The organism is Legionella birminghamensis (assembly GCF_900452515.1).
GTDB classification, from domain to species: domain Bacteria; phylum Pseudomonadota; class Gammaproteobacteria; order Legionellales; family Legionellaceae; genus Legionella_C; species Legionella_C birminghamensis.
In genome coordinates this window covers 634385-692055 of sequence record NZ_UGNW01000001.1, presented here as the reverse complement: position 1 = coordinate 692055, position 57671 = coordinate 634385, and the positions used below count along the sequence as shown (strand labels likewise).

Below are 57671 nucleotides of genomic sequence, written 5' to 3'. Positions count from 1 at the left end.
GAGCCAGGCAGTATCACAAGCCTGGATTTCCAGGGTGGGACATTCAATGGAAATACCCCCTGCGGCTTCAATCTCGTTGCTTAAGTTTTGCGCCTGCTTTCGTGGTCGGGTATTTAAAATGCGCAAGCCCTGTAATGATTGCTTCATAAGTTTGCCGTATCGAGTGGATGTTATTGCCTTTGTTGTAACAGGAATAGGCATGGTTTTGAGTATAGTTTGTTATTTTAACGATATCCATAAAGGCAATGATGCTTCATAGCAAAGAAGCTATAAATGAGAACGATTATCATTAACATGATGAAAACAAAAACAAACAGACTGTCTTTTTTTTTGCCTAAGCAAGCAATCTCTTCTATATTTCACAAAAGGCGACTAATTTTAGATATGAAAGAATAGTTAAAGATAGATACTAAGCGGGATTCAAGCTAAGGAACCAGTATGAAAGGTATTTATTGTTTGAGCATGTCACATCGATTTATGAATGTTGAAGTCAGAAGCCGATACGGTGTTGTATTTCAGGATTTGGAGTCACGGGTTAAAGAGTTGAAATGTGCTGAAATTGTGAAGGAAGGCTTAATTATTTCAACCTGTAATCGACTCGAAATAGTATTCTTGGGAAGTGATCTGGATGCAGTGATAACATGGATAGCTTTTAAATGCTGCACAAATTGTGATGAAGTTAGGGCAAGTTTTAAAGTAATGCAAAGCATGGAAGCCTTAAAGCACATTTACAGAGTGATATCGGGTTTGGATTCTAAAATATTTGGCGAAACAAATATTGTCGGTCAAGTTAAGAAGGCTCTGGAAATTGCCACTACCCATCAACTAGCCGGTAAAACGCTCAATTTTATCTACCAGAACGTGTATAAGGCATCGAAGAAAATCCACAACAGTTTGGCGCTACCCGTTAATTCCCTGGCAAATTGTTTCGAAAAAGCGTTTGAAAAACATTTTCCGGATCCAAGACAAAAAACCTTTGTCACCTTCGGTTCTGGCAAATTGAGTACAGAAATTGTCAAGAAAATTCTAAAGCACGAGCCCAAAAAGCTTTATGTTGTCTCAAGAAACCCCGAAAGAGTTTGCGGCTTCTTACGGGACACAGCCCACCATATTGGGATCATCGATGAAATCGTCGAAAATTTTCCACAGGTTGATGCCTGTTTTACTGCGACTAATGTGAGCGAGACAATTATTAACTCTTCCCATTTAGATATGTTTGATAAAAATAAAAATATTTTTATTTCTGATTCTTCCCTGCCTCCAGCAGTGTGTTCAACAGTTAGAAAATATGAAAATATTACTTATTATGACATTGATGATCTGGCTGCCCTTTCAGAACAAAAATGTAATTTATTGAGTAAAGCAATAGAAGTAGAGCTTGATCTTTTTATTGAAACCTCGATCTTTCAACTTTGTAAAGAATTAGATACCAATTTCATGCAAAAAGTAATTCAAATGGAAAGAACCCACCTAAAAGAATATATTGAACATGTGCAGGCCTGTCTATCCAAAGACAGCGATGATAAAAAGTTATCAATAGCTATCAAAGATCTCTCTGGGGTATTACTCCACATGGGCACATTACTATTAAAAGAGTCTTGCAAAAACCACGACTCGACTATGCTCCAGGAAGTGCATTCACTTATTGACAGACACGACAGGATAATCAGGAACACCATACAGTAATTAATTATTTTCCTGATTACATTCGGATCTGATTGATATAAAAGCGAAGTTTGGCTGTTAAAAATTTGTGAGGCTCACGCGAACAAGCCCCATTGGTATCTACACAAATGTTTTCCCGCTCCGAATACCCGGCTTCACCGTCCGAATCCCCGCGGCACCGACCGTGGGGCCCACAGGATGCCTATTCAGGGTCAGTCTTGTGCCTTTTCACTCTCTATTTTTTGGAAACATTGCAAACTCAAAGAGCATTTTCGGCCACCTGACATGGGCCCCGCGGTCGGTGCCGCGGGGATTCGGATGGTCGTAGCGGGGGATTCGGATGGTCGCAGCTGCGGGGAATCGGGGTGAGAAACACATTTGTATAGCTATCTAATGGATCAAGGTTGTTTGACAAACTCAGCCTTTATATTTTCGTGCTCCATCGTAAGAAGAGAATTTAAGCGAAGCCATAACAGCAGAGACGCTACAATGAAACCACTACTAAATCCAATACAGAGCCCAATAATTCCGCCTTTAAAGACAAAGCCAACCAAATAGGAGCAGAGGTTAGATATAAACCATAAACAAAAAAGACCAATTTTCATCGGATAAGCCGAGTGCCCCAAGCCTCTTAATACCCCGGAAAAAAGACTGCGTAAACCATCAAAATAGAGAATAAACCAGCGTATAGCGGTAATGGTGAGTGTTAAATTTAGCAAATAATAATTTTTCAATAGATTAACATCGAAATATAATGAAATAAGTGGATTTTTAAGCAAAGCAAATAATAGCCCCATCCCAACAAAAAGCATAGAATGCAATTTAACAGCAGCAAGGCAATCATTTTTAATGGTTTGAATCTGGTTTTCCTGATAATGAATACTGGTAAATACAGAAAGGGTTTGTGATAGCCCCAGAAAAATCATAATCAGTAAGAGTCCGAACTGAATTGATACTTGAGAAGCAGCCAGGGCATCTGTGCCAAAATAGCCTATCATCATCGTATTGACGAATATTGCCGCGAGTTCTCCACCAAATTGCACACCAATGGGAACACCCAGTTTGTAAAAACGGATGAGAGAACCCAGGGTTAATTGATTAAAGTGTTTAAATAACTTCAACCGCTTAAAATCGGGGTTCACCATAAAATAAGCATACATTGATAAACAAACAATGCTTTGCGCATAAAAAGCGGCAGCAGGTATGCCAGCGATTCCCAGTTTGGGAAGACCCATATGCCCTAAAATTAATCCATAGGATAAAATGCTAACCAGCAGCAATCGAAGCAAAGAGTAATAAAAACTGACTTTTGGTTTTTTCAGGCCAATACAAAACTGTGAGTTCACCATTCCGAGACTAATGGAAAAAATGGCTAAGCTGGCATAATGAAAATACGGTACAGTCAGTTGAGTCAGTGTGCCTGGCTGACCAGCAAGTTCCAGCAGGTTGCTGCCATACCACATAATTACCGCAATCGGCAGGCTAAATAGAATAATAGAGACAATCGATGACTGGAAGACTCTGGCATGGGACGAATCCTGGCCACTCTCGTCTTTCGCTACTTCCATACCGGTGAGTATAGAAGTTGCATAAGTACAGGTACTGGTGATAGTTAGTAGAACAATATACAGCGATGTTGAAATATTGACTGCCGCTATTTCTTTTATTCCCAACTTGGCTACAAAAATAACCCCGATAATATTTCCCAGAATATTAATAAGATTATTGGCACTGACCGGAAGGGAAAAGAGAGCAATTTTTTTTAATCTCTGAGCCATAAGTATCTGCACTTAAAAGGAAATTATATTAGCAGAAACTCAGTCATAATAAAGAATGAGAGTGTTCATCTAACTGTGTCACTTCATTACTAGTTTATTTTATTAACCTCTTCGTTGTTAATTTATACAGTATGGGAGAAATGAAGCTTTCGTAAGTGTCTGTTTAAATAGCTCTGTTGTGTATTGGATAATAAATGAGTCCACCCTTCCCTTATGACAGTACCAACATAAATTAATGGTCTCGCTAAAACCTGCTACTTTAAGTTTTACTAATTCCGGATCACAATAATGCAATGGCAATACACTCCAACAGAATCCTGCCTTTACTAATTTGCTTAATGCCTCGAATGAGTAAAGCTCATGCTCAATCACAAGAGGCAGTTCAAGTCTGGTAAATATTTGATCTAGCCGGTCGCGTACTGAAAAACCTGGCGGCGAATGCACACAAGGGTATCTGGATAAATCATGCCAGCTAATTTCATTTCTGTTTGCCAAAGGATGTTTTGGTGACACCACAATAAATAATTCCTCTGAGGAAAGTACAGTGCATTGAATAGAGGTATCTACATTTAAATCTTCAGTCGCCAACGCGAGATCTAAAATCCCATTGAGCAAGGAATCCACTAATTCCGTTTTTGGCAGCTGTCTGATATGAAATTGGGGGTAGACAGCTTGGTCGTTGGATATAAGCTCTATAAATGCAGGAATGAAATCGAGTGCTGGATAAAGAGTAGTTCCCAGCGATATGGATAGTTTGGATAACTGATTTCCTCTTAAATCAGAGTAAGCATTATTCAAAATATTGATTAATTGTCGAGCATAAGGAACCAATAATTTAGCTTTAACGGTGGGTAAAACCATATTAGAGCGATTTTCAAATAGCTTTACCATTAACTCTTTTTCCAGATTAGAAATGCGCTTACTAATAGCAGATTGAGTAACAAAAAGTTTCTTCGCTGCAATTGAATAGGAGCGATATTCATACACCAGCAAAAAGGATTTAAGTTCATTACTATTCATTTAACCCTGCGTTAATGCACTCACGGCTATAGAAATGTCAAGTCTATTTTAAGATTAATACTAAAGCCAGACATATACAAAAACTTATCTCACTATTCCGCCTGCTACTTACACTTATTCTCAAATTTCTGTGTTGATTAAAACTACCTTAATTGAAGAACTCTAAAATCATAGCTTAAATTTATTTTATAAGAGAATCAACATGCCAAGATATACAGCCATACACATCAGAAAAGCACAACATTATCGACGACAAAGACTAACCCGGGAAGAGATTGCTCAACGCATTGGGACTGGCGATTTTTCTCATGAAGTACGTCTTGATTTTCCAACTGAAGAAGAAGTCATGGATGTTCTAATCGGATGGACTATGATTCCAGGAATTCAAACTGTAATGGTTCGCTACGAATTACTAAACAATAATCATTATCGAATATTAGGGTTTGCTGATATCGATGATATGCTTCACTATGATTTTGCAGAACCGCCCTGTTTTCCATCCGAATACGTGAGGGGTCTAGAAGGCAGAAGGATGCAGCCCAGAAGGCAGGAGTTACCTCCTGGACTGGCAATCACTCTCGCGGATCCTGTTATCCCCCCCCCTGTAATGCTTAACACAGCGCAAAGCACGCATACGGCTAGTGTCCATAAATCAGTAACGGAGTCTTTACAGCGATTACACCATCGATATTCACGAATTAATATTGACGCCAATATAAATGCGATTAAACAATTTGCCAAACGGATTACTGCAGTGAATTTTCCTGATACTTCTCAGTTGGAGCGAGAAGCCGCGATTCGTTTCATAGCGCGGATGGATTTACTTTTTAATAATAAAGAGGCTGGATCCAATTTAACGATTGAGCATATCCTGGCACACATTTGGGAAGCAGGACATGATCAAAAAACAGGTGCTTTGAAGTGCGACATACAGACAGTTGAGGAAAGTTTTGTCAAACATCTGTATGAAATACAGAGGGGATATAATCTGGATTCACAAGGAAGAGATTTAGGCGATAATGATAAACCCATTTGCGTAGGAGGCACTATTAATAAGTTAACTGATACGCTGAATGCAGGGATACATGAGGATGTGGAAATTATTTATATTACCCGTGAAACAGCTAGTGAAAAATTAAAAGCATTAGGAAAAGAAAAAGCGGTTGAATTCGTTATGAGTTCATCGCAAAAAGAACCATTACTGTCCCTTATTGATCAATCCAAAACAGCCGATCAAATCCCAACCTGGGATATACCGGATTTAATCCTGGATTCAATACGGGAGGAGGTAAAGCAATCCTTTGTTGAGGAATTTGAAAGCAGTTTAATGCCTGCAGTGCTAGAAGAGATTTTTTCACAATTTTCTTATATTTCGTTTGACGAGAAAAATTATCGTCAGATGAGAGAAGAGAAATCTGCTGTAAGCCAGACGGTTATAGATGAAAAAGCGGATATTGATGAAGTAGTGTTAAATTCCACTGTCAATAATAGTTCTCAGACAGCTTCTTCAAATGTTTCTTCAGCAGAACAACCGTTCCAATGTATGCGTCTTGCTGCAAAAAAGCCATGCCCATCAATAAGCGATAGTGAGTCACAAGCTCAGGAAAGCAAGCCTAGTCCAGGTCGAGAAAAGGCTATTGGGATGTTTGGCTTTTTCAGAAGGTTTAATCCTTCAAGTACCTGCAGGGATGTGGAGTTACCACGGTTTCGACAAAACTAGATAGATGAGATAAATGCTTTAGGTGTAGTAGTGGAGACCTTGACCTTTGTTGCCTGTTCAAATCTAAACTACTACATATTAATAAAGCAGCGCAAATGATTTTCCCGTTAAATTTCATTTATTTACTTTACTAGCTTGATCAATTGCATATCAGACTTGATAAGAATTATGCCAAATACCATTACTTTTAATTTATGATAAGCACTTCTGTTAATGGATTCCTTAAAAGAAACACAAGCCAAATTCGTTCTAATCTGGGTATTATTTCGTCAAGAAGGAATAAAACAAAAGGTACAGGTTATTAATAACAGCCAAATTATAAACAATAAACATTATATTTGAACAGCATTAAATGGATATTAATTGACATTGCTGCAATGACGAAGTCGTTTTAAGCCATTACCAATAATAATTTTATTATGTCTTGGCTATAGTTTGATTGATTGTCAGATCACAACTAGCCATTAAAAATCGTGTTAGCCATGAATTCAACAATCCAGGATTCTTTATTCTCCGGCGTTTTTTTCACTCTCTTTCCATGAGACTTAGTCAGGGGTGTCTTTTTGGTACCTTTTTCTTGATAGCCCGTATTGTCCATTTTTTGGTTTACGGGGAACGCGGTTACGGCAATCCTGCTCATAAGCACCTCGTTAATAATGATGGCATTCTTTAATCGACTTGCTTATTTAAGTATAGGATTGATTTTAAGATACTCAATATTGGTACAGAAAACACCAGGAAAGATAACTAACAGATTTAAAATGATGCTTAGATTGACCTATAACTGGATTCTTTTTTTTCCTATTGGCTCACATTATTACCTAGAACGGCCTGGTAACAACCAGAATAACGATCAAAATTAAAAATAATGTCGGTATTTCATTAAAAATTCTGAAGAACCGTGTAGAGAGTTTATTGTTATCGTCCCGAAAACGTTTTAAATAAATTCCGCAGTGGATATGATATCCCCATAGAAGAAGAACAAAAAACAGTTTGAGCCACATCCAAACGGCACTTGAATAGTATTGCCAGTTCATTGAAATTAAACCAATGCCTAGTATAGTGGTCACAATTGCCGCAGGGTAAGTGATTGCATAAAACAGCCGGTATTCCATCACCTTGAAGCGCTCGATACTCACTTTGTCCCGGGCTTCATTGTGATAGATAAACAGTCTGGGCAGATAGAACAACCCGGCAAACCAGGCGACCATGGCAATAATATGGAAGGCTTTGAGCCACAAAAATAACATCTTTAGTCCTCTCCTTGGTAAAATACCCAATGATTAAAAATTTATAAAGTCTTAAACACTTCCTCTGCTGCATTCAGGGTTTTGGCTATCTCTTCTTCTCCGTGACAACAGGATACAAATCCTGCTTCATACATTGAAGGTGCAAGATAAATGCCTGATTCCAACATCCCATGATAAAATGTTTTAAATCGTGATTCATTGCTTTTCTGTACCTGATTAAAATGACGGACTTCAGTTTCTTCGGTAAAGAAAAATCCAAACATTCCTCCCTCATAATCAGCAATCAGAGGAATATTTCTGGCTTGAGCCCGCTCAATCAAGCCATTTACCAGTGCCTTCGAGCGTGCAGCCAGTAACTGGTATACTTGCTCATCAAGCTGCATCAGGGTAGCCAATCCTGCTGCCATAGCCACCGGCGACCCCGATAGTGTTCCGGCCTGATAGACTGGGCCAAGCGGAGCCAAATAATCCATAATCTCTTTCCTTCCGCCCAGGGCACCAACGGGCATTCCTCCACCAATTACTTTCCCAAGTATCGTCAAATCCGGTTCAATCGCATAGATCGACTGGGCACCGCCGCGAGCCACACGAAAACCGCTCATGACTTCATCAAAAATTAACAAAGCCTGATTTTTATTACAAAGCTCCCTTAATTGCAGCAGGAATTCTTTATCTGCGCGGACAAATCCCATATTTCCAGCAATGGGTTCAATAATGACCGCAGCAATATCTTCTTTGTATTGCCCAAAGTAGGCTTCTACCTCTTCTATGCTATTATATTCAGCCACCAGGGTATGTTCGGTTACACTTTTGGGTATGCCTGGCGTAGATGGAATACCCAAGGTCAGCATCCCTGATCCAGCCTTGGCTAATAGTCCATCGCTATGGCCATGATAACAACCATTAAATTTTATGATTTTGTCTTTTTGGGTATAGCCGCGGGCGAGCCGAACGGCTGTCATAGCGGCTTCTGTGCCTGAGTTTAGCATGCGAATTTTTTCAATCGAAGGCATCATCTCAATTATCTGCTGAGCCAGTTCGGTTTCATTAATCGAGGGCGCTCCAAAACTTAAGGCTTTTTGGGCCGCCTGTGTGACTGCATGAATAACTTGCTCATTACCATGCCCCAGGATCATGGGCCCCCAGGAACCAATGTAATCAATGTAAAGTTGATCATCCACATCGGTTAAATAAGCCCCTTTAGCGTCCTTAAAAAAAACAGGATGCCCGCCGACTCCTTTAAATGCCCTGACAGGGGAATTAACACCGCCTGGAATCAGTGCAGAAGACTTTTGAAACTCTATTTCAGATTGTTTGTACATAACGCCTACTCACGATTTTGTAATCAATTAATGAAACCATCAGTTATCGCCAGCTTGCTCCGATATCCAGGCAAGCGCCTGATTCGCCAACTGGTGGACTTCATGTTTATAGTCAGAATAAGGGAAAGAATGATCTTTATGAAGGAATTTATCCATCCTCTCATTGGCTAAAAAGAGTTTCATCGCCATATTTTTGCCGTCATATTGAGTATAGAGACCAAGCGGAGAACGGCAATCAAGTCCCACTTTCATTAAAAATTCCAATTCGGCTGTGGAAATATCAAATTGCTGAGCATCACTGATTTGCCTGCAAAGGTTTCTTGCAAAGCTGTCATCCTCCCGGGTTTCCAGTCCGATAACGCCTTGACCTGGAGCAGGGATAAAAAGGTTTGGATCCAGCGCCTGGCTTTGAGAATAATCAATTCCTAATCTAATCAGTCCCGCTTCAGACAACAGAGTTCCACAGACCGGTAGCGCTTTGATCTTTTCCAGCCTCGAAATCACATTGCCGCGAATATCACAGGTTTTTAAATCAGGGCGTATAAATTTTAACAAGGCTTTACGCCGCAAGCTTCCCGTAGCAATTGTTGAATCTAAGGGAATTTTATTAAGCTCTTCTATACCTTTAGAAGAAATGAAAACATCACGGTAGCCTTCGGGTTCAGTAAATCCCGCCATAACCAGGCCTGGCGCAAGGTTGGAAGTAATATCTTTTAGACTGTGCACAGCAATGTCTGCTTTTTGATCAATCAGGGCTTGCTCAACCTCTTTAATAAAAACGCCTTTCCCCCCTATTTCATAAAGCGGCTTTTCCAAATCCAAATCACCTTTAGTGATTAAAGGCAGGATCTCCACTTCAATTTCAGCTTGAAATCGGGATAAGACCCTTTGTTTGATGATGTCAGCTTGAGCCAATGCAAGCTTTGATTGTCTTGTAGCAATTCTTATTGTTTTTTTCATAGTAACTCCCTCAATTTTATTACAATAGGCTAAATTTTAAAATTTGAATAATCTTTTTTACCTACTGAGAATAAAAGAGGTCCTTTAAGAAGAGGCCTTCAATTTAAATAGCTCAAACACATTTCAAAGGCCAGGAGATTCATTCCCAAGCTTTACAGGCGTGATAACCCATGAAAATAGGAACGTAACCCCCTGCTCACTATTTCACTCATCAATGATGTCTTTTGGCTTCCATTTCCTCGAATAAATCGATGTGCATTTGGAAAAAATCATCGCTAATCTGCAATAGCTTTTGCTCTTCTTCCTTAGAAAGGTTAAGGTTATTCACTTCTTCCCCCAGGCTTCGAGCCTGTCTTGATGCACTTTTATAAAACCTGGCGCTAAGAGGATACTCCTCACCAAATGCTCTCTGATTTAAGCGGCCTAGTGCCTGCCCACCATAACAGTCGGCTAGACTTCGAACGGCCAGATAAGTGAGTAAATGCATTGGGTCGGCCTGCTCTACAGCGCTAGCCATAGCCTTCGTTGCGGGAAATGTGTAATCTATGGGCAATAAGTTATGCTGCTCTTCATCAGGCACATAGTTAATCATTTCAGAAATGTCTTGCTCAACTAAACAGGATCGATTAAGCCAGGGCTCCTTACAAAAAATATCCAGATAATTCACTGCGCCCTGTTTAGTCAGCTCTTCCAATCGAGTTTCCATCGCTTTATAAAGTGGAATGTACTGAATAAACAAATTAACTATATCGGTTTTTTCTGGTAAATCATCTTCTTTTTTAAACAACATCCTGAGCATGAACGGCGTATTCGATGCTAACTCATGCTTTGGATTAATGTGTAAGCGATTTACGAGACTATCTGCAGCCATCATAGTGTATCTCCTTATTCCCTTTGTTCCCTAACAGCACTTTCTGAATTGGTTTTGATCTTTAATGTTAATACTAGACCATAAACATCTTTTTTGAGGGGGCTATCGCTGACTTTATTGTTTCAAGCTGAATACTTGAAATTACTGATTAAAAATCAATTAGTTAATACTGATTTTACTTTTAAAACTTTATTTGATTCACATTCAGCTGGATTTTCAATTACAGTTCCGTACATAATTTAGTTATTTATTATCAATAAGCTAAGATAGGATGGCCCATGAAGAAAGGGGTATTACTGACAAATTTAGGCACTCCCGAATCCGATAGTATCTCTGATGTCAGGCGATATTTGCGAGAATTCCTTCACGATAAACGCGTTATTGACCTGCCTGCCGTTTTAAGAACCATTTTAGTGGAGTGTTTCATTCTCCCTTTTCGACCCAAAAAATCAGCACATGCCTATCAATCCATATGGGGGGAGAATGGATCTCCTTTACTGCGCATTAGTGAGAGGATTGCCGAAAAACTACAGCAAAAACTAGGCGAAGACTACGTTGTTTCCTTAGGTATGCGATATGGGAGCCCTAGTCTTAAAACAGCATTAGATCCTTTAAAAGACTTGCGGGAAATAACAATTATCCCATTATTTCCTGAATACTCTTCTGCGGCAACAGGCAGTGCGATTGAAGCAGCCCTCGCCCACATCATGACGTGGCAGATTATACCGGAGTTGACCGTTATCAGGGATTTTTATCAGTACAATGAATTTATTGAAGCCTATGCGGATCAAATCCGACAAACCCCGGCAAGCTATTATCTATTTAGCTACCATGGTCTACCTGAGCGCCAGCTGATTAAGGGCGGCTGCGCGGAAATCTGCAATCCCGTTTGTAAGCCCATTAATAAAGAGAATCATTTCTGTTATCGGGCTCAATGCTATGAAACAACCCGATTGATTACAGAAAAACTCGGACTTAATGAATCCCAGTATACCCAAAGCTTTCAATCGCGCCTTGGTAAAACGCCCTGGATTAGACCTTACACCGATGAAATGCTAACCAGGCTTGCTAATGATGGCATTACTGACCTGGCTGTTGTTTGCCCTTCGTTTGTTGCTGATTGTCTGGAAACCCTGGAGGAAATCGGTATACAGGCTCAAAAACAATGGCAGCAGCTAACCGGTCAGCAATTGAAGGTCATTCCCTGCATTAACGATCATGACCAATTTATCGATTTACTGGTGAATCTTTCCAGGTAATATTGGCATGTTCAAGTTAAAGAGAAACCACCTTGAAAACCAGCGTTTTCCTGGCGGTTTCAGCAAAAGAAAATATCATCCTCGCATTTTTGGACAGGATGCATTTTGCAGGCTATCAGTCCTTTCCACGGCTTGGTGAAAGAATGAATATCGATCAGGCTTGATTATTTTAGTGGATTGACTGTACGAGGGTAATAGCCTTTCCAGGACTACTGGTGCATATGGTCCCAAGACATCTTTAGCCATTTTTTTGGGACAACCCAGCATATTTTTTGCTATGCTTTGATTAAGCAATCGCTCTCTTAAATTATCAATTAAACAGGCACCAGTAATTGTGCCTAATTGTTTAGGCAGCATTACTACATAATCAAGGCCGGGTTTATCCTCGCCTTTTTCTTTATATAGCGCATCAAAATATTGTCCTTCTATCAGATCTTCTTTAGGTCCTTCAGCGACTGCAATGAGTACCCGCGTTTTATTAAAAGCCAAATTCCAGCGAGAAATAATTTGATGCATTCCTGTCAGTTGAAGTTCTGCTGCCTGCTTTAGATACCCTTCATTTACTGGACTGATTTCCTTTGCATATCGGGCCTGCAAACACCCTATTTCACGCAGACAAGTCGACAATCGAGCCTTATCGGCAATCAATATTAATTGCTCAATTGCTCCCTGATGAGGTTTAATGTAGTAAGGATCCTTGGAGCAAAGCTCGGTCAGTAATTCAACTAAATTCAATAAGTCAAGCTCATCTTGGCTTGTCCTGACCTGATGGGTACATATCGATCGAAGAACACAATCTAATATCACTGAATTATGAGACAGTGATTTCAAGATATTATAGGTTGGTTTTAGTGCTTCGGTTTCAGCAGCATCCTGAATAGATAAACTATGATCATTTTGTTTACCCCACAACTCCAAAATACCATTATGATAAGTGATAACGTGATCAATATTTGTCAAGGGTTGAGAAAGGGATGTCCGTCGGTGGTAATCCAGGAAGTTTTTTCCCATTTTACGAGTGGTGGATAAGATGGATTCGTCAGTTGCTTGAGAATGGATGGAGAGATTTATATTTTTGGGTTTAGCGATTAAAAAGAGACCCCCGACATTGAGTAGACAGACTAAGGTTTAAGTGAATGAGCCTATTTATTTCAGATAGTGAACGCATAATAATCTCCTGTGGATTTGAATTGACATCAATTGCTACACTACCATAAAAATATACCTTGTGCAAAATAATTAATCACACTACAAATATCTTAATCATAATTAAAGCTTAACTAGCCCAATATCTGTATACGAATGTTTTTCAATGGTTTTATCTATTAAATATCTAATTCAAAATAGCCTGGCAATTGGGGCAATGCTTCAAATTAACTGCTTTCAAAAATTGAAGCCAGTTCTGGTCTTTGCATTTCAAAGCTATCTTGCACAGCCGTATAGCTCTGGTAGCCTAAGCGAGCAAGAGGGCGAAATCGGTTCGGGTCAATTCGTTGCTCTTCATCCAATACCGATTCACAGACATGAATACCCACCACGTGGCCAAGAACCATACGGTTTATTAGTTTCTCTTGATTAGCTCGAGGTAATTGTACTGACATGTAGTATCGGCACTCCAAACTGATGGGTGCAGCTTTGATCCGTTTTGGTCTTACTAATTCGGCAGGAGCCTGTTCGATAGCGGCTACAGAAAACTCGCTGGTGTGTCGTGTGAAATTCATCGAAGTAATATTCATTTCCTCTCTCAAGGCATATGAAGTGATATTCACCACAAATTCGCCCGTTTCTTCTGCATTACGCAACGTATCTTTTTCCCCTGTTTCAATATGTGCTTCTGTAGTTGAAAACATCACCATCGGGGGTTCATCCGCCACAATATTGAAATAGCTAAACGGCGCCAGGTTATCTACCCCTGATTGACTGACCGTGCTTATCCAGGCGATGGGTCTTGGGATCACACAGGCCTTAAATAGCCCCCTGGGCAACTTGTGGGCGAGATCGAAAAACATGGCTTCTCCTGAAATCTCTAATTCTAAACAAAACACTCCAACACCCATTATTTATGGAGCTATCGAAAACTCCATGTCAGAGGTAAAAAATGCTGAAGTCAGATAAAATATCAACTATCAAAATACCGTAATCCAATCGCACTCCGAACCTCTTCAAGCGTTTTCTCTGCTACTTTTTTAGCTGCGGCAGTGCCAGAAATTATAATATCCATTACTTCACCACGCTTAAAACTATTTCTCTTTTCCCTTATTGGTTCAAGCATTGCCTGTAAACTAGTATTTAACAGGTTTTTAATTGTGGAATCTCCCAGTCCGCCTTTCCTATATTGTGCCTTTAGTGCATTGACTTCTTCTGGATCTGGATGAAACGCACTAAGGTATTCAAATACAACATTTCCTTCAACTTTCCCGGGGTCACTTATTTTAAGGTGAGCTGGGTCAGTGAACATTAAAAAAACCTTGCGCTTTATTTCTTCAGGAGTGTCAGAAAGAAAAATCGCATTCCCTAAGGATTTACTTGCCTTGGATTGACCGTCTATTCCAACCAGACGAGAAGTTTTACTTAAAATCGGTTTTGCTTCTTTTAGGCAATCGGTATTATAAATTCTATTAAACCGTCTCACTATTTCGTTCGTTTGTTCAATCATGGGAATCTGATCTTCTCCCACAGGAACTGCCTCTGCTTTGAATGCGGTAATATCTGCTGCCTGACTGACTGGATAGCAAAGAAAGCCTGCAGGTATGGAGGAATCATATCCCTTCTGCTGGATTTCAGTTTTAACAGTGGGATTTCTTTCAAGCCGCCCTAAGGTGACAAGATTCAGGTAATACACAGTAAGTTCCGCAAGCTCAGGAATATGGGATTGTATGAAAATTGTGCTTTTTTCTGGTTCAATACCAATTGATAAATAATCTAATGCTACTTCATAAAGATTATCTACTATCTTACCAGGGTTCTCAAAATTATCAGTTAGCGCCTGTATATCAGCAATCATTACATACTGTTCGTATTCATCTTGCAGCTTAATTCGATTGAGTAGAGAACCAACGTAATGACCAAGATGTAATTTACCTGTGGGACGATCGCCTGTGAGTATAACTTTTTTCATTGCAGACCTGAATGTAAAGCTTCTTATCGGAAACTATAACAGAAAACCAGTATTCACCAAGTATAACTTCATGTGGCAGTTTAGTAAGTTAATGCCCCTCTTCGCGACTGACTGATGCAATTTGCAACAATTGCCTGCATGGCGGCGGGGACAATAAGCTGCTCATGGCCATTGAGGCTATGGACCAATTGCGGTTGAAACTTAAATTAACCGAAGAATTAAAGCGTTTAGGCATTGAAGCACTTGAAACCCCAGCCGATTTTCGTGAGCTCTCCCCAAATGAGGTGCTTATGCTAGATGATAAAAAAGGGGTATATGATCTAATGGCGGCAGCGGGATTTCAAGCCATTCGAGCCGATACGCTTGAAGCTCATTTTTTACCCGAAAGTGAAGAAGAACCTGCTGTCCGTAATACCTATTTAAATCATCTAACAAAACATCTCGGTTATGAAACCCTGACAGAGTTCAAAACGTCTTCCTCAATCAAGGAATTGAATCAGCTCCTCGCTGGATATCTGGAAGAAAGAACAAAAGATACGCGCCAATACCAATCCGGATTTGCGGGCTTGTTTCAGAAAAGTTTACTCCAAAAAGAAAAAGCGGTACATGCAATGAAACTGGCACTTGCCGATCCTGAAGAAGCCAAAGAACTGATGGAACATTTAAGCGTTCTGCGCCAGGGCGAACTTGGGAAGAGTATCCGCGCGTTTGTAAAAGACGGAAAAGCCAATGATATCATTGGCCATCCTGTACATACCGTAACAGAATTTATCCAGGCATTATCCGCGCAATCAATCCGTTTAACAGCAGGACCAACTGATAACTGAAGTTTCGACATTAAACTGGGCAAACCAACGGATTGCTTTGATCCAATAGCTTAAAATTAAGCCGGCTCATTTTATTCACTGGAGCTTTGCCCTGTTTGCTGGCTATTTTCATTTACGGCCTAATCGTCTGGATATGATTGAGCATAGTTCAGACGATGACTTTTGTTAGAGCAGGAACATTTTAGAAACAATAGGATTTGAGTGTCTGGAAATTACCGATGAAAAATGTCCCTCGCCATAGGTACGAGAACTCTTGGTATGTAGGGAAGGATAGCGCTCTTTTTGCAAACATCTGATTAATTGATCAATTTGACTCAATATTGATCAAAGCTGTATAATGCATCTTTACCTTATCACAGGCGAACGTCAACGGAATATCTGTATAAGAAACATTGCTGTTGCATCACAGAGCAATTTTGGGGGTGCAAGAACAATTTTACAGTGCTTATTTAGTAATTTTCTCGTAAGGAGGCAAACATGTTTGAAATACAATTCACTGATAATTACGAAAAAGAAATTCACATAAAAGGAGATAAAGAGCTTGTAGAGCAGTTATACAATATTCTTGATAAAGCCACCCCGATATTTGGCTATACTGAAGGTTCCTCTGTTAGTTTTCATTCCAACCCACCTTGTACCTGGGCTCACGCCGAATTTGATATTGGTTTATGGAACTTAAAGAGCCCCATTGGTCGCAATTCCGTCGCCCAATTATTTTTGAATTTTATTGAAACTAACAAAATTAAAATAGATGAACGCACCCGGTATATACTTGATTTTTGGATCTTTGAATTAAAAATGATAAACGAGGGAAAAAGCTACCGTTCAAAATATCCAGTAACAAGTCGAGAGCTTATTTCTCCAAAGAAGCTTAATCTGGTCTTGGATAAATGCCAAGAAAATGATTATGAGCCTTCATTCCAGGATTTATTTAATTTGTTTGAAAATTCTGACCGTATGAAACAGCTTGGAAAAACAGGCCAGCCCCTTTCCCCTTATGGATGCGAAACCGACTCCTTTGCAGCCTCTAAAGAAGCTAGGGCAAAATATGATAGAACATCTTATACGCAAGAGCAGGCAGGCAATTTGTTTTTTAAACTACCTGTTGCTGGCAACCATTCTTTACCTAAAGCAATATTTCCTATGGATTCTAAAAGGCTAAATGATTTTAATTAACAGTAGGTGGCCTAGATTTCAAAGCCTGATTATTGGGATAATTCAGGCTTTGAAAGAGCTTGGTGAACAAGCTATGCATTAACAGGGTTACCAGCGTTAGTAACCCATGCGGTTCATCCAACTGTTTCAACTCAGACTATAATAGAACGCAACCACCTGTCGGTGCAGGTTCAAAGTGTTCTTCATGAACATTTTCCCAAGCGCCATTAATCTTTTGATAGACTTGTATTGCCACAATATTGTTAACTAATTTTGTCATGATTTCACGGCGCTTGTCTATTTTTGCAGGCTCTTTGATAGCAGTAATACCTAGCGTAAATATATCACCCTGCCGAGGTATATTTTTAAATTCCTGAATAATGTTTTTTAACTCCTCTTCTGTCATAGAAAGTTGAGCTGAGTATCGAAAACCACGTTCTTCAAAATGACAAATAAGGTCATCAATCGTATATTTTTCTGGGCACTCTAAACTTAGCGAGGTCTCTTTCAAATAAAAAAGGCTCGTGTGAAATAAAGTGTTGTACAAAATAATCGCGATTAAATCGTTTTTGATTAACTTCACAATCACTGGCATAGTTAAAAATAAAGACTTTCTTTTCTTCAGACGGATTAGCGCGTGTAATCCAAAAACCAAACAGATAATTCCTTTTAGTTCGTAATTATGATGCCATTGATTATAAATGACCAATAAGTGCTATGCAACAAGCTCAATAGACTTTGTACGGGACAAAAATTTGAAGTAGCTCATTGATTAATAGACAATCCCTGCGTTTCTGTTCAAGGAAAAGGCATGGAGTCATGGTAATCAACGAGCTGAGCTCTATATTAAACGGATATTTTGGTTGGAACAAGGCAAGAATGACCCGTTTCGCCTGTATGCTGGTATCTTTGTTCAAAGTAAGGACAGTAAATTTAAGTGAACTGGCCTGTGGCTTTGAAAGTGAGGCAACAATAGAGTCCCGTTACAAGCGTATCAAGCGATTTTTCCAGGATTCACAATTTGCTTCACTGTTCTGGCCGGATGGGTAATGCGCTTTTTTGATTTTGACCAGACGCCGTTATATCTAAGCTTAGACAGAACAAATTGGCAGTGGGGAAAGCAAGATATTATTATATTGATGCTTTCCATTGTCTACAAAGGGATAGCAATTCCTCTCATGTGGGATTTGCTGCCCAAGCGCGGGAACAGCAACACCACCGAGCGTATAGCCTTGCTTCAGCGTTTTATAGAGCAATTTGGCAAGGAAAGAGTTGCCTTTAGCTTCTCTAAAGAGCAATGGCTGTATTGCAATTGTTTTTTATAAAAAGACTTGTGAAAATTCTAGAAGTGTACAATAATTATATTAAGAAAACCCGTCAAGGCTATGCTCATCTGAGTATCCTCAAACCGACGGGTTACTTTTTTTACAGGTATAAAAATGGAATTTACTAAGCCATTCCTTACTATCCAACAGCAAATAGACTTATTGACTGATCGAGGTCTGATTATAGATGATAGTGCTGCACACTATCTGTAACATTTAAATTACTATCGTTTATCTGGCTATTGGTTCCCATTTTATAAAGAAGACAATACAAATCTTTTTAAGAAAGAAACAAAATTTTCTGATATTTTAAATCTATACATTTTTGATCGTGAATTACGTTTGTTACTTTTGGATAGTATAGAACGCATAGAGATTTCTATTCGAACTCAGTGGGCATACTATTTTTCCCAATATCATGGCCCACATGCTTTTATGGATTGTAATTTGAGTAATAATTCATTTTGGCATGCCCAAAACCTAATTACATTGGAGAAAGAGCTCAAACGCAACGACGAACTTTTTATCGATCATTTTAAGAAAAATAATATAACACCACCAATATGGGCAATCTGCGAAGTGATGTCATTTGGATTATTATCAAGATGGTTGAAATGCATGCAATCTACGCAATCGCGTAATAAAATTTCAGAAACGTACAGCATTGACTATGATGTTCTTGTTAGTTTCATTGAACACTTATCTTATTTGCGCAATCTATGTGCACATCATAGTAGGGTCTGGAATAAAAAGATGACCAAGACTATGAAAATACCGCAATCAAAGCCATCTAATCTAGTTGAGAATTTCAATCGCGACACTCGTGCTATAAGAAAAATATATAATACCTTGATACTTATGGTTTATACACTAGATTTAATTAGTCCAAATAATCATTTCAAAAGCAGGTTAATTAATTTGTTAGATGCTCATAAAATAGAACCAATTTTTATGGGGTTCCCGTTAGATTGGAAAAATAGAGTTATATGGAAGGATTAGAGCACGTTGATATAAGCATAGCGCAGCCCAAAATAATTGTTAGTTATACTTCGTTTAGCCCAACCTTGTCAGCGCGTATGAGGCGAATTAGTTATTTGTATCTATGAAATTGCTAATGAAGTTGTAACCCTCCCGTAAAATAGCACCATTCAAAAATAGAGTTTCTCCGGCATAATAGGCAAGAGGAGGAGAAACGATGAAACGCAGCCGATTTACAGAGCATCAAATATTAAATATTTTAAAATATGTAGAGAATGGCCGTCTGGTAAAGGATGTCTGCCGTGAGCATGGAATATCCGATGCCACCTATTACAACTGGAAAGCTAAATATGGCGGGATGGAGGCCTCAGATATTAAACGAATGAAGCAACTTGAGGAAGAAAATGCAAAGCTGAAACGGATGTTCGCTGATTTGTCGCTGGAAAACCGTGCGTTGAAGGATGTGATAGAAAAAAAGCTTTAAAGCCGGCAGAGAAAAGGGAAATGGCTGATTATCTGGTAAATGAATACGGCATGAGTCTTAGACAGAGCTGTGCCGCCTTAAGCCTGAGTCGCACAGGTTACTATTATCAGCCGGCAGTAAATAAGGATGAGACGGTGATTAAAGAGCTGATGGAAGTTACCGAACGCTATCCGCGTTATGGCTTCAGGAAAGTGTTTGTCAAACTGAGGCAGGCGGGGTTTACATGGAATCACAAAAGGGTTTACCGGGTTTACTGTGAATTGCAGTTGAATATCCGCCGTAAAGGAAAGCGGAGATTGCCTACACGCAACCCAGAGCCTCTTGCGGTTCCCGCTACAGTTAACCATACTTGGTCTGCTGATTTTATGAGCGACGCATTGAACTGTGGCAGACGATTCAGGACATTTAATGTGGTTGATGATTTCAACCGGGAAGCACTGGCCATTGAAGTGGATCTGAGCCTGCCTGCCCGACGGGTTACCCGGGTGCTTGACAGCATTGCTGCCAGTCGAGGATATCCGGCAAAACTGCGTCTTGATAATGGGCCTGAGTTTATCTCTCTGGTATTGGCTGACTGGGCTGAAAAACACGGAGTTACTCTTGAGTTTATTCAACCCGGAAAACCCACTCAAAATTCATTTATTGAACGGTTTAATCGAACTTATCGCAATGAAATACTGGATTTTTATTTGTTCAGAAATCTCAATGAAGTTCGGGAAATAACCGGGAAATGGATGAAAGAATATAACGAAGAAAGACCGCATGAATCACTGGGAGATCTGTCACCATTTGATTATAGATTGATTAAAAATAAGTCGGAAAACTCTAGTTTCGGTCGGCACTAATAAGGGGAGGTTTACAAAGTCAATATATTCTTGTAAAATATGCTGCTGAACATTAATTCCAACTTTTATTACTTTGTTTTTATTATCAATTACAGTTTCAAGTCTTCCTTTTTTTAGTTTATCTATATCATTTATTGATAGCACTTCATTGGAGTGCGCTCCTCTGTTACGAACAACGGAGACAGCATCAAAAAAACTTTGCCATTGTTGTTTAGTTTTTTTATCAACTCCAGTATTCATAATCTTATCAGCATGATATCTTACATTTCTTGTTTTTATATTTTTTAGGCAGCACTTGCTTTCTTTACATTTGTGATCTTTTTCTTCACAGATTAATTCCTTATCTCTGCAATAAAGCACTCGCTGCCTTGGGGAAAACTCTCTGGGCATGGAAAGAAGAGGTCGCCAGAATGTGGCGGTTTAGTAAATCAAATGGCATCACTGAAGGCTTTCATCGAAAAATGAAACTTATCCAGCGAAGAGCCTATGGATTTAGAAATTTTGAAAACTATAGACTACGTGTTAGAGTGCTCTGCGGATGATTAAAGCTGCCCCCGTTATTGGGAAAGACCCTAAGTCTTTGATTTTAAATGGCGCGCTCGGAGGGACTCGAACCCCCGACACCTTGGTTCGAAGCCTTATGCTTAATCATAAAGTAAATTAATAATCAACAACTTACGATGCATCAATATGATTTAAAACTGCCTAAAACTGCCTAAAACAGTATGGAACGGTGGCAATTACGGCATGTTTTCGTCACTGTTTAATTTCAGGCTTAAGCCAAAACTCGTCACTTAAAGCATCACGGTGAAATCCCATGAAACCTGCGTCAATTTTATGCTCATCAATAATGCTCAAGAACCGCTGCATCCAATTGCTAGTTGGATTTATTTTTTTCATCCAATGCCAAATAATAACTATCTGATAGCATAAGCTACTTTGGGGATCGATCGTTGTCAGGTTTCCATTGTATAAAGAAAATTCGAATGAGTTTAAAATATTACTTGGCCATTTAGAGGGAGCCTTCTTGGGTAATTTTGGCTTTGATCCAAAGACCCTATTCCAAATACGGTTATGATGAGCACATAAATTTCGTAAATCCGATATACTCCGGCTCCAAGAGAAAAGAATGTCATTTTTCACATCTAAATATGCAGCAATATTATTCGCTATACTTGAATCTTTAATCCCTCTAAGAAGAAAAGTCATTTCCTTAAATGTTAATAGTTGCATAACCATCCAGAATGGCGGTAATTGAGGCGTGGTATATTTTCTTTTGTAATGCTCAATAAAGACCTCCCTGGAAGCCTCCATCTCACTTTCAATTTTCGAGAGCAACCATTGATGGTTATAATTTTGATGAAAATTATTCTTATCAAGGTAACCGTGAGGGCCTATCAACATTACTGTATTATCAATTAGCTGCGCTCTGAGAGAGATTTCTAAACGTTCAATAGCATCAAGTAAAAGAAGCCTTAACTTTCTATCAAATATGTATAGATTCAAAACACTATCAAAATTAACATTTTCCACAAATAGATGATTTTGATTATTTCTTCGAAATGGGAGCATGTAAGCTGATAAGCGATAATAACCGATATTTAATAGATATCGTTTAGCTCTCTCTGCGTTAGCAACTATTAGCCCTCTTTCTGTTAACTTAGTTACTAACTGATCGATTGAGAGCGCGGGCTTATCAAAAAGCAATTTATGATCCTAAATAAGCAAAAGCCGCTAGAGTGTGCGTGACTATTAATAATCAGAGGCATAGCGGCTGTGTTAATGTAATTTTAGTCATTTGATTGAATAGAGTCAATATTTCGGCCAACTCTATTGTTCCTCTCGAAAGTTTTATTGCACAGTATCTACAATTGCGATAAGTCCACTTGATACAAACAGCTTATTATATGATTAATTTAGATTCTTGCGATTCTCCATAGTATTTATTAAAACTGAGGCTGGTTGATGACTTCCATCGGTCAAAACCCTGTCAAGTTGAGAGAGTGCATCTATAATCTCCCTTACGGTTACTCTTTCAAACTCTTCCCGATCATTTTCTTCGTGGGTTCCTTTATTTAGGTACCTCCACTCCCTGGAATCACCATCAACACCAAGTAGAGTCTGTAGAGAGGACAAAACCGCCTGCTTATCTTCATGAACAAAATTGGCTAGTGATAATTGTTTTCTCAATTGTTCAGTAAGATTGCGTAGCCCAATAGGAGAATTGGGTGCGTGGTGTTTTAAACTTAAGCATCCACTCCCATGTTTACATAAATACCGCCAAACTTTCTGGGTTAACATTTCCAGCGCCTGTCTTGATTTAGTAAGAGATTCCCTAATTTCATGTTTTTTATAATATATTTCCGCAGCTAATATATAGTTTCTTGTCGAGCAGTTAAAATCAATATTCACATGATACTCATCGACTTGCGGGAGAAAAGTGAAGGTTTTAGATTCCCTCATTTCAACAGATCCCAACTGGTTTTGCACATCTTTAAAAAACTCTTCGCCATGACAGGTCATGATTATCTGTTTCAGTTTAAAATGTTTGTCTTCAAAAAAAGTTCGCCTTATTGCTTCTCGATGTTCATCATCGATAGCATTAACTGGGTCGTCAAAAATAACAATTGGACAATTTTCTTTCAAGTTTTTTGCGGCAAGGATGGCCAATCCTAAGCAACGGATGTGCCCTTCACTTAAGATGTGCAGTGCATCAAAAAATCTGTCAGGATCTATTTTAAATGAAATTTTGATTTGCTCACCTTGTACCAGCGGTAAATTGATGGAAGCAAGCAGCTCCATTGGCGTATCAAATCTATTGAACGCATTATAGAGCTCAACAACGGTTGAACCTAAGTCAGCTACAAGTTCACTGGGAAGTTTTTCTGCATAAGAATTTAATAAATGCACAAATTGACTATATGAATTACTGATTTCTTTATTGATAAGTATAAAAGGCTTTTCCTGTTCTACTTGAACAAGCAATTCTTTATTTTCTTCATTAAAGCTTGCTATAACCCTATTGGCTTCATGAAGATTACGCTCAATCTCCTGTCGGCGCCCTTTAAGAATATCAATCTCTTTATTTAATTCTTTTAACTCAATTAGCCTTTTTTTCTTTTCAATAGAAGCAAACTCATTGCTTTCCAAATGCTTATCAAATTGCTCTAACTGTTGGATCCGCCCTAAAAGCTGATCCCATAAAATGCCCCCATTTTCGTTGAACATGGAACCCCACCATTCCAAAGTTGGCCTAAAATTGCATTTGGCGAAAAATAATGCCAGTGGATGTTGTTCATCTAATCCGCAGGTTATAGCCCCCTTAAACTGATATACATTACTTAACTCTTCTGAGAGTCTGCATTTTGTCAGTTCCAAGCTTTCTTCTAACTCAGAAAGAAAATTCAGTCTTTCTAATTCCCGCCTAGCCAATTCAAATGGATTATTTTGAACGACACCAATTGGTGTTTTGCAAGCTGGGCATTCTGTTGCGGAATCTTCTTTCATTGCTAATATAGCACTATACAGTTGTTTGAATGAAAGTTCGCCTCTTAAAGTGTTCATATCACGTTCTTGTGCTTGCTGCCTTGATGACAGCTCATCAATAATTTCTTTCTTTGCAATCATTAATTGAAGTGTTAAACCTGTTTTTGTTGGTAGGGGTTTATCCATATCTCTTTCAAGAAATGATATTTCCTTAGATGTTTCTTTTATTAACTCGGGAAAAGTAAAACCAGGCTTATACCTTTCGGCTAAAGAAGACTCGTCTTCTGATAAATCAATCAGGGACTTTTTGCTATTCTCAACAATTGTATATTGCCCGGATAATGCTGTTTGTTTTTGGAGCAATTCTTGCTGCTTAATACCAATCAAATCAATATATCGATCATCCATATCGTTTGTAAAATTTTGGACAAAATCATTAAAACTGTCCATTCCGAAAAGTGTTGAAATTAATTCATTTTGTTTAGCAGGTAGCTGCGCTGCAATTCTTGAAAAATTGTCAATCCGATTTTTTTCAATAAAACAAAATCGGTATAAACTTTCATCGGCCTCAAGCGTATAAACATTGCTTTGTGCATCCAGAGCCTCGACTATAGGTAGCTGAAAGCTATTTACGTGTGCATTAGTGAGGTAAGTAGTTGATTTTATACGTTTGCTTTCAGCCTCAGCAACATTACCCAGTAATCCAAATTCAAGCGCCTCACAAAAACTTGATTTACCAGTTCCGTTGGGACCATAAATTAAAACCAACCGACTATCAAGATCAAATGATTCTTGTCTTGAAAATCCTCTAAAAGGGCCAACCTTTAATCTGGCCAATCTATTCATTGAGGCTACTTGCTCTGTCTCTTCTTCTTTTATATCGATAACTTCTGATAAGGTGTACCATTCTTCTTTCGCAATTTCGGCAATTTTTTTTATTCTTTGCCCGTGGGATGTCGACAATCCCTGAAGAATCTCTAAATGATTGAGAACTAAATTAGCAATTTTACGAACCCCATCTGTGATGGTTGGTGCTGTTAATGATTGCAAAAATCGAAGATACTCACTCCGAATCATCAATAATCCTTTATAAACGGAAACCAACAAGAATTGTAGTATAAAATATTAATTGCATGAAGATCGGAGAGACACTTTGAACTTTGAATATACCATAGTTTAAAATGAAAATTATTTTTCAATAAGTTAAATTAATTGCCTCACGTAGCTATTGCAACGCCAATTAATTCAGCATCAGCCTCGTAGCCTGGTTGACGCCTTGCGGCAACCGGGTTTTCTTTGAAAGCTATATTTTTCTAAATTATATGACGAACTACGCACTCCGCTGAATAAAGGAGTACAAGTGACACAACATTGGCTTGATTTTTCTCCGGAGCAATGTGTTTTTCATTCTTACTTTCGAAAGGAGGTCTTCATGGATATTAGGGATTAGGCAACCCGGTTGTCGCAAGGCGCCAACCAGGCTACATGGGATCTAAATTAATAGTTAGATAGCCATAGTATATTTAATAATCCACGCAGTGCGTTCTTTGCCGCTATCCAGCAAGGCCTGGTAATAGGAGACAATTATCTGGGCAGATGTTGCCGCAGGAAGAGAGCTGGAAAAGGTAAAGTCAGCAATACATTTGCTCGCCAAATTGTTTCTCATTAGAATAAATGATGACTAATTTTTTCTTGGCGATTGTGGCATCAATTGGAGTCATTGCTGCATTCCTGAGAACCACTTCTTCTAGACCCGCTAAGTAATTGATTTTAAATGGCGCGCTCGGAGGGACTCGAACCCCCGACACCTTGGTTCGAAGCCAAGTACTCTATCCAGCTGAGCTACGAGCGCCTGGTGAGATTCGGGTAAAACTTGTGTTGATCTTATTAGTCTGAAATGGTGGGTCGTATAGGAATCGAACCTATGACACAAAGGTTAAAAGCCTTCTGCTCTACCGACTGAGCTAACGACCCAACTAATAGTTATTTGCTCTTTGGATTATCCACCAAAATGGTGGGCCGTATAGGAATCGAACCTATGACACAAAGGTTAAAAGCCTTCTGCTCTACCGACTGAGCTAACGGCCCAAAGAGGCTGAAATAATAACGGATTAGGATAAAATTTCAAGTATTTTTTCGAATTATTTTTTAAATTAAGGGCTCTCCGACATATAAATATTCATTAGTAGCAAGAATTGTCCAACCCTGATTATGCAATTTATTTTTTTGTTCTTCTAATTGGGTCGAGGCCACCACTACCAGTAACACATCAGCGCCCAGGGCTCCGCAGCCTTTGGCTGCCAGGATGTTTTTGTCGGTTTTTAATTGCAGAATCTGCTGTTGGCTGTGCTCCGCTGTTAACCCCATTTCTAGTAAGCGTTGATGGTAAGTGTTAACGGCATCCACCAGGCTGTTGCTGTCATTATGCAAAAACGCCTCCCTGGCCTGTTCTACAATCGGAGGCAGCCGATGAATGGTTTCAGGTAAATTTGCATCTTTCAGATGGTGGTGAGTTGCCAGTTTTTTTCCACTGTGCAATAAAATAAAACCGATGTCGGCGAACGCCCATTGGTAGCATTCGATGATATGCTTGCGGCGATTGATGTAGACACAGCCGTGTTTTGCCTGTGCCAACACATCATAGCCGCTGGGACGCAGGCCCTCGCCATTCCATGCATATTCGAAATAGGCATTCAGCAAATCATCGGCGCTGGGGGAGGCGTGCAGCGAATTACTACAGGCCAGATAAGCGCCAATAAATTGGGCACTTGAAGCCCCCAGCCCCCCGCGCCCCTGATAAGGGTCAAACCAGCTTAGTCCATAATCTCCCTGCTTCTTTCTCTGCCATAGCTGCCCTGCTGGCGATTCCGGATGAATACCAGATAATTCAGCATGATGATTGAGGCTTAGCTCAAAACAGGGACTGGTAGTGAGTACAATGGCAGATTCTTCCATTACAGCAGCGTATTCACCAAGCAGAAACGTTTTTGCAGGTATAGACCATTTCATTCTCAATTATCCTTTGCGAAGCTCTGCCAATAACTCCTGTGCATTTTTAAGGCTTACGCGTTTATTAACGGACAGCCAACTCTGCAGTTTGTTTTTTAATATCGGCATTTCATCCTCATTCGCCCCTGCCACTAATAATAGATTATCAATATGCAGTTTCATATGTCCCTGAATAATTCCTTCCGTACAAAGCGCCTTGATAGCACCAAGGTTTTGCACTAGCCCGACAGCTGCGATGATTCTGGCAAGATGGTTGGCTGACTCGATGCCCATCATTCGCAGGCACATGCTGGCAGTGGGATGAAGCGCTGTTACACCGCCCACTGTGCCCACAATAAGCGGTGCCGTCAGTTGACCGGTCAACTGTCCCTCATTGTAGCGCCAACGCGTAATGGCTCGATATTGGCCACTGCGTGCAGCATAGGCATGAATGCCCGCTTCGACCGCCCGCCAGTCATTGCCGGTTGCAATTAAAACCGGATCAATGCCATTCATAACCCCTTTGTTATGAGTCGCAGCGCGGTAGGGATCTTTTTCAGCAAATAAAGAGGCCTCCTGTAAGCGCTCACCTAATTCATCGTCGACTTCATTAATGACCACACGGGCGGTAGTTAGTTTCTGATCGTTTAAATTGGACAATATGCACATAGAGACCTGTTCGCCGCTCAAGTTCTCCAGAGGCGTTTTCAAATATTCCAGCACCTGGTTGATAATGTTGGCGCCCATGGCATCACAGCTATTCATCATCAGATGAATAATGGCCATATCCGCTCCATCGTCACGGACTAAATGGCGCAGATGCAAATCTCTTACTCCGCCGCCACGCTTCACCATATTGGTGGCGACATCTTCATTTGCTTTTTGTATCAAAGCATTTTTGTGTTGCTGGAATAAGGCTTCAAATCGGGCAAAATTTTTAACTTTGGCTAACTGAATTTGCCCAATAATGCACTCCCCATCAACCCAGGTTGTAATTTCACCCTGTTGTCTCACCCATTTTGCAGTTTTTGATAAAGCAGCAATAATTGATGTTTCTTCAACCGCCAGCGGAATAATGTAATCATGGTGGTCTATGCGAAAATTGGTGGCCACTCCCAGAGGCAATTGAAAATATCCAATAACATTTTCAATCAGTTTATCCGCCAACGTAATGTCATCCACCCCGCCCTGTCTTAAATAAGCAACATCTTCATCTGTCAGAGCGCCCAGCTCCAAAAGCCGACTGAATCGTTCCTCACGGTTTAGCCTGGAAAATCCCTGAAATAATTTACTGGCTTGATTACTTATTGGCATGCCTTCTCCTGTAAATCAAATTGCTCGAGAGCATGAACTGTCTCAGTTATTCAAAAAAGCCAGACTTTAGCATAAACATCTTCATTTCTTTACTTTTTCCAGCAAATAATAAATTTCATTCAATCGGGTATTCAGACGTGTAAAAAAATACATCAGATTGAAAAATCCCAGCGCCTTGCTTTCCAGGGTAGAAAACCGTGAGGGATCGGCCTTAATCGCCTTGGTTAGAATATCGATAAGATTAAGGGCTGGCAGCATGGGCGCATGGGATTCTTTTTTCAGACGCTTTTTGAGCGCCTCCAGATTATGCAAACTCGTATCTACAGCCATATGAATGCGCGTTTTATCTTCCTCGTTCATATAAGGCTCGAGCCAGGAGTATGCTTCTATTAGCCCCACCACATAATGGGTGCAGAACGCAATTTGGGTCAGCAGAAGATGGAAATCTTTACGATTAATGCGATGAAAAAGAACTTCATAACTGATCGAGAGCGCATTTTTGCGGATCAACTGATATTCAAGATACAAATGCTGCACCGTTACAGGTTGCGCATTCACCGGCCGCTGCAGGAATTCATTCGACAGCGATGCCTGGATCTTTTCTATATAACGGACAAACAGATCTACAACATTGGTTCTGACCGGTAAACAGTAGGTAGAAACCATCAAGGCAATGGCCGCTCCCAAGGCCGTATCCAGGATTCTCTCCCGCAGCAGGAACAGATTCCAGTCACCAAACATGGCAAATAAATAAACCACGAAACCTGTAAGGGCAATCATTGCCGCCAGATGAAAGATCTGAAACAGGTAGACAGTAAAAAAAACGAACAGGAGCATGAGCCCCAGAATCGCATACTGATTTGGCGGGGTTATCCAATAAAGGATCGTGCCGCCCGCCCCGCCGAGAATGGTCATACTGACGCGCTCCAGCGAACGCTTAAGGCTCTCCCCCCAGGACTGTGTGGTCAGTGCCATAGCACTTAAGGTCACCCAGTATCCTCTTTCCAGATTCAGCAAATAGCTGACTATCTCCGCTATCGTTATTGCTGCCGCAGCCTGCCATGCTATCTTAGTGGTATTGCGGATGGCCATCTTGAGTCCTCACTAATTCAGTCATGTGCTGGTTAATCAGATTAAATGTCAGTTTTAAATTGAGTAAAGCCATTACCAGCGTGGGTTCAGTCAAAAGCTCATGGCTCATGGATTCATCCAGTTGCTGCAAAGAGACCTGGGCATTCTCAAGCTCAATTCGAAAGTCCCTTCTCATGCGCACTGAATCAAAAAGAACAGCGAAGCGGCGGTTTATGACGATTAATGATAGTCGCACTGATCGGGGAAGATGGTAATCATGAATTTTTAAAATGTGATACGCCTCAACCATCATAGTATACGCACTGACAAATGCATATTGATGCACCAGAATTTCACTGACGGTTGATTGCATGCCGTCAAATACATCACTTTGCTCGATAGTCTGATTGCTATCCAGCAAATGATTCATATTATGTTTCAATTTTACAAATGAGAGTTTCTCAAAACTCTGAATCACATCTCTTTTAACCAGATAGTGGCGGATTTCCCTCATCCCTCTGGACAGCAGCTTAAACAATCGATTGGAATTTTTTATATATAAGCCTGGATAGTTTTCTGGAAAAATAAATATGGCCACTAAAGCCGCAACAAGAAGTCCTATAATCAGGGCATGCAAATGCATCCAGGCTTCAGTTGGCGTATCAAAGGGCAATATGGTGGCAAAAAAACACAGGATCCAGGCCATCATGGGCGCCATGCTGTTCTGCAAGCCAAAACGCCTGCAATAATTCACTGTAAAGCCTAACAGAATCAGTACAATTGAGGTTAAATCCTGCGAATCCCTGACTTTCAACCCAAGAATAAAAGCCAGGAAATACACCAAATCAAATACAATGACCTGAATAACACGCAAAGCAAATGACTTGGCAATAATACCTTGCAAGGAAAATCCACAAGCAATTCCTGCCATCAATTTTCCAAACAGGGGTTCTTTTGTGGTTAACGCCAAGGTAATCAAAATCGCCATGATCGTTTTCAGGGCATGTTTGAGACGAAAATAGCCGGGATCGATCCCCCAAAGATATAATTTTAATTTCCTGATTAACTGCATTATCTATTTTTACATCCTTACTGCTCTGCCAACATGACCTGAAGCCGGGTACATTAAGTAGAGTCATCTCATAAATTCCGTAATTTCTCAAGTCTTATAGTAACTAAGATGGCGGATCCTTCCGCATCTTCAGTTGAAGATCTCTTTAGGCGAGGAATTAAAGGCTCAAGGACAATTTGAGTGTCTGGAGCATCTCTTTGTTAACGCTTCACGCATCATGAAGCCAATACAATGGCAGACAGGCAATGGTCTATGGTATATTGCAAGAAGAATAGTTTACTTTGCTCGGGAACTAGACTTAGATGGAACAACACCAGTACCGTTCAGTATGTCTGAGGCGTTTGTTAAAATTTTAAGGCGATACCATGTTGACGTTGGCGCCCCGGTAAATGCTTATGATTAAAATAGGAAATTCCAGAGGATTTATGACTATAGTGAAAGCCCTCTCCACAAATGTTGGTTGAGTCAGATTGAGTCAGCTAATTCAACTTATCACAAGAGTTATTAAATAGTGAAAACATATAAAATAATAGCTACGTATATCATTTCCTATTACTGTTTTGGAGCAGTCGTTTTCCTTTTTATATTTGGCTTTGCAGATAGCTTAAAAATTTTAAAATCTTTACCTGTGAGTAAAGATTTTAATGGAGTCCTTATTTTATTTTCGTCATTAACGGCCAGTGTCCTAATGATTAAGTCAATGAAAAAAAGCTTACTGCTAAAACCCTATCCGTACTTTATACTTGGTTTTTACATCGGAAACTTATCTTTATTATTAATGTTCCTATTGGATGCTTTTTTGAATCACTATGTAATTTGGGAATTTCCTGAATTTTTATTAATATTTTTTGCGCCATTTATGGAGTTATTTTTCTCTTATCTCTCTGGTTTTGCATTTATGGCATTAATTCCTTCTTGTTTAAGTGCGTACATCCTTTTTAAAGTGATACAGCATAATGAAAAACAACGCATTTAAGCTAAAATTCTTTTATGGAATAAATTTTCTGCTTATAAACTCTTGGGAATCATTATGAGCTTAAAGTTCTCAATGATAAGCAGTCCTCAAATATCTATAAAAAAACCGATAGGCAGAATACTTGGCGTGATACCTCATTGTCACAGCCCATTTACAAAAAGTTTTGGGGTTTATATTTCGCATAATACGAGCTGCTCTAAAACTTAACTAAAGAAGTTATTTTACACTCTCATGCCTGCAGGAGACTTCAAACCTATGGTTATCCGTATATACCTTCTAAACTATAGATTGGTATTCCCCTCGCTGTTGCTTTTTATAACCAATGGGGATTCGAATTTGCTTGAAAATTCAGCACATAACCCACATAGTGCTCAAATTGGCAAACGCACCATGCAATGGGCTTGAAAAAAAATGCGCGCCTAGCTACTCTACGTAAACCCAATTTATTTAGGTATAGTAAACGGCTGGCAGATTAAAGCTTCACTGCTTTCGGCATCTGCACAGAGTTAGCGCACTGTAATCATGACTAAAATACTCTCAGACGCCGGGCTGAAATATGACGCACAAAACCGCTGCTATGCCTGTACAGGTTCCTGGACGGTTTCCTCGCTTAACGGTTTCATTGAAACAGTACAACAGGAGCAATTGCCTGAGACTGAGTCCCTGACCATTAGCGGGAAGCAGCTGGAGCATTTTGATAGCGCCGGCGCCTTGGCCCTGCATAATTTTATGCGTTTTCTGGCAGAGCATAAAAAAGAAACCAAACTGGATGATTTTAATTCTCAGCAACTCGCCTTGCTTGATCTGATAAAAGAGAAAAAAGAAGCGCTGGATTTCCAGGTTCCCCCCGCCAAACCACAACCGGTTCTTGAAATGATAGGCCAGGAAACCATCCACAAGATCAATCAGGCGGATGGGTTTATTATTTTGCTGGGAGATTTAAGCACCAAATTTTTTGAGGCTTTTGGGCAATGGCGCCGCTTTCAAATCCCTAGCATCATTTCCATTATTGACTCTGCCGGAATCAAGGCCCTGCCTATCGTTGCTTTGTTATCATTTTTAATTGGAGTGGTGCTGGCTTATCAAATGGGACTCCAGCTACAGACTTATGGTGCCAATATTTTTATCGCCTACTTATCAGGGATGGCTATTTTCCGCGAGTTCGCGCCGCTTATCACGGCGATTATCGTTGCTGGCCGAACCAGTTCCGCCTTCACCGCCCAGATTGGCAGCATGAAAATTAACGAGGAGATTGACGCGCTTTATACAATGGGCCTGTCGCCAACTGAATTACTGGTAATGCCCAAAGTCATCGGCTTGCTAGCCGTTTTCCCATTACTCATTTTCTGGTCAGATGTATTTAGCATCTTTGGCGCTATGTTCATGTCAAAATGGATGCTCGGCATCAGCCATGTAGATTATCTGGCGCGTTTAAAGGATTCTGTTGGATTAACACAGTTAATGCTTGGGCTTTATAAAGCCCCTGCTTTTGCCTTTTTGATTGCCTTAGTCGGCTGCTTTCAGGGATTCCAGGTGGAATCCAGCGCCGACAGTGTCGGCAGCCAGACCACTAAAAGTGTAGTACAGGCTTTATTTTTAATTATTATTGCCGATGCGGTCTTCTCCGTTGTATACAGCTGGATGGATTTATAATGCCTGATCCAGTCATTGAAATTACCGGCCTGAAAAATAAACTGGGAGGTCAATGGGTACACACCGATGTCAATCTGACAGTTAACCAGGGGGAGATCCTTGCTATCATCGGAGGAAGCGGCAGCGGAAAGACCACTATTTTACGAAGCCTGTTAATGCTTTTGAAACCCACTGGAGGGGACATTAAAATTTTTGGACAGGACATCTCAACGCTTTCTACACGTAAGGCAAATAAACTTCGCCAGCGTTGGGGCATGTTGTTTCAACACAGTGCACTTTTTTCCGCAATGACTGTTTTGGAAAATATTACTTTCCCGATGCGGGAATTCACCCAGCTGGATAAGCGGTTCATGGAAAAATTGGCCATGCTCAAACTAGCGCTGGTCGGATTGCCGGAAGAATCAGCCAGCAAATATCCCGCTGAGCTAAGTGGCGGGATGCAGCGAAGAGCGGCGGCAGCCAGAGCGATTGCCATGGATCCGGAGTTGTTATTCCTGGACGAACCGACCACTGGTCTTGACCCCAGAGGCGCGCGGCAGTTTGATGAACTGATTTTGTTTTTACGTAAAACCTTAAACCTGACCATTGTAATGATAAGCCACGATCTTGAATCCCTGAAATCGACTGATCGGGTTGCATTTGTTGGCAGTGGAAAAATTTTGGCAGTGGAGCCGTTGAAAGAATTAATGAAAAATCCGCATCCACTGATTGCTGAATACTTTAGTAAATTTTAAACTACTAGGGTCTGTTGATATTTTGCCACCGGAGCGACGATCTTTGGAAGCTAAAACAAATTACACTATCGTGGGACTAACTGTTGTTATTCTTACTGCAGCCCTGCTGGCTTCAGCACTGTGGCTATCGGTAGGATTCGATCAGAAAAAGTATAAAATCTATGCAGTTTATATCCACGAAGCGGTTTCCGGTTTAACTGAAGATTCACCAGTAAAATACAATGGTGTTCCAGTAGGTTCTGTCTCAAAAATTGAACTAAGCCAAATTGATCCCCAGCAGGTAAAGATTCTATTGAAGATTGAGGACGGTACCCCCATTACTACAAGCACCACTGCAACCCTGATTTCCCAGGGGATCACAGGAACAACTTATGTCGGCCTGTCCGCCACTTCCTCTGATCTCACCCCATTAAAGAAGATTCCCAAGGAACCCTATCCTATCATTCCCGCCAAGCCCTCCCTCTTTTATCAGTTAGACAGCGTATTGAAAGAAGTTGCGGAAAATGTGAATGGCGTTACAGTTAAAATTAATAAAATATTTGATGATGAGAATGCACTGTATATAAAAAACACATTAAAAAATCTGGAAGGATTTTCCGATGTAGTCGCTAAAAATAACCAAGTGATTAACCACACCCTGAAAAGCACTGAAACTTTAACCCGTAATATTGCCAAGGCCAGTAAAGACCTTCCGGGCATCATTCAGGATGTTAAAGAGGGTGTTGGCAAATTGAATGCGATGACGGAGCAAATCAGCCTGGCAGGGGAAAAAGTCGGTACCGCAATGGACGCAGGAAAAACAGCGCTAGATAAAATTTCACAACAAACCATCCCGCCAGCCGTTGTTCTGCTGCGCCGTTTAAATAATATCGCAGCCAATCTTGAACAGGTTAGCAATTTAATGCGTCAGAATCCTGCTGTGGTGGTTCGGGGAACCGCCGCACCCAAAGCTGGACCAGGAGAGTGACTTGAATAAATTAATCCAACGCTTCAGCATTGCTGCCGGCTTGTTGTTTTTACAGGGCTGTGCCGTCAAACCAACAGTCACTAATGAATATAAGCTGGATAGCTTTAGCCGAAAGGTTGTTGCCCAAAAACCTGTGCATGCTTCTATTTTGATCACTCATCCGGATGCAGCCACTGGTTATGATACAGAGGAAATGCTTTACACTGATAAGCCATTTGAAGTCACCAGTTTTGTACACAATGCCTGGATGGGGCCCCCTGCAGATATGCTTTTGCCTTTGATGGTGCAAAGCTTACAGAAAAGCGGATATTTCTATGCAGTGGCTTCAACAGCAACCTCAGAATTAACCGATTATCGCCTCGATACACAGCTATTGGAATTGCAGCAAAGTTTTCTGAAGAAACCGAGCCAGCTTGATTTGACCGTCAAAATTGTTTTGACTCATGTCAGTGATAATCGAATTATTGCATCGAAAATAATCGAACTACATGTGCCATGCCCAAGTGATACCCCTTATGGCGGCGTAATCGCTGCTAACCAGGCTACCGGTTTGTTTACAGAGGCTGTTACAGAGTTTGTATTGACTCACGTCAGGAATGACTCCCATTTAACCTGAAGACTTATGGATACCCTAATCCATTCTTAAAACCATGGCGGAAATACAAAAACAATTGTACAATGGCACGCCATTAGGGCGAATTAAATTTTTGATCCCCGAATAATATTTGTAACCAAGAATAAGAAGGAGAGAAAAGGATGAGAGCTAAATCATTTTTAAAATTGGGACTGGTTGCAGCAAGCATCGTCCTGCTGGCATCCTGTTCAAAAACCCCCGGCAGCGCTGGTGATTATTCCGGTATGGGTGACAGTGACGCTTCCGCACACGGTTTGGGACAATTTACTCGCTTTGCGGGCCAGGAGCCAGGTGAATCATACACGACACAAGCGCCGCATAATCAGTTATATTTATTCTCTTATGACGATTCCACCTTTGCACCCAAATACATGGCCTCTTTAAATGCGCAATCGGATTATTTAAAATCCCATCCCGGAGCGCGTGTTCTCCTGGCTGGTCACACTGATGAACGCGGCAGCCGCGAATATAACATTGCATTAGGCGAGCGTCGGGCTAATACCGTTGCAGAATTAATGCGTATGGCAGGCGTGAGCAGACAGCAAATACGGGTTGTCAGCTATGGTAAAGAGCGCCCCGCTAATTTTGGCCACGACGAAGGATCGCACATGCAAAATCGTCGTGTAGAATTTATTTATGAGGCTACAAGATGATTCAAATGAAGCATCGCATTCTCGCCTTGTGTTTTGCTGGATTACTACCCCTACAGGTTGCTGCAGAAGCGCCTGTAGTGGATGACAGCGAAAACTTTGCGATTCTCGATGAACAGCAGGCTGATATGGAACAACAACCTGTTGCCAAAGCACAACTGGATGATAGTTATCCTGAGGAAGAAATCGCTCTGGCTCAGGATAATGAGCTGACTCATAGCGAAAACGCAGAGTTATTAGACAGGCTGCAAGGCATGAAGCAGGAAATCCAGGAGCTTCGCGGCCAACTTGAAGTGCAGGCCCATGAATTAAAACAGCTTCAGCAACAACAGTTATCGTTTTATAAAGATCTCGATTCACGTCTGAGCAATAATATGCAGACGAAATCAATCGCCAGGAATGAAAATTCATCTGAACTAAATCTGGCAAGCAAAGCAGCACCCACTGTTAGCAAAACCCCGACACAAGCTGTGTCCACCAATTCGGCAAAACCCATTCAAGCAGTCAACACCGCCATTACTGAAATAAATCCTGCAGCAGTTCCCTCTGCTAAAAATAATCCAGCCGACGAACAATTGAGCTACCTAGCGGCTTATGAATTAGTAAAATCCAGGCATTTTGACGATGCCTTAGCGTCAATGACTACTTTTGTTACCCAATACCCGCATGGCGGGTATACCGCAAATGCCCATTACTGGCTGGGCGAACTTTATATGGTCAAGAAAAACTACAATGAGGCGATTAACCATTTTGAAGTAGTGCTGAAACAATTTCCTTCTTCCAGCAAGGCAGCCGCCTGCACTTTGAAAATTGGCTATGCTCAAGCCGCTTCAGGCAAAGAAATCGAAGCCAAGCAAAGTCTGCAGCAAGTTTTAAAGAATTACCCTGACACTCCCACAGCGCAACTCGCTTTGGCTAAATTACATTCACTTAGTGCCTCATGACCAAGTTAAACAATCAACTGCGTATTACTGAAATATTCCATTCTTTACAGGGTGAATCAACGACTGTCGGGTTGCCGACAGTTTTTATTCGTCTAACAGGTTGCCCGCTTCGCTGCCAATACTGCGATACGGCCTATGCGTTTAGCGGCGGTGAGCTCCATGAAATATCTGCTATTCTTGAGAAAGTAGCCAGTTTCGGTTGCACTCATGTCTGTGTAACCGGCGGTGAACCTCTGGCGCAACCCGGATGTTTACCACTGATGCAGCAGCTATGCGATGCCGGCTATCATGTTTCCCTGGAAACCAGCGGCGCGCGCGATATAAAAGAAGTGGACCAGCGGGTGATGATTGTAATGGATTTGAAGACACCAGACTCAGGGGAATGCGGTAAAAACTTATTAAGCAACCTTGATCACTTAAAACCCTCTGATCAAATAAAATTTGTGTTATGCAGCCGTAACGATTATGAATGGGCAAACCAGCTTTTAATGGAGTATCGCTTGCACGAACGCACTCAGATACTGTATTCACCCAGCTGGAAAGAGTTGCCGGCAACAACTTTAGCGGACTGGATTGTGGCGGATCGCCTGCCAGTCAGATTTCAGATTCAGCTGCATAAAATACTTTGGAATGACGTCCCCGGTCATTAACTGCGAGGAGAATAATCATGCAGTGGTTTGCTCAGGCACCGGCAAATATAGCCCTTATTAAATACATGGGAAAAAAGGATGATAACAGCAACCTGCCGGCTAATCCGTCCCTGTCCTATACCCTCACCAATTTATTAAGCAATGTCACGCTGGATACCCATTCAGGCAGGGAAGACTTTTGGGAACCCCTGCATTTACCGGGAGCCATGCCTTTTGAGTTATCACTTGCTTCGCAGAAACGCTTCCTGAAACACCTGGCTTTTTTGAAAGATCATTTCAACTATAAAGGCTCTTTCCTGGTGCGTTCCTCCAATAATTTTCCCCATGGAAGCGGTCTGGCAAGTTCTGCATCAAGCTTTGCCGCACTTACCAAATGCGCTATTCGGGCGCTTTGTGAATTAAAAGATATTCCGCTGCCGCCCATTGCTGAGGCAGCAAACCTCAGCCGCCAGGGTTCAGGGTCTTCCTGCCGCTCTTTTTTTGCCCCTTGGGCCCTCTGGCAGGAGGATAGCGTAAAGGCGATTGATCTGCCCTATCACCAATTACTGCACCAGGTGATTGTCATTAGTCGGGAAGAAAAAAAAATCGCTTCCAGTGAAGCGCATCGCCTGGTTAAAACCAGCATTCATTATGCAACCCGTCCGCAAAGAGCAATAGAAAATCTCAAAGTTCTGCTGAATGCCTTGCAAGCGCAAAACTGGGCAGATATCTATCAGATTTGCTGGCGCGAATTTCATGATATGCACCAATTATTTGCTACCTGTGAAAAACCATTCAGCTATATGACCCCAAATAGTAAATCCCTGCTAAAATCTTTACAGATGCTATGGGAAAAAGAAGGTGATGGTCCTATTGTAACTATGGACGCTGGCCCGAATATCCATTTGCTTTATCGCCCGGATCAAGAAGAGCTGGCTCAGCGCTTTAAACAACAACATTTGGTTGGAAATTATGACGTACTATGAGTTTCAAACAACAACGTATGGCAAATGGATTTTAGCGGGTGAACACGCTGTATTGAGAGGCCATAGCGCACTAGTATTCCCAATTAAGGAAAAAAAGCTGATATTCAGCTATAAACCCTCGGATTCAGAGCTTAGCGCCAATTATGAAGGTCCCAATGGCGCTGACATGCACCTTCTATTCTGGAGCGTGCTCGAACAGGGTCAACAATTGCTGGGCCAATCTTTAAATCGTTTAACTGGGCATTTTCACCTGCATTGCAACATTCCGGTTGGTGTGGGGATGGGTGCATCCGCAGCCCTTTGTGTGGCAATGGCACGCTGGTTCGCGGCGCAAAAGCTGATCACGCCTGAAACCACTTCTCTTTTTGCAAAAAATCTCGAAAACCTCTTTCATGGCAAAAGCAGCGGTTTGGATATCGCTGGCGTTTCGGCTGAGTCAGGTATTGCCTTTAAACAAGGTCAGGTAAGCCCGATGGTCCAAAAATGGAAGCCTGTCTGGTATTTATCATCTTGCGGGCAAATAGGCTTCACTTCGCACTGCATCAACCAGGTCAATCAGTTGTGGCAATCCAATAGCGCTCAGGCAGAAGCCATTGATTTGTCCATGCAGGACGCGGTTGATAAATGCCGCAAGGCACTAAAGGAGGACTACTCACCTGCCAGTTTAACCCTGCTGAGCGATGCGATTCAGCAAGCCGGGCAATGTTTTAAAGACTGGGGGCTGATAAGTGAGAATTTAGGTCATCATATTCAAAATCTTCAGAATCTTGGTGCCTTGGCCGTAAAGCCTACCGGTTCGGGCGGTGGTGGTTATGTCATCAGTTTATGGGAAAGCCCTCCTTTTGTCCCTGCTAATCTGGAATGGATTCCTATTAGCTAGTCATGTCATCAGGCAGGACAAAATTACTCAATGAACTGATAATACACCTCATCATCCTTTACCATACCCAGCTCAAAACGCGCCTGCTCCTCCAAAGCCTGCTCGCCGCTTTTCAATTCGAGAATATCAGCTTCAATAGCATGATTACGCGCGAGCAGTTGCTCGTTCTCGACTGTTTTTTCAGCAATTTTATTATCCAGCTGACGCCATTGGCTAATACTACCCTCCCCGAGCCACAGTTTGTACTGCAGACCGATGAGAGCTACCAGTAATATGACAATAATTGAGCGCATATGCGTGTAATCAAAGAAGCGGTTGTTCCAGTATAACTTTGCTTTATGGATTTGTGGAGTCCAGTTCAGCAAAGTTATAGCCCAAGTCCAGAGTCGAGGTATTATGAAAATACATTACCAGCATAGGGTAATCCGGATTGCTCCTGGATTCTTATTAATTGATTGTATTTAGCCACACGATCCGTACGGCAAAGCGAACCTGTTTTAATTTGCCCGCAACCTGTAGCCACCGCCAAATCAGCAATAAAGGTATCTTCGGTTTCACCGGAACGATGAGACATCACGCAGCGGTAGCCATTAGCCTGCGCCAATTGAATAGCTTGACGTGTTTCTGTCAGCGTGCCAATCTGATTTAACTTGATTAAAATCGCATTGGCCATCTTTTGAGAAATTCCCTCTTGTAAAATACGGGGATTGGTAACAAACAAATCATCACCCACTAATTGAATTTTATTTCCCAGCCGACGGGTTAGCTCACGCCATCCATCCCAGTCATTTTCATCCAGACCATCCTCAATACTGACGATGGGATAACTGGCAACCAGCTCTTCATAGTAAGCAATCATGCCAGCGCTATCGAGGGTCTTATTATCGGAAGCCAAATGATAGGAATTTTCTTTATAGAGTTCAGAAGCCGCAACATCCAGTGCAAACACCAGATCCTTACCTAATTTATACCCAGCCTGTTCCACTGCCTGAGATAACATATCTAGCGCCTGGCGATTCGATTTCAGATCCGGAGCAAAACCACCCTCATCACCCACTGCCGTATTCAAACCCTGCTTTTTCAAAACCGCTTTCAAAACGTGAAATACTTCGGTTCCCATTTGCAAGGCGCTATAGAAATCCGAAGCACCTACTGGCATCAGCATAAATTCCTGGATATCGACATTATTATCCGCATGCGCCCCGCCGTTTAAGACATTCATCATCGGAACTGGCATTGACATGCGCTGTCCCTGATTAAGGCTCATGTAAAGAGGCTCTTTACGGGCACTGGCGAAAGCGCGTGCTGAAGCCAGAGACACCGCCAGTATCGCATTAGCTCCCAAACGGGATTTATTTTCTGTGCCATCCAGCTGGCAAAGCGTTTCATCAATTCCGGCTTGCTCTTCTACCGAGAAACCTTGCAGGGCCTGCTTAATATCCTGATTGATAAAATCTACCGCCTTTCTGACGCCTTTCCCAGCATAACGGGCTTTATCGCCATCCCGGAGCTCACAGGCTTCTCGACTACCAGTAGACGCACCGGAAGGAACAGCAGCGCGCCCCATTTCACCGCTCGCAAGTATTACATCAGCCTCTACAGTAGGATTACCGCGGGAATCCAGAATTTCACGGCCTTTTATACTGATAATTTGCATGATTTAACCTGATAATGTCAAATAAGCCGCTATTGTTTGGTCAATCTCGTGGATTGTCAAGGTATTAAACTTCCTGGCAATGACTTTGCTACTATAATGAATGAATAACAAAAACTGAATATGACTCAATCAGCAATCCCATTAAAAACTAAAATCGGCCTGATACCATGAATGGATTCAAAAACGACTATTCCCCTCTGATTAAGCTGGCAATCCCGCTGGCCTTGACCGGTATTCTGCAATCCGGGGTTTTCTTTTTTGAAACTGTTTTTCTTTCCCGCTTAGGCCCTGACATTCTGGCCGCCGGATCTTTAGTCAGCTGGTTATTTGGCACTTTTGTGGTCATTCTCTTTGGAACATTAAGCTCCATTAACATCCTGGTGGCTCATAAGTATGGTGCCGAAGATCACCAGGGGATTACGCGGGTGGTAAGAGACGGCCTTTGGCTTGCGCTGATTCTGGTTATCCCCAGTTTTTTAATTTTCCGCAATATGGCACCGGTTTTTCTGGTTTTGGGGCAAAGCCCGGCAGTAGTTTCCTCAGCACAAGCTTATCTGCATGCCATCAGCTGGGGGCTGCTACCCACTTTTATTATGACTGCATTATTTGAAATCATTATTGGGCTTGGCCATGCCAGAGTCATTCTAAAATTCAGTGTGGTCTATGTCGCCATGAATATTCTTTTCAGTTATTTGCTGATCTTTGGAAAATGGGGGCTGCCGGCACTGGGGATCGCCGGTGCTGGCTGGGGAATGACGGTTGGTTACTGGATTACCGTAATTTTGCTGACAGTTTATCTATTGATAGATAAATCCTACCATCCCTACTTCAAAAAACTGTTTAATACCAGCAAGCCGTCCTATCTGTTCGAGCTGCTGCGTATCGGTTTCCCAATCGGGTTTATGTACTGCATTGAAGTCGGCTTCTTTTTCACCCTGACCCTGATTATGGGCTTTTTTGGCAGCCAATTATTGGCAGCTAACCAGATTGCTATGCAATATCTGGGTACCCTGATGTCGGTTATTTTTTCAATTGCCCAGGCTATAACGGTTCGCATGGGACATTTACTGGGCGCGGGAGAGACGCTGGCCGCTAAAAAAGCTGCGTATGCGGGGATGAACCTTTCTTTTGCGTTTATGTTCCTGGTGGCACTTTGCTATTGGTTCTTGCCCTATATTCTGATTTCTATCGATTTTGATCTCAGCAAACCCGAAAATTATTCCATCATACACGATGCTGCAAGAATCCTTGCCGTCGCTGCTTTGTTCCAAATGGCGGAGTCAGTGCGGATTGCACTCTTTGGCGCATTAAGAAGCTTAAAAGACACGCGGTTCACCTTGATGATTTCAATCTTCAGTTTCTGGCTGCTTGCCTTACCCATCGGCTATTTTTTCGCTATGCAATTCAATATGAAAACCACGGGGCTTTGGTGGGGAATGATGATTGGTGCAGTTAGCAGCGTATTTCTTTTATTTTGGCGTTTCAAGTATAAAATTCAACATTATCAGCACTGACGTATTTTAGACTCTTAAATAATTGCATGAGATATCGCTCTATGCTCTAATCAATCTTTTGTAAAACTGATTTACAGCCCCGTGTTTGGCGGGGCTGTAATTCAAAGGCAGTTCTTAATTATTTTTCAATCCCGGAGCTGCTTTTACTTACTACCTTAACCCTGATGTATAGGGTTGAGTTTTGCGTAAATGGTGTCCCTGCACGAATAACTTCTGTATTGCTATCCGCCGGCGGTTCTCCCTGAGCGGTACCTAATGGCGTCCATTCATTTAATGGCACTATCACGGTAGTCATTACCTCCTGCTGGTTAAAGCTTTGATCGCTAATCTGGGTATCCTGCTCCCGAATTCGCTTGACTGAGAGTTTAACTCTCTGTCCCTGCAACAAAGGCTCTACCAGCAACCCGGTTTGAACCAGACGCCGGTCATAACTGACACCCGCGCTCCAGAAGCCGATCCCTACATTGCTGATAACCGGTTGGTCCTCTCCCGTACTGATAAAGGCTGACTCGCCATTCATCACCTTGACCGACTGATAGCGCTGTTGATTTTGATTGGAGGAAGTGCTTATGCTGATTGTATTGGAGTTCTGCGTGCTTAACCAGTCAGGATCCCCCTGAAATACAGTAATCTCAAAAGTAACAGGCGGTTGATCCAGTTTATGCAAAACCCCGCGAAGCTGAGTCAGTGTTTCAGGAGTCACTTTAAGAACCAGGGTCTGGCCGCTGCCGCTGATTGCCTCACCCTGGGATAGCAAAGGCTTAATCAAATGAATAACTGTATCCGCCTGCTGGTAATGGAGCTCTATTACTTTTGTAACCATAGGCGCAGCAAAAAGGCTTCCCGCTAAAAACCATAATATCCATATAAAACGTCTCATCGACACAACTCCTGTTTATTTTACCGACATTTTGAGAATAGCATGCAAAATTATAATGAAAAACTTTCATAGCAAATTGCATCTTATACAATGAAAAGTATATAATCGCGGCATCGCGAATAAGGTGACAAGCAAATTTCATGACACGTATTTTCAATATGTTTGGACCTTCACCTATCCGTCCAATTGAGCAGCACATGCGTAAAGTAACCCAGTGTGCTAAGCAGCTCTTGCCTTTTTTTGAAGCGGTTTTGAAGCTTGACTGGTCAACAGCTAATGACATCAAGCTTAAAATATCAACGCTGGAAAAAGAAGCGGATTTGATAAAACGCGACTTGCGCCTACATTTACCCACCGGCCTTTTTCTACCCGTTTCACGCACTGATTTACTCGAACTGCTAAGTGCACAGGATAGAATCGCCAACAAGGCACAAGATATTGCAGGCTTGATTGTTAGCAGGCAAATGGTCATTCCTCCAGCGCTGTCCCCCCTGTTCATGCCCTTTCTGAACCGCTGTCTTGATGCAGCCAAACAGGCTTGTAAGGCTATCAATGAATTGGATGAATTGCTGGAAAGCGGATTTCGTGGAAGCGAAGTGAAAATCGTTGAAGAAATGATTATGACGCTGGACGAAATCGAGCACGATAGTGATGACAAACTAGCGGATATCAGGCACCGCATCTTTGACCTTGAACAGGATCTACCAGCTATTGAAGTGATCTTTCTTTATAAACTGGTCCAATGGATTGGTGATTTAGCTGATCATGCCCAAACTGTGGGCGGCAAATTACAAATTCTTATCGCCAGGTAGTATATCTTATGGATTATTCTTTATTTTTTCTTTTGGGTGCTATTGCATTGTGTTTTCTCATGACTTGGGGAGTTGGCGCAAACGATTTGGCCAATGTCATGAGCACCACCATGGGCTCAAAAGCAGTCACTGTACGGCAAGCGATGATTATTGCGATCATTTTTGAGTTTGCCGGCGCCTTTCTTGGCGGCAGCGGTGTCACTGAAACCATGCGTGACGGGATTATTGTCAGCAGTGAATTATCAGAGCAGCCTTTAATTCTCATCGAGGGCATGTTAAGTGTTCTCCTGGCTTGTACAATATGGATGAATCTGGCCAGCTATCTCGGACTTCCAGTTTCCATTACCAATGCGATTGTCGGCTCGATGGTCGGCTTTGGCAGTGTGGTTCTGGGAATGGATGCCATTCAATGGTCACAGGTCTACCGTATTGCCGCAGGTTGGGTTACCTCTCCGCTTATAGCCGGAATCACAGCCTACACTTTGTTTATCAGTATCCAGCAAACGATTTTCATTAAGAGCGATCCGCTGGAAAAAGCCAAATTATATATTCCAATCTACCTTTTCCTGATTGGCTCCGTGCTTTCATTTATTACGGTTTTTAAGGGCTTGAATCATTTTGATATTCATCTTAATTTAAAGCAGGATCTCGCTGTCACTCTGGCCACCAGCATTGTAATTACAATAATTGGAATAATTTTTATCCGCAGAATCCCTGAAGTGCCTAAAATCAGGCGCCGTGAACGCTTTTTGCAGGTAGAAAAGTATTTCGCAGTATTGATGGCATTGACCGCCTGCGCCATGGTTTTTGCACATGGAGCGAATGATGTGTCTCTGGCAGTAGGCCCGCTGACTATTATCCATAGCCTGATTACCCAGGCAAATACACCCATCTCCGTTACTCAATATCCCGTATGGATTATTTTCCTGGGATGTTTCGGCGTTATTGTCGGATTTTTAATGTATGGCCGTAAGGTTATTGAAACAGTAGGCAGCTCAATCACTGCCTTGACCCCCAGCCGGGCTTTCGCCGCAACACTGGCAGCTGCTACAACCGTAGTTGTTGCGACCAGCACCGGCATTCCGGTTTCAGCCACTCAGACTTTGGTGGGTGCGGTATTGGGTGTAGGGCTTGCCCGGGGTATTGGCGCCTTAAACTTAATAGTGATCCGCAACATTTTCATGTCATGGATTCTGACATTGCCCGCTGCTTCTCTACTGACGGTTTTATCCTACAAGATGCTGCATTTTTTCCTGGGGTAATTAAAGCTTGACCCAGACCATTCGAATCCCCGCGGCACCGACCTAGAGAATCCCCGCGGCACCGACCGCGGGGCCCAGACGATGCCTGTTTAGGATATCAGTCTTGTGCTTTTTCACTCTCAATTTTTCGCAACATTGCAAACTTAAGGCATGTTCCGCCATCAGACGTGGGCCCCGCGGTCGAAGCCGCGGGGATTCGAAAGGGCTGCCAGAGGGATTCGAAAGGGCTGCGCCGCAAAGATTCGGATGGTCGAGAGGCTTCCTGGACTAAAAATCTTCCCAGATTTCCTCTTTATTATCATCCCGTTTTGCATGGTCGCGATAATAAAAAATACGTTTATGCTTTTTAATCTCTTTTTTCTGGGAAGCCGATTTTTCATGCTCTGCATCAAATTGAAAAAGGAACTTATCAATAGGACTTACATAGGCCTTATCAATATCATTTTTGCTCATAGTACATTCCGAGGTATCATAATCCATTAATTTTAGCGCTTTTTGTGCTAACTTACCATTATTCGTTTCCCAATCAGGAGTTTTGATGACCACAATTAAGCAGGCGGAGTTACATGTTCATTTGGAGGGAACTATTTCTCCAGAACTGGCTTTGAAACTGGCCAAACGCAACAAGATTAATCTGCCTTCCAATTTATTCGCCGCTGACGGCCAATCCTATCAGTACAAAGACTTTCTCGATTTTCTAAAAGCCTATGATTCCGTGGCCTCAGTAATTAAAAATCCACTGGATTATTACGACATCACCTTTGATTATCTGAAATCAAGGGCGGAGGCAGGAGGCATCTATGTGGAAATGATGTATTCGCCCGATCACGCTGAAATGTCCAGCGGCATTCCCTCGAGCGAGCATCTGGCGGCCATACAGCAAGCCATTGACGATGCTGAGGCAAAATATCAAATCGTCGGGCGCATTATTGTTACTGCAGTAAGGCATTTCGGTGAAGAATCCGCAATTAAAGTAGCCCGGCAGGCAATTAAAGAAAATGTAGCCTGTGTTACCGGCTTTGGCCTGGGCGGCGATGAAATCCATTTTCCCCCAAAACTGTTTGCTAAAGCCTACCAGATTGCTGCTGACGGCGGTTTGCAATGCACTGTTCATGCCGGTGAATTTGCCTCTGCAGAGGGGATGATGGAGGCGATGGATTATCTGCCGATTAAACGGATAGGACATGGCGTCAGGGCGATTGAATCAGCAGAAACCATGGCCAGGCTTAAAGACTCCAATATTGCACTGGAAGTCTGTCCCGGAAGCAACGTCGCCCTGGGCTTGTTTAAAGATTTACAAAGCCACCCGCTGCCGCAGTTATTAGCTGCAGGAATACGAATTAGCCTGAACTCGGATGATCCGCCATTTTTCCGTACCCATTTGGCCAATGAATATATGCAGGCTCAAAAAATCTACGGATTTTCTGAGCAGCAAATGCTTAATTTCACCCGCATGGCGCTTGAAGATGCCTTTGTTGATGAGACAACCCGTGCACGATTACTGCAGCGCTTACAATAGTATTATCAGACCCTGTAGTCTGACAGGCTGCAGGGGAATTGTACTTGACTTATAAATTGTATAGCCTATTGTCAATACAGGCGAATTTAATTTTTGAAATAGGGAGTATTTCATGTTTTCAATGAAGACAGTGCTGCATGGAATCATCGCCGGGATAATTGCCGGGATTGTGTTCAGTTTTTTTCTGTTAATGGGCGGAATGACTGAAACACTGGGAGCGATAATCGGCATGCCGACAATCACGGGCGGACTTATTGTCCATACAATTGTCAGTATTATAAGCGGTATTGTGTTTGCTATCGTTTTTGGCTATTTCATTCATTCCTGGGGTACAGCTATTATATTAGGCCTCCTTTTTGGCTTTGGCATGTGGATAGCAGGCCCTATGACTTTATTACCTTATATGGCTGCCGGTGCCCCGCTATTTTCAAAATGGAATTTAGTCGATCTCAAGGCCAATATTCCGCCCCTCGTTGGACATCTAGTATATGGACTGCTATTAGGTATTGTTTTCTATACTCTAAGGATTAACCAATCCCGTTTATAACTCAGTACAGCCTTGCTGCGGCCATAAGCCCGCTCAAGGCTTATTTGATCTTTTTGTAATGCCTGCCTAATAATACCTGAACCCACTCCCCGAAATAATTAACAGACAACTCTACTCTTAGAACTTCCCACCGAATTTTAATAAAAATTTTCCTTAGCTATTTTTTATAAAATCAATGACCAAATAATGCCAAAAGGGATTATAATTGCACCACATGAAAAATAACTGTTCACTTTTGGAACAAATAATGTTATATTTGTTCTGACTTTTAACATAATGGAAATTTAAGGAGTCATCTTGGAGCAAGCAACGGTCACGGAAATAAGTTGTGGAATCTTACAAAATCCAAAGTGTTTAACCAGAGCCCAGTCATTACTCTACAGTTCTTATGTAAAAGAGCTAGGCTGGCAGATAAACCCCCAAAACCCCTCGAACATACAAGTCATAGAACAGGATAATCGTCTTTTGTTGGTTGATGATTATGATGACTGCTCGACATGGTTTGCAATTTACCATCACCACACAATGATGGCATGCGCCAGACTCTGTCACGATGATGCCAATGGTTTGCTGGAAATTGAGCGTTATGAAAATGCAAGAAAGGCTTTGGAGCCAATCCTGCGTCAAAAACAGACTTTAAATTTAGTCGAGCTCAATCGTGAAGCGATAATCCCCCTGGTCTGCGGCCATAAGCCCTACTATGCCTTGAAAGTTTTAAAAGCAGTGTTTCAACATTGCATCGCTCATGAACAAAGTATATTAACCACTTGCAACATCAAAGAATGGGTAGCCTTGTACGATTTAATTGGCTGGCAGCCCATACCAGACTATACATTCAAATATTGCCAGTCAGAGCCTGCACCCGTATCAGTCTATTTAGCAACACCTTCTGAACTGATAGAATTGACCTCCGCTATCTCCGATTGCTTATCGGGATTGTCGCCAAGACCTAAAAACATGCCACTGATTGCCAGTGTTTAGTCGAAATAAGGGTGTCTATGAGTAATTACAATTTTGAAGCGTTTGAGCAGGCAAGACGAAACTACCAGGTTAGCGATCTGCCCTTTTTAAGCAAAGCCCGAAATGGAATTCAGGCAGAACAACCCTATCGCGGACTGACAATTTTACATAACACCCCGCTTACCCTGGCCACTGCTTTTAAAATTGAACTGTTAGCCCTCGGGGGCGCAGAGGTGGTGACTAGCTGTATTGAAATAGTTCCACCTGAACAACGCGCTATTGAATTATTGCAGGCCGCACGAATCCCAGTTCAATTGGAAAAGCAATATGCAAGCACTTTTGATTTCCACCTCGATTGCTGCGCGGAGTTGATATATCTTCCGCCCCCACGTTTGGGAGCAGTCGAACTCACTCAAACCGGCAGTGAGCGTTACAGGACGCAGGCTCTAGACTATCCCCTCGTATCTGTCGATGATTCGCAATTAAAAGTAATTGAAACATTTTTTGGAACCGGCAACGGCTTTATACGTGCTATACAGGAATTAGTCGGTACGGCATTCCACAATCAGCCCATTATTGTTATCGGTAATGGCAAGGTAGGACGCGGCATTATTCATGCTTTATCGCCTTACACCTCAAACATCACGGTAATCGATTGCAAGCCGCCGCAGGATTCAGCTCTTGGTTTTATTAATGCGGCGGATAAGCACGCTGTAAAAGCGGCCATAAAGCAGGCTTATGCAGTTGTTACAGCTACCGGCGTACAGGGATTGATGAGTGATTACTATCAATTGGAAAAAGCAGATTGCGGGGATGCCTTACTGATTAACATGGGCGCAGATGATGAATTTGGCCGCCAATTTAGTAATAGTGATGTGGTATTTGATAAAAGACCTTTTAATTTTTCACTCACTGAACCGACCCTTTTTCGCTACCTGGATCCCATTTTTTTCGCCCATAATCATGGCATTAACGTCATTTTGGACAAGCAGGCAAAAGCCGGTTATAACCCCTTTCCCACAACGCTTGCAGAGAACATTGTGAGAGAATGGCAAAGTATTTATCAGGAGCCAATCCATCTGGCATTATAATGGTGTATAATTTGTTTAATAATCAGGGTGATGGAGCACCTCATGCAACCCCTATCAATGATACAAACAGTGTTGGAAAATATTCCGCAACTGGTTTTCTGGAAATCCACGGAAGGCTCCTATCTGGGAGCCAACCGTCATTTTTTGCAATTTGTGGGTCTGCCCTCACTTGAGGCATTGATAGGAAAAACAGACAGCGAGCTGGTTGCAAGCCACCCGGTCATTCGTTATTTCGGCGAAGCAGATGATCAGGTTTTAATGCATAACATGCCTCACTCGGCCATCAGCCGAACCATCCGTCATAACAATCAGGCACTAACCCTCTTAATGGATAAATCGCCGCTCTTATCAGAGACTGGACAGCTGATAGGCGTAGTTGGGGTCGTTGCTGTTAATTTGCCGCATCAATCACCCGCTGAGATTTATTTAAAGAAAATCATTGATAGTGTTCCGCATATCATTTTCTGGAAAGATATCCGCTCTGTCTATTTAGGCTGTAACCAGCGCTTTGCCAGTTTAATTAATTTAACGCCGGACGAGATTGTGGGTAAATCCGATTTTGAATTGAACTGGAGAAAAGAAGAAGCAGAACTCTTCGTCGCAGGCGATCTGGATGCGATGTCAGGAAACGCTAAAATTAATGTTGAAGAAACATTCCTGCAAGCGGATGGTCAGGTAACCATTATGCTGGTCAGCAAAGTGCCCATTTATGATGAACAAGGAACTTGCATTGGAGTACTTGGCGTATCTATTGACATTACCGATCGCAAGCAATTAGAAGCCAATCTGCAGGAAGCACTTAAAGCCGCTCAGGCTGCCAATCTGACCAAGACAGAATTTATTGCAAATATGAGCCATGATATCCGTACACCGATTACCGGGATCATCGGCATGGGCAAAATGCTTGAAGATAGCTTGGAAAATGCAGAAACCAAACAGTATGCGCAATGGCTTCATCAGAGCGGGCAGCAGTTATTAACACTGCTTAATGGTGTACTGGATATTATTTCTGCGAATAACCCCCATGAGGATGATTTGATCAATGACTGGTTTGACCTGACCGAGTGTTTAAATAGCCTCGCCCAGTTGGAGCTGCCCACTATTCGAATGAAACAACTGTCACTGGTATTGGTGATTGGTGAGAGCGTTCCTGTTCGTCTTTATGGCGATAAACATAAATTACACCGTGTATTGTTAAATTTAATTGGCAATGCTATTAAATTTACCCATCAAGGCTCGGTCATCGTCAAGGTTGAGCGAGTTACGACCGACTTATTACAATTCCAGGTCATTGATACCGGTGTTGGGATCCCCGAAGCGCAGCAAGAAAAAGTATTTGAACGATTTTATCGCGCAACACCTTCGCATAACAGCCAATACCAGGGACATGGAATCGGCTTGCATATTGTGCAGAAATACGTTGAATTGATGGGCGGCAAAATTCAACTAACCAGTATTGAAGGCGAGGGAACGACAGTAAGTCTAATAATACCTATCACCAAAAATCCAGCCCAAATCGAATATCTTCCTGCAACCCAGGTAAAAAATGCCTTATTGACTGGTGCAGAATTGGAGCAGACTCATGACACCCTACCTAAATCAGAATCTGATAGCCCTAAAGTCTTACTGGTGGAGGATAATCTGATTGCGCGCAAAATGGCAGAAACCTTGCTCAAAAAATCAGGCTGTGATTATTTGTCGGCAGACAGTGCAGAGGCCGGTTTTCAACTTTTGCAAACTCATGACATAGATATAGTCTTTACGGATATTGGCTTGCCAGGCATGGATGGATTTCAGTTTGCAGCTCAAATAAGACAATGGGAAAAAGAGCATAATCAGACTCCACGGCAAATTTTTGCCTTAACCGCCCACGCAGCCAAAGAACTAAACGATGCGCAAATAAACAAAGTAGACCAGGTACTCACCAAACCTTTATCCTGCGCCGCCTTAGAAGAGGTCATGAAGAAAAACCGGCCCAATACTGCGGAAGCTGAAAAAAAATCAGCGCAGGATCTAAATGGCTTCAACAGCTTTCCCCTTTTCGATAAAGAACAGGCCATTACTCAATTAGGCAGTGAAGAGGAAATGCTCAACTTATTGAATATATTATTGTGCAAAGAAATTCCTGAAAGCCGCATTGCTTTGCAAGAAGCATTTACCCATCATCAATGGGAAAAACTGGAGCGTGTGGCCCATAAGCTTAAAAGCGGAGCAGCTTATTGCGGTACCCGTCGCCTTTTTTCCGCCTGTGAGTTCCTGGAAAAAGCATTAAAAAATGGTTACAGCCCCTCTGCAGAGCCTCTTTATGAGCAATTACAACAAGTTCTTCAACAAACCGAACAGGCTCTAAGCACCTATATTAATGAAATAGAGTGACCGGTCGCTGTACCTAATAACACCCCTACCCACTCCGTACCGCGACGTGTTCGCGGTATCCAAATAATCCCCTAGTTACCAACTGGTAACTAATTGACTGATTAATAACATTTTTATACTCTCAATAACGAACACAATGCTCGAAAAGGAGAGTCACTATGAAAGAAACAATAATCAGAAAAATTGTTAAAAAGAAAAGCGCAATGAAACGCAAAGGATACTGCGGTCCTGGTACTTGCATTGGCTAATTAAAATCATGCACCCTTAAACTGGGTGCATAAAAATAGAGCAAAAATTATGTATTTACCCGATTTGAATGACTTGAAATGCTATAAAAACGCCAGGATTATTTCGCGCTATAATACCGACTATCCTGATGCGAAAATGCAGGCCGAAGAGGCATTATCTGAGTTAATGAAATTCATCTGGCTTTGCATGAAACACAAATCTGACAAGAAGGCGAATCCCAACAATGACTCACTCAATTTTTCCTGTCTGATTCATTCTGAAATGGCTGAGATTGATAATATGTGGCATACGTTTCTTTTGTTCACCAAAGATTATCAACATTTTTGCCAAACTTACCTTGGTGGTATTTTCTTTCATCATGAACCAGTCGCAGACACGGAAAACAACACGCCAAATGATGACTATGAACAGGAATTAACGCGGTATTTATCCTACATTTACGATAATCTTGGAGAAGAAACAGTATTAAAATGGTTTGCACACTAATCTGGACATTGGGCTTCAGCGAATTGCCTCTCGGCACGCATTATTTTATCCATGTTCTCTTCTGTCCAGCTAGTGAGAGAACCAAGGATATTAGCCAACTCCCTTCCTAATGGCGTGAGAGAATATTCCACCTTCATGGGTAATACAGGAAAAGACTCTCTTGCTATGAATCCGATCCCCTCCAATTTATTCAATGTTTGTGTCAGCATTTTGGGAGAAATGCCACCAATTTCACGTTTTAATTCGCCAAATCGATAAGTATTCTTTAGCAAAATGCTCACTGTTAAAATTGACCATTTATCACTGATCTTTTCCAAGACATTCCGTGAGGGGCATTGCTCAGCATATATTGAAAACTTCTGAGAATTGTCTGACACTTTCAGCTCGTAACTTCAGTTCATTTCTTCCATGTATTGGCGAAGTTTTTTCATTGCATTTTTTTCAAGCTGCCGTACTCTCTCGGCTGAAACGCTATATTTTTCGGCCAGATCCTGCAAAGTCACTTTATCGTCGGATAGCCAGCGCTGCTGCAAGATATCCTGGCTTCTCTCATCAAGGCGTTCAAAAGCAACGGATAAATTATCCCGACCCAGTTCACCGCTTCGCTCCTGCTCAACCAGATAAGCGGGATCATTATGTTCTTCATATAGGAAGTGGGCAGGCGCCTTGTAAGCCTCATCGTCCTCATCGGTGGCCAGGGCATCATAGGAAGGATCCATGGCATTTAATCGCTGCTCCATCAAAAGGACTTCCTCGCGGGGAACCCCCAAATCTTTGGCAACATCATCAACTTCCTGACAGCTCATCCAACCCAGGCGGTTCTTCATTTGCCGCAGATTAAAAAATAATTTACGCTGCGCTTTGGTCGTTGCGACCTTCACAATACGCCAGTTGCGTAATACAAACTCATGAATCTCTGCCTTAATCCAATGGACTGCAAAAGAAACCAGACGCACTCCCATTTTTGGATCAAAGCGCTTTACCGCCTTCATCAGACCAATATTGCCTTCCTGAATTAAATCGTTTAAAGGCAAACCATAGCCCAGATAACCGCGGGCAACGCGCACTACATAGCGTAAATGGGCCAATACCAGTTGGCGTGCGCTTTCCAAATCGTTTTCATTTTGAAAGCGTTCGGCATAATCATGTTCTTCTTCAGCAGAAAGCATTGGGATAAGATTCACTCGATGAATATAGGCATCGAGGCTTCCAATGGGTAAATTGACTGATGCTAGTTGTAACTGCTGATTCATACTGCTCCTCCAGTTATTCCACCACCATAAATCAAAAAGCTAAAGCTGTCATCCTGTTTGAAAGTAATTATATGATTAGAGAGACAGCGGGAAAATTAGAAAACACTGTTCAAGCTGTTTGATATCATATTATACACCCTTTGTAAAGAAAATTACAATATGGCTGCCCTGCTCCCGTCTTTTCGAATGAAGATGAGAAGCCACTGCGTCGCTTGTCAATAATAAGGTCCTATTGCAGCCAACTGCCTTCTTACAGACAACCTGGCTCCCAACCAACCTAAAAGAATGGCTGCCAGTACTATGGAATAGGCTTGCTGTACTGACAATCCCTGAAGAGGATAGTTCATATGATAGACAGAGGCTAGCTCCTGCACAGCGACGGCAATGCTCAGCATAAAAATATTGACAAAAAGCACAGCAAAAATTGCCCCGAGCAAACCATACCAGACACCTGAATAAAGGAAAGGACGAAGAATAAATGACTCTGTCGCACCAATTAATTTTAACACCTGGATTTCTTCATGACGGTTATGGATAGCCAGACGCAAGGTATTACCCACAATTAATACGACTGCGGATGCCAACAAGGCCATCAGGGCATGGGCAATTTTTCCAGCAAATCCCAAAATGGCATGCAAACGGGTAATCCATTCCATGTCGAGCTTCGCCTGCTCAACCTGCGGAAGAGACTGCAAACGCTCGAATAACTGCCTGACCTGCAAGGGATTATTCACTGAAACGGCAGGAATAACATCGATAACGGCGGGCAATGGATTTTCAGGTAGATATTTCATAATATCATGCATGCCCTCCTGCTGTTGGAGTTCCTGCATACCTTCATCAGCTGTTTTCAAAGAAGCCTGCCCCACTCCGGACACCGAGCGAATTTCCTGTAATAAAGCAGTCTGTTCAGCAGGGGTGACCGTCGGTTTCAAATAAAGTGAAATGTGGCCCCCTTGCTGCCAATCAATAGTTAACTGATTTAAATTATCCGAAAAAACCCAGAATAAAGTGGGCAAGGTCAATGCAATCGCTATGACAATTACCGTCATCATGGTCGCCAGGGGCTTCCGGCAAAGATGATTAAAGCTGTTGGTCGCTGCCTGTAAATGATAAGCGCCCACCTGACGAAGATCATTCAGCATATCCGGCCTCCCTTCAGCATAATGATTCGATTTTTCATTCCGGCAATTAAAGCCAGATCATGGGTGGCAATCAAAACGCTCACGCCAACCTGGTTGAAAAGCGCAAATAGCTTCATAATTTCAGCCGACAAGCCAGGATCAAGGTTTCCTGTCGGTTCATCCGCTAGTAATAAATCCGGTTTGTGGACTACAGCCCGCGCGATGCCTATTCGCTGCTGCTCGCCGCCAGATAAATGAATGGGCAGCATTTTTTCCTTACTAAGCAGACCAACCATGTCCAGCGCGGCATGAACGCGTTTGGCAATTTGCACAGGATGAATTGCCTGGATCTGTAAAGGGAGGGCGACATTATCAAAGACGCTGCGATCATTGAGCAAATGAGGAGACTGGAATGTAATCCCCAGACTGCTGCGATATCGGGCGATATCATTATTGCGTAACTGATTCAGGCGAACATTATTCACAGTCACTTGCCCGGACGAAGGATCTTCCAATTTGGCAATCAGCTTTAACAAGGTACTTTTGCCAGCGCCTGAATGACCTGTAAGAAAAGCCATTTCTCCTCTTTCAAGAGAAAAATCAACCTGGCTTAATGCTTCAAACCCACCCGGATAGCGTTTACTGACCTGTTCAAATTTAATTATCATTAAACAATGCCCTGACAAATTGTGACGGCTCAAAGGGACGCAGATCGTCGATTCCCTCACCAATTCCCAAATAGCGAAATGGTATCGCTAACTCATTGGCAATCGCAAATAAAATTCCGCCGCGCGCTGTTCCATCCAGCTTGGTCATGGTGATACCCGACAAACCAATTGCCTGATGGAATTCGCGCGCCTGATTCAGGGCATTTTGCCCTATACTGGCATCAAGCACCAGCATTGTTTCATGGGGGGCTGCGGGATTAATTTTCTGCATGACCCGTTTCACTTTTTTAAGCTCTTCCATCAGATTATTCTGGGTATGCAAACGACCGGCAGTGTCTGCGATCAATATATCTATTCCGCGGGCAGTTGCCGCCTGCAGGGCATCATAAATAACAGAGGCGCTGTCTGCCCCAGTATGTTGGGCGATCACGGGGATTTGATTTCTTGCTCCCCAAACCTGGAGCTGCTGGACCGCAGCAGCGCGGAACGTATCCCCTGCAGCAAGCATAACTTTTTTACCCTGTTGCTGGAATTGCTTGGCCAGCTTGCCAATTGTAGTGGTTTTTCCAGCCCCGTTCACGCCTACAGCCAGAATAACAAAGGGTTTATGCTGCTGATTGTCGATAAGTAAGGGTTCAGAGCAAGGCGAAAGAATTGCCTCCAGTTTTTCTTTCAGGCTGGAAAATACGGCATCCCCATCATTGAGTTGTTTTCTCGCCATCCCCTCATTTAATTGCTGTAAAATCTCCTGGCTGGTTTCAATTCCCAGGTCAGCGCTAATCAATAAGGTTTCCAGCTCATCCATCAACCCCGCATCTATTTGCTTTTTACCCAGCAGTAAACGCCCAACGCTGTCCCCAAACTGCTGCCGGGTTTTAGCCAAGCCGCGTTTAAAACGCGTAAACAGGCTCAATCGTGGTTCTTCTTCCTGAGCTTCTGGCAAAGAATGCTCATCAATCGAAGCCGCCTCGATTTCTTCGGGTTTGACTGTAAAATTTTCCTCAGCCCCCGCTGAAGTATCGATTTCAGGCGTTGGCAGCGGATTTTCAGAAGAAACATCCTGTTTTTTTTTAAACCATTTAATCATAAGGTATACAAAAGAGAGGAAATATGGAATTCTATCACTTTTTTTCGCTGGGAGTTAATCCATGCGCCTTGTATTTGCAATTTTCTTCACCTTGCTGTCCTCCCTCGCTTTGGCTGGGGTACAGAAATTTACTTTGGACAATGGATTGAAAGTAATTGTTAAGGAAGATCACCGCGCCCCTGTGGCTGTGGTCATGGTTTGGTACAATGTCGGCTCTGCTGATGAGCCTGGCGGAATAACCGGCGTATCCCATGCGCTGGAACATTTAATGTTTAAAGGCACACCCAAATACCCTCTCGGCGCTTTTTCAAAAACAATTGCCGGAATTGGGGGACAGGAAAACGCCTTTACTAATAACGATTATACAGCCTATTTTGAAAAAATATCTGCCACTCAACTTCCTATTGCTTTTGAACTGGAAGCGGATCGTATGCAAAACCTGCTATTGGATCCCCAGGAATTCTCCAGGGAAATAAAAGTCATCCAGGAAGAACGGCGCATGCGTACGGATGATAATCCGCAAGCGCTTACTTTTGAACGCTATCTGGCGACTGCCCATTTGGCTGCCCCTTATCACCACCCAGTGATTGGCTGGATGACTGATTTGGAGCAAATGAGCGTTAAT

54 protein-coding genes, 3 tRNA genes and 3 pseudogenes (2 of these 60 running past the window's edge) are annotated in these 57671 nt (G+C 42.0%); 29 read left to right on the top strand and 31 right to left on the bottom strand.

The genetic code is table 11. The features are described 5' to 3' along the window. On the bottom strand, nucleotides 1-147 hold the beginning of the coding sequence (locus tag DYH42_RS03065; RefSeq protein ID WP_058523751.1) for a uroporphyrinogen-III synthase. Its footprint begins 612 nt before the window's first position; only the first 147 of its 759 coding nucleotides appear in the window; the start codon lies at nucleotides 145-147; its stop codon lies beyond the left edge, outside the window. A gap of 291 nt (nucleotides 148-438) precedes the next feature. Here DYH42_RS03065 and DYH42_RS03060 point away from each other — a divergent pair, with 291 nt between their 5' ends. Continuing rightward, the gene (locus DYH42_RS03060; protein WP_058523752.1) at nucleotides 439-1686 is read left to right on the top strand and encodes a glutamyl-tRNA reductase; all 1248 of its coding nucleotides are present in this window, start codon (nucleotides 439-441) and stop codon (nucleotides 1684-1686) included. Between the two features lie 377 nt (nucleotides 1687-2063). On the opposite strand, the gene DYH42_RS03055 is transcribed toward DYH42_RS03060, so the two are convergent. Next, nucleotides 2064-3443 carry an MATE family efflux transporter gene (locus DYH42_RS03055; RefSeq protein ID WP_058523753.1) on the bottom strand — a complete coding sequence of 460 codons (1380 nt, stop codon included), beginning with the start codon at nucleotides 3441-3443 and terminating at the stop codon, nucleotides 2064-2066. Nucleotides 3444-3560: 117 nt separating this feature from the next. Continuing rightward, on the bottom strand, nucleotides 3561-4463 hold the full coding sequence (locus tag DYH42_RS03050; RefSeq protein ID WP_058523754.1) for a LysR family transcriptional regulator: 903 nt from the start codon (nucleotides 4461-4463) through the stop codon (nucleotides 3561-3563). Nucleotides 4464-4665: 202 nt separating this feature from the next. On the opposite strand from DYH42_RS03050, the gene DYH42_RS03045 reads away from it, so the two are divergent. Continuing rightward, nucleotides 4666-6183, top strand: a complete 1518-nt coding sequence (locus DYH42_RS03045; RefSeq protein WP_058523755.1) for a hypothetical protein — start codon at nucleotides 4666-4668, stop codon at nucleotides 6181-6183. Between the two features lie 457 nt (nucleotides 6184-6640). On the opposite strand, the gene DYH42_RS03040 is transcribed toward DYH42_RS03045, so the two are convergent. The 5 genes from DYH42_RS03040 to DYH42_RS03020 form a co-directional block, all read right to left on the bottom strand. Continuing rightward, nucleotides 6641-6823, bottom strand: a complete 183-nt coding sequence (locus DYH42_RS03040; protein ID WP_058523756.1) for a hypothetical protein — start codon at nucleotides 6821-6823, stop codon at nucleotides 6641-6643. A 181-nt stretch (nucleotides 6824-7004) separates the two neighbouring features. Beyond that, a complete protein-coding gene (gene hemJ, locus DYH42_RS03035) occupies nucleotides 7005-7433 on the bottom strand; it encodes a protoporphyrinogen oxidase HemJ (RefSeq protein ID WP_058523757.1) in 429 nt (142 codons plus the stop codon). Nucleotides 7434-7474: 41 nt separating this feature from the next. After that, nucleotides 7475-8755 carry a glutamate-1-semialdehyde 2,1-aminomutase gene (gene hemL / locus DYH42_RS03030; RefSeq protein WP_058523758.1) on the bottom strand — a complete coding sequence of 427 codons (1281 nt, stop codon included), beginning with the start codon at nucleotides 8753-8755 and terminating at the stop codon, nucleotides 7475-7477. A gap of 39 nt (nucleotides 8756-8794) precedes the next feature. Next, a complete protein-coding gene (hemC, locus tag DYH42_RS03025; RefSeq protein WP_058523759.1) occupies nucleotides 8795-9715 on the bottom strand; it encodes a hydroxymethylbilane synthase in 921 nt (306 codons plus the stop codon). A 211-nt stretch (nucleotides 9716-9926) separates the two neighbouring features. Then, nucleotides 9927-10589 carry a biliverdin-producing heme oxygenase gene (locus tag DYH42_RS03020; protein ID WP_058523760.1) on the bottom strand — a complete coding sequence of 221 codons (663 nt, stop codon included), beginning with the start codon at nucleotides 10587-10589 and terminating at the stop codon, nucleotides 9927-9929. A 275-nt stretch (nucleotides 10590-10864) separates the two neighbouring features. Between DYH42_RS03020 and hemH the strand changes: the two genes are divergently transcribed. Then, entirely contained in the window at nucleotides 10865-11845 is a 981-nt protein-coding gene (gene hemH / locus DYH42_RS03015) for a ferrochelatase (RefSeq protein ID WP_058523761.1), read from the top strand. A 75-nt stretch (nucleotides 11846-11920) separates the two neighbouring features. Here the strand turns inward: hemH and DYH42_RS03010 are convergent, their stop codons facing one another. The 3 genes from DYH42_RS03010 to trpS form a co-directional block, all read right to left on the bottom strand. After that, on the bottom strand, nucleotides 11921-12856 hold the full coding sequence (locus DYH42_RS03010; RefSeq protein ID WP_058523762.1) for a hypothetical protein: 936 nt from the start codon (nucleotides 12854-12856) through the stop codon (nucleotides 11921-11923). A gap of 362 nt (nucleotides 12857-13218) precedes the next feature. Continuing rightward, a complete protein-coding gene (locus DYH42_RS03005) occupies nucleotides 13219-13854 on the bottom strand; it encodes a flavin reductase family protein (RefSeq protein ID WP_058523763.1) in 636 nt (211 codons plus the stop codon). 110 nt (nucleotides 13855-13964) lie between these two features. Then, the gene (gene trpS / locus DYH42_RS03000; protein WP_058523764.1) at nucleotides 13965-14963 is read right to left on the bottom strand and encodes a tryptophan--tRNA ligase; all 999 of its coding nucleotides are present in this window, start codon (nucleotides 14961-14963) and stop codon (nucleotides 13965-13967) included. Nucleotides 14964-15127: 164 nt separating this feature from the next. Here trpS and DYH42_RS02995 point away from each other — a divergent pair, with 164 nt between their 5' ends. Together DYH42_RS02995 and DYH42_RS02990 are read left to right on the top strand one after the other, a co-directional pair. After that, entirely contained in the window at nucleotides 15128-15790 is a 663-nt protein-coding gene (locus DYH42_RS02995; protein ID WP_058523765.1) for a hypothetical protein, read from the top strand. A gap of 477 nt (nucleotides 15791-16267) precedes the next feature. Beyond that, nucleotides 16268-16966, top strand: a complete 699-nt coding sequence (locus DYH42_RS02990) for a hypothetical protein (protein WP_058523766.1) — start codon at nucleotides 16268-16270, stop codon at nucleotides 16964-16966. Nucleotides 16967-17102: 136 nt separating this feature from the next. On the opposite strand, the gene DYH42_RS02985 is transcribed toward DYH42_RS02990, so the two are convergent. Beyond that, the gene (locus DYH42_RS02985) at nucleotides 17103-17600 is read right to left on the bottom strand and encodes a hypothetical protein (RefSeq protein ID WP_058523767.1); all 498 of its coding nucleotides are present in this window, start codon (nucleotides 17598-17600) and stop codon (nucleotides 17103-17105) included. Nucleotides 17601-17764: 164 nt separating this feature from the next. Between DYH42_RS02985 and DYH42_RS16765 the strand changes: the two are divergent. From DYH42_RS16765 to DYH42_RS02965, 3 genes and pseudogenes are all read left to right on the top strand, one after another. Next, nucleotides 17765-18222 (top strand): annotated as a pseudogene (locus DYH42_RS16765) (IS4 family transposase); the annotation flags it as partial. 273 nt (nucleotides 18223-18495) lie between these two features. Then, nucleotides 18496-19269, top strand: a pseudogene (locus DYH42_RS02970) (Abi family protein); the annotation flags it as partial. A 196-nt stretch (nucleotides 19270-19465) separates the two neighbouring features. Beyond that, a protein-coding gene (locus DYH42_RS02965; protein WP_115316933.1) for an IS3 family transposase occupies nucleotides 19466-20577 on the top strand; the annotation gives its coding sequence in 2 pieces (ribosomal slippage) (nucleotides 19466-19718 and nucleotides 19718-20577; 1113 coding nt in all). On the opposite strand, the gene DYH42_RS02960 is transcribed toward DYH42_RS02965, so the two are convergent. After that, nucleotides 20515-20967, bottom strand: a complete 453-nt coding sequence (locus DYH42_RS02960) for a hypothetical protein (protein ID WP_162263076.1) — start codon at nucleotides 20965-20967, stop codon at nucleotides 20515-20517. The two genes, DYH42_RS02965 and DYH42_RS02960, sit on opposite strands and share 63 nt — an antisense overlap. Between DYH42_RS02960 and DYH42_RS02955 the strand changes: the two are divergent. After that, nucleotides 20934-21119, top strand: a pseudogene (locus DYH42_RS02955) (transposase); the annotation flags it as partial. The gene DYH42_RS02960 and the pseudogene DYH42_RS02955 overlap by 34 nt on opposite strands. A 214-nt stretch (nucleotides 21120-21333) precedes the next feature. On the opposite strand, the gene DYH42_RS02950 reads toward DYH42_RS02955, so the two are convergent. From DYH42_RS02950 to DYH42_RS02910, 9 genes are all read right to left on the bottom strand, one after another. Further along, the gene (locus DYH42_RS02950) at nucleotides 21334-22284 is read right to left on the bottom strand and encodes an Abi family protein (RefSeq protein ID WP_058522207.1); all 951 of its coding nucleotides are present in this window, start codon (nucleotides 22282-22284) and stop codon (nucleotides 21334-21336) included. 204 nt (nucleotides 22285-22488) lie between these two features. After that, on the bottom strand, nucleotides 22489-25140 hold the full coding sequence (locus DYH42_RS02945) for an AAA family ATPase (protein WP_058522208.1): 2652 nt from the start codon (nucleotides 25138-25140) through the stop codon (nucleotides 22489-22491). Between the two features lie 698 nt (nucleotides 25141-25838). Then, a tRNA-Arg gene (locus DYH42_RS02940) sits at nucleotides 25839-25915 on the bottom strand. 46 nt (nucleotides 25916-25961) lie between these two features. Beyond that, nucleotides 25962-26037: transfer RNA gene (locus DYH42_RS02935), tRNA-Lys, on the bottom strand. Between the two features lie 38 nt (nucleotides 26038-26075). Further along, nucleotides 26076-26151: transfer RNA gene (locus DYH42_RS02930), tRNA-Lys, on the bottom strand. Nucleotides 26152-26211: 60 nt separating this feature from the next. Then, nucleotides 26212-27072, bottom strand: a complete 861-nt coding sequence (locus DYH42_RS02925; protein WP_058522209.1) for a hypothetical protein — start codon at nucleotides 27070-27072, stop codon at nucleotides 26212-26214. Nucleotides 27073-27078: 6 nt separating this feature from the next. Continuing rightward, nucleotides 27079-28365, bottom strand: a complete 1287-nt coding sequence (locus DYH42_RS02920; protein WP_058522210.1) for a hydroxymethylglutaryl-CoA reductase, degradative — start codon at nucleotides 28363-28365, stop codon at nucleotides 27079-27081. 81 nt (nucleotides 28366-28446) lie between these two features. After that, nucleotides 28447-29457: an FUSC family protein gene (locus tag DYH42_RS02915; protein ID WP_058522211.1), complete on the bottom strand. Its 1011-nt coding sequence runs from the start codon at nucleotides 29455-29457 to the stop codon at nucleotides 28447-28449. Further along, nucleotides 29435-30508, bottom strand: coding sequence for an aromatic acid exporter family protein (locus tag DYH42_RS02910; RefSeq protein WP_058522212.1), 1074 nt, complete (start codon nucleotides 30506-30508; stop codon nucleotides 29435-29437). The genes DYH42_RS02915 and DYH42_RS02910 overlap by 23 nt, the downstream gene beginning before the upstream one ends. A 511-nt stretch (nucleotides 30509-31019) precedes the next feature. Between DYH42_RS02910 and DYH42_RS02900 the strand changes: the two genes are divergently transcribed. From DYH42_RS02900 to DYH42_RS02855, 10 genes are all read left to right on the top strand, one after another. Beyond that, nucleotides 31020-31484, top strand: coding sequence for a hypothetical protein (locus DYH42_RS02900; RefSeq protein ID WP_065232774.1), 465 nt, complete (start codon nucleotides 31020-31022; stop codon nucleotides 31482-31484). 522 nt (nucleotides 31485-32006) lie between these two features. Beyond that, nucleotides 32007-33137: an MlaE family ABC transporter permease gene (locus DYH42_RS02895; protein ID WP_058522215.1), complete on the top strand. Its 1131-nt coding sequence runs from the start codon at nucleotides 32007-32009 to the stop codon at nucleotides 33135-33137. Continuing rightward, nucleotides 33137-33871, top strand: coding sequence for an ABC transporter ATP-binding protein (locus DYH42_RS02890; RefSeq protein ID WP_058522216.1), 735 nt, complete (start codon nucleotides 33137-33139; stop codon nucleotides 33869-33871). The genes DYH42_RS02895 and DYH42_RS02890 overlap by 1 nt, the downstream gene beginning before the upstream one ends. Nucleotides 33872-33914: 43 nt before the next feature. Then, nucleotides 33915-34838, top strand: coding sequence for an MlaD family protein (locus DYH42_RS02885; RefSeq protein WP_083503034.1), 924 nt, complete (start codon nucleotides 33915-33917; stop codon nucleotides 34836-34838). Between the two features lies 1 nt (nucleotide 34839). Continuing rightward, nucleotides 34840-35454 carry an ABC-type transport auxiliary lipoprotein family protein gene (locus tag DYH42_RS02880; RefSeq protein ID WP_058522217.1) on the top strand — a complete coding sequence of 205 codons (615 nt, stop codon included), beginning with the start codon at nucleotides 34840-34842 and terminating at the stop codon, nucleotides 35452-35454. A gap of 140 nt (nucleotides 35455-35594) precedes the next feature. Then, nucleotides 35595-36125, top strand: a complete 531-nt coding sequence (gene pal, locus DYH42_RS02875; protein ID WP_058522218.1) for a peptidoglycan-associated lipoprotein Pal — start codon at nucleotides 35595-35597, stop codon at nucleotides 36123-36125. Then, nucleotides 36122-37066 carry a tol-pal system protein YbgF gene (gene ybgF, locus DYH42_RS02870; protein WP_058522219.1) on the top strand — a complete coding sequence of 315 codons (945 nt, stop codon included), beginning with the start codon at nucleotides 36122-36124 and terminating at the stop codon, nucleotides 37064-37066. Before pal ends, ybgF begins: the two co-directional genes overlap by 4 nt. Next, nucleotides 37063-37716, top strand: coding sequence for a 7-carboxy-7-deazaguanine synthase QueE (gene queE / locus DYH42_RS02865; RefSeq protein WP_058522220.1), 654 nt, complete (start codon nucleotides 37063-37065; stop codon nucleotides 37714-37716). Before ybgF ends, queE begins: the two co-directional genes overlap by 4 nt. A gap of 17 nt (nucleotides 37717-37733) precedes the next feature. Then, nucleotides 37734-38681 carry a diphosphomevalonate decarboxylase gene (locus DYH42_RS02860; RefSeq protein ID WP_058522221.1) on the top strand — a complete coding sequence of 316 codons (948 nt, stop codon included), beginning with the start codon at nucleotides 37734-37736 and terminating at the stop codon, nucleotides 38679-38681. Beyond that, the gene (locus DYH42_RS02855; RefSeq protein WP_058522222.1) at nucleotides 38668-39561 is read left to right on the top strand and encodes a mevalonate kinase family protein; all 894 of its coding nucleotides are present in this window, start codon (nucleotides 38668-38670) and stop codon (nucleotides 39559-39561) included. The genes DYH42_RS02860 and DYH42_RS02855 overlap by 14 nt, the downstream gene beginning before the upstream one ends. A gap of 23 nt (nucleotides 39562-39584) precedes the next feature. Here DYH42_RS02855 and ftsB read toward each other — a convergent pair whose 3' ends face one another. Together ftsB and eno are read right to left on the bottom strand one after the other, a co-directional pair. Continuing rightward, nucleotides 39585-39854 (bottom strand): cell division protein FtsB, encoded by a 270-nt coding sequence (gene ftsB, locus DYH42_RS02850; RefSeq protein WP_058522223.1) that lies wholly within the window; start codon nucleotides 39852-39854, stop codon nucleotides 39585-39587. Nucleotides 39855-39955: 101 nt separating this feature from the next. Next, the gene (gene eno / locus DYH42_RS02845) at nucleotides 39956-41218 is read right to left on the bottom strand and encodes a phosphopyruvate hydratase (protein WP_058522224.1); all 1263 of its coding nucleotides are present in this window, start codon (nucleotides 41216-41218) and stop codon (nucleotides 39956-39958) included. A gap of 167 nt (nucleotides 41219-41385) precedes the next feature. On the opposite strand from eno, the gene DYH42_RS02840 reads away from it, so the two are divergent. Beyond that, nucleotides 41386-42732, top strand: a complete 1347-nt coding sequence (locus DYH42_RS02840; protein WP_058522225.1) for an MATE family efflux transporter — start codon at nucleotides 41386-41388, stop codon at nucleotides 42730-42732. 118 nt (nucleotides 42733-42850) lie between these two features. Here the strand turns inward: DYH42_RS02840 and DYH42_RS02835 are convergent, their stop codons facing one another. Beyond that, nucleotides 42851-43612: a hypothetical protein gene (locus DYH42_RS02835; protein WP_058522226.1), complete on the bottom strand. Its 762-nt coding sequence runs from the start codon at nucleotides 43610-43612 to the stop codon at nucleotides 42851-42853. Nucleotides 43613-43752: 140 nt separating this feature from the next. On the opposite strand from DYH42_RS02835, the gene DYH42_RS02830 reads away from it, so the two are divergent. Together DYH42_RS02830 and DYH42_RS02825 are read left to right on the top strand one after the other, a co-directional pair. Next, on the top strand, nucleotides 43753-44424 hold the full coding sequence (locus DYH42_RS02830) for a TIGR00153 family protein (RefSeq protein ID WP_058522227.1): 672 nt from the start codon (nucleotides 43753-43755) through the stop codon (nucleotides 44422-44424). A gap of 8 nt (nucleotides 44425-44432) precedes the next feature. Beyond that, nucleotides 44433-45686, top strand: coding sequence for an inorganic phosphate transporter (locus DYH42_RS02825; RefSeq protein ID WP_058522228.1), 1254 nt, complete (start codon nucleotides 44433-44435; stop codon nucleotides 45684-45686). Nucleotides 45687-45953: 267 nt separating this feature from the next. On the opposite strand, the gene DYH42_RS02820 is transcribed toward DYH42_RS02825, so the two are convergent. Further along, a complete protein-coding gene (locus DYH42_RS02820; protein WP_058522387.1) occupies nucleotides 45954-46139 on the bottom strand; it encodes a CBU_0585 family protein in 186 nt (61 codons plus the stop codon). An 85-nt stretch (nucleotides 46140-46224) separates the two neighbouring features. Between DYH42_RS02820 and DYH42_RS02815 the strand changes: the two genes are divergently transcribed. The 6 genes from DYH42_RS02815 (at nucleotide 46225) to DYH42_RS02790 (ending at nucleotide 52914) form a co-directional block, all read left to right on the top strand. Further along, entirely contained in the window at nucleotides 46225-47205 is a 981-nt protein-coding gene (locus DYH42_RS02815; RefSeq protein ID WP_058522229.1) for an adenosine deaminase, read from the top strand. A 112-nt stretch (nucleotides 47206-47317) separates the two neighbouring features. Next, the gene (locus DYH42_RS02810; RefSeq protein WP_058522230.1) at nucleotides 47318-47752 is read left to right on the top strand and encodes a hypothetical protein; all 435 of its coding nucleotides are present in this window, start codon (nucleotides 47318-47320) and stop codon (nucleotides 47750-47752) included. A 297-nt stretch (nucleotides 47753-48049) separates the two neighbouring features. Then, nucleotides 48050-48733, top strand: a complete 684-nt coding sequence (locus DYH42_RS02805) for a hypothetical protein (protein ID WP_058522231.1) — start codon at nucleotides 48050-48052, stop codon at nucleotides 48731-48733. A gap of 17 nt (nucleotides 48734-48750) precedes the next feature. Continuing rightward, nucleotides 48751-49803 carry an NAD(P)-dependent oxidoreductase gene (locus tag DYH42_RS02800; RefSeq protein WP_058522232.1) on the top strand — a complete coding sequence of 351 codons (1053 nt, stop codon included), beginning with the start codon at nucleotides 48751-48753 and terminating at the stop codon, nucleotides 49801-49803. Nucleotides 49804-49845: 42 nt separating this feature from the next. Further along, nucleotides 49846-52179, top strand: coding sequence for an ATP-binding protein (locus tag DYH42_RS02795; protein WP_058522233.1), 2334 nt, complete (start codon nucleotides 49846-49848; stop codon nucleotides 52177-52179). Between the two features lie 297 nt (nucleotides 52180-52476). Continuing rightward, nucleotides 52477-52914, top strand: a complete 438-nt coding sequence (locus DYH42_RS02790) for a glycine-rich domain-containing protein (RefSeq protein WP_058522234.1) — start codon at nucleotides 52477-52479, stop codon at nucleotides 52912-52914. Here DYH42_RS02790 and DYH42_RS02785 read toward each other — a convergent pair. From DYH42_RS02785 to ftsY, 5 genes are all read right to left on the bottom strand, one after another. Further along, a complete protein-coding gene (locus DYH42_RS02785) occupies nucleotides 52911-53231 on the bottom strand; it encodes a winged helix-turn-helix transcriptional regulator (RefSeq protein WP_237758936.1) in 321 nt (106 codons plus the stop codon). The genes DYH42_RS02790 and DYH42_RS02785 overlap by 4 nt on opposite strands. A gap of 75 nt (nucleotides 53232-53306) precedes the next feature. Further along, the gene (gene rpoH / locus DYH42_RS02780; protein WP_058522236.1) at nucleotides 53307-54167 is read right to left on the bottom strand and encodes an RNA polymerase sigma factor RpoH; all 861 of its coding nucleotides are present in this window, start codon (nucleotides 54165-54167) and stop codon (nucleotides 53307-53309) included. Nucleotides 54168-54382: 215 nt separating this feature from the next. Continuing rightward, on the bottom strand, nucleotides 54383-55312 hold the full coding sequence (ftsX, locus tag DYH42_RS02775; RefSeq protein WP_058522237.1) for a permease-like cell division protein FtsX: 930 nt from the start codon (nucleotides 55310-55312) through the stop codon (nucleotides 54383-54385). Further along, the gene (gene ftsE / locus DYH42_RS02770) at nucleotides 55306-55956 is read right to left on the bottom strand and encodes a cell division ATP-binding protein FtsE (protein WP_058522388.1); all 651 of its coding nucleotides are present in this window, start codon (nucleotides 55954-55956) and stop codon (nucleotides 55306-55308) included. The genes ftsX and ftsE overlap by 7 nt, the downstream gene beginning before the upstream one ends. Further along, complete coding sequence (gene ftsY / locus DYH42_RS02765) at nucleotides 55949-57046, bottom strand: signal recognition particle-docking protein FtsY (protein WP_058522238.1); 1098 nt, start codon at nucleotides 57044-57046, stop codon at nucleotides 55949-55951. Before ftsY ends, ftsE begins: the two co-directional genes overlap by 8 nt. Before the next feature lie 61 nt (nucleotides 57047-57107). On the opposite strand from ftsY, the gene DYH42_RS02760 reads away from it, so the two are divergent. Then, a protein-coding gene (locus DYH42_RS02760; protein WP_058522239.1) for a M16 family metallopeptidase crosses the window boundary here: on the top strand, nucleotides 57108-57671 show its beginning. It continues 762 nt past the right edge of the window; the window shows 564 of its 1326 coding nt (coding positions 1-564); its start codon is at nucleotides 57108-57110; its stop codon lies off the right edge, out of view.

What these genes read in the sequence shown, in the direction of transcription:
- DYH42_RS03060 (WP_058523752.1), top strand. Translation starts at nt 439, where the DNA reads ATGAAAGGTATTTATTGTTTGAGCATGTCACATCGATTTATGAATGTT.
- DYH42_RS03055 (WP_058523753.1), bottom strand. Translation starts at nt 3,443, where the DNA reads ATGGCTCAGAGATTAAAAAAAATTGCTCTCTTTTCCCTTCCGGTCAGT.
- DYH42_RS03050 (WP_058523754.1), bottom strand. Translation starts at nt 4,463, where the DNA reads ATGAATAGTAATGAACTTAAATCCTTTTTGCTGGTGTATGAATATCGC.
- DYH42_RS03045 (WP_058523755.1), top strand. Translation starts at nt 4,666, where the DNA reads ATGCCAAGATATACAGCCATACACATCAGAAAAGCACAACATTATCGA.
- DYH42_RS03040 (WP_058523756.1), bottom strand. Translation starts at nt 6,823, where the DNA reads ATGAGCAGGATTGCCGTAACCGCGTTCCCCGTAAACCAAAAAATGGAC.
- hemJ (WP_058523757.1), bottom strand. Translation starts at nt 7,433, where the DNA reads ATGTTATTTTTGTGGCTCAAAGCCTTCCATATTATTGCCATGGTCGCC.
- hemL (WP_058523758.1), bottom strand. Translation starts at nt 8,755, where the DNA reads ATGTACAAACAATCTGAAATAGAGTTTCAAAAGTCTTCTGCACTGATT.
- hemC (WP_058523759.1), bottom strand. Translation starts at nt 9,715, where the DNA reads ATGAAAAAAACAATAAGAATTGCTACAAGACAATCAAAGCTTGCATTG.
- DYH42_RS03020 (WP_058523760.1), bottom strand. Translation starts at nt 10,589, where the DNA reads ATGATGGCTGCAGATAGTCTCGTAAATCGCTTACACATTAATCCAAAG.
- hemH (WP_058523761.1), top strand. Translation starts at nt 10,865, where the DNA reads ATGAAGAAAGGGGTATTACTGACAAATTTAGGCACTCCCGAATCCGAT.
- DYH42_RS03010 (WP_058523762.1), bottom strand. Translation starts at nt 12,856, where the DNA reads ATGGGAAAAAACTTCCTGGATTACCACCGACGGACATCCCTTTCTCAA.
- DYH42_RS03005 (WP_058523763.1), bottom strand. Translation starts at nt 13,854, where the DNA reads ATGTTTTTCGATCTCGCCCACAAGTTGCCCAGGGGGCTATTTAAGGCC.
- trpS (WP_058523764.1), bottom strand. Translation starts at nt 14,963, where the DNA reads ATGAAAAAAGTTATACTCACAGGCGATCGTCCCACAGGTAAATTACAT.
- DYH42_RS02995 (WP_058523765.1), top strand. Translation starts at nt 15,128, where the DNA reads ATGGCCATTGAGGCTATGGACCAATTGCGGTTGAAACTTAAATTAACC.
- DYH42_RS02990 (WP_058523766.1), top strand. Translation starts at nt 16,268, where the DNA reads ATGTTTGAAATACAATTCACTGATAATTACGAAAAAGAAATTCACATA.
- DYH42_RS02960 (WP_162263076.1), bottom strand. Translation starts at nt 20,967, where the DNA reads ATGCCCAGAGAGTTTTCCCCAAGGCAGCGAGTGCTTTATTGCAGAGAT.
- DYH42_RS02945 (WP_058522208.1), bottom strand. Translation starts at nt 25,140, where the DNA reads ATGATTCGGAGTGAGTATCTTCGATTTTTGCAATCATTAACAGCACCA.
- DYH42_RS02925 (WP_058522209.1), bottom strand. Translation starts at nt 27,072, where the DNA reads ATGAAATGGTCTATACCTGCAAAAACGTTTCTGCTTGGTGAATACGCT.
- DYH42_RS02920 (WP_058522210.1), bottom strand. Translation starts at nt 28,365, where the DNA reads ATGCCAATAAGTAATCAAGCCAGTAAATTATTTCAGGGATTTTCCAGG.
- DYH42_RS02915 (WP_058522211.1), bottom strand. Translation starts at nt 29,457, where the DNA reads ATGGCCATCCGCAATACCACTAAGATAGCATGGCAGGCTGCGGCAGCA.
- DYH42_RS02910 (WP_058522212.1), bottom strand. Translation starts at nt 30,508, where the DNA reads ATGCAGTTAATCAGGAAATTAAAATTATATCTTTGGGGGATCGATCCC.
- DYH42_RS02895 (WP_058522215.1), top strand. Translation starts at nt 32,007, where the DNA reads ATGACTAAAATACTCTCAGACGCCGGGCTGAAATATGACGCACAAAAC.
- DYH42_RS02890 (WP_058522216.1), top strand. Translation starts at nt 33,137, where the DNA reads ATGCCTGATCCAGTCATTGAAATTACCGGCCTGAAAAATAAACTGGGA.
- pal (WP_058522218.1), top strand. Translation starts at nt 35,595, where the DNA reads ATGAGAGCTAAATCATTTTTAAAATTGGGACTGGTTGCAGCAAGCATC.
- ybgF (WP_058522219.1), top strand. Translation starts at nt 36,122, where the DNA reads ATGATTCAAATGAAGCATCGCATTCTCGCCTTGTGTTTTGCTGGATTA.
- queE (WP_058522220.1), top strand. Translation starts at nt 37,063, where the DNA reads ATGACCAAGTTAAACAATCAACTGCGTATTACTGAAATATTCCATTCT.
- DYH42_RS02860 (WP_058522221.1), top strand. Translation starts at nt 37,734, where the DNA reads ATGCAGTGGTTTGCTCAGGCACCGGCAAATATAGCCCTTATTAAATAC.
- DYH42_RS02855 (WP_058522222.1), top strand. Translation starts at nt 38,668, where the DNA reads ATGACGTACTATGAGTTTCAAACAACAACGTATGGCAAATGGATTTTA.
- ftsB (WP_058522223.1), bottom strand. Translation starts at nt 39,854, where the DNA reads ATGCGCTCAATTATTGTCATATTACTGGTAGCTCTCATCGGTCTGCAG.
- eno (WP_058522224.1), bottom strand. Translation starts at nt 41,218, where the DNA reads ATGCAAATTATCAGTATAAAAGGCCGTGAAATTCTGGATTCCCGCGGT.
- DYH42_RS02840 (WP_058522225.1), top strand. Translation starts at nt 41,386, where the DNA reads ATGAATGGATTCAAAAACGACTATTCCCCTCTGATTAAGCTGGCAATC.
- DYH42_RS02835 (WP_058522226.1), bottom strand. Translation starts at nt 43,612, where the DNA reads ATGAGACGTTTTATATGGATATTATGGTTTTTAGCGGGAAGCCTTTTT.
- DYH42_RS02830 (WP_058522227.1), top strand. Translation starts at nt 43,753, where the DNA reads ATGACACGTATTTTCAATATGTTTGGACCTTCACCTATCCGTCCAATT.
- DYH42_RS02825 (WP_058522228.1), top strand. Translation starts at nt 44,433, where the DNA reads ATGGATTATTCTTTATTTTTTCTTTTGGGTGCTATTGCATTGTGTTTT.
- DYH42_RS02820 (WP_058522387.1), bottom strand. Translation starts at nt 46,139, where the DNA reads ATGAGCAAAAATGATATTGATAAGGCCTATGTAAGTCCTATTGATAAG.
- DYH42_RS02815 (WP_058522229.1), top strand. Translation starts at nt 46,225, where the DNA reads ATGACCACAATTAAGCAGGCGGAGTTACATGTTCATTTGGAGGGAACT.
- DYH42_RS02810 (WP_058522230.1), top strand. Translation starts at nt 47,318, where the DNA reads ATGTTTTCAATGAAGACAGTGCTGCATGGAATCATCGCCGGGATAATT.
- DYH42_RS02800 (WP_058522232.1), top strand. Translation starts at nt 48,751, where the DNA reads ATGAGTAATTACAATTTTGAAGCGTTTGAGCAGGCAAGACGAAACTAC.
- DYH42_RS02795 (WP_058522233.1), top strand. Translation starts at nt 49,846, where the DNA reads ATGCAACCCCTATCAATGATACAAACAGTGTTGGAAAATATTCCGCAA.
- DYH42_RS02790 (WP_058522234.1), top strand. Translation starts at nt 52,477, where the DNA reads ATGTATTTACCCGATTTGAATGACTTGAAATGCTATAAAAACGCCAGG.
- rpoH (WP_058522236.1), bottom strand. Translation starts at nt 54,167, where the DNA reads ATGAATCAGCAGTTACAACTAGCATCAGTCAATTTACCCATTGGAAGC.
- ftsX (WP_058522237.1), bottom strand. Translation starts at nt 55,312, where the DNA reads ATGCTGAATGATCTTCGTCAGGTGGGCGCTTATCATTTACAGGCAGCG.
- ftsY (WP_058522238.1), bottom strand. Translation starts at nt 57,046, where the DNA reads ATGATTAAATGGTTTAAAAAAAAACAGGATGTTTCTTCTGAAAATCCG.